Source organism: Streptomyces longhuiensis, from assembly GCF_020616555.1.
In the GTDB taxonomy this organism is placed as follows: domain Bacteria; phylum Actinomycetota; class Actinomycetes; order Streptomycetales; family Streptomycetaceae; genus Streptomyces; species Streptomyces longhuiensis.
The window spans coordinates 9593551-9649009 of the sequence record NZ_CP085173.1 but is presented as its reverse complement, the minus strand read 5'-3'; the positions used below and the strand labels follow the sequence as shown (position 1 = coordinate 9649009).

Here is a 55459-nt window from a genome sequence, read left to right as displayed (position 1 = left end):
TGCGGGGCGTTGGTCCTGCCGTCGGCGGTTCCTGGTCAGGAGGTTCCGATGTCTTCCCGTTCCGCCACTGCAACGCCGACAGGGGTTGCGGTCTGCTTCGCGCTACTCAGCGCCGTGGTCCACCTCGTCATCGCTCCTGAGCATCTTGCGGAGACGCTGTACATAGGAATCCTGTTCATCGCCGGCGGGGTGGCGCTGCTCCTGACCGCCGGCGCCCTGGCGCTATGGAACTCCGTAACGGCATGGTGGGCCGGCGCCCTGGTCAGCGGTGGCATGATCCTCGGCTTCGCCCTCTCGCGCACCATCGGGCTGCCCGGCTACCACGAGCAGGGCTGGGACCCGCCGTATGGAGTTTTGTCGATCACCGCTGAAGGCATGTACCTGGTCGCCTTCTTCGCCTGGTATGGCACTCGGTCGGCGCATGCCTCCTCTGCCCGCGTTCCGCAGGAAGGTCCCCGCGGGCAGATGACGTGGCCGCAGGAACCGAAGGTACTGTCCGTCGGCGCCGCCAAGGGGAGGGACCGTCTCGGCCCGTGGATGCGGTGGCGGGATCGGGAGAGAATGTGAGGGTGATCTTCCGTGGCCGCCGGGCAATCCGTGGGCCGGGGCGGAACGTATATCCAGGTATGCAAAGGTTCCGGTTTCCGGTCGGCCGTCTCCCGGACGAGGCTCTGCTGTCCGGGCTGGCAACGGGCGATCCTGAGCTCGCCGCCACGTTTGTGCGGCGGTTTCAGCACACCGTCTTCGGCGTCGCCATCGCAGTCCTCGGTGATCCACAGCTCGCTGAGGACGTCTCCCAGCAGACGTTCGAGCGGGCGTGGCGGCACGCGCAGATCTACGACTCCCGCCGCGGGTCGGTGACGACATGGCTGACGGCCATCGCGCACAACCTCGCCATCGACGTCGCCCGAGCGCGTCGACCTGTGCCCGTGGCCCCTGAGGACCTCGACTCGCTCCTCGACGTCGTGACGGACACCGCTACGCCTGAGCAGCTGGCCCTGGCCGACGAGGCATCAGTGGCCCTGCGTTCCGCCGTGGCGCGGCTGCCGCGCGAACAGGGCCGGGCTCTGGTGATGGCGGGTATCTACGGGATGACGGGCCAGCAGATCGCCGATGTGGAGCAGATCCCGCTGGGTACGGCCAAGACACGGATCAGGACCGCCATGGGAAAGCTGCGGTCCACGCTCGTGTCTCCGAAGCGAGGCGACCATGGGTAATGACGTGACCTGCGAACAGCTGCGGGAGATCGGCGCCGAGCTGGCTCTGGGCGTTCTGCCGGGCCGCCAGCGGGCCGGGGCAGTGGAGCATCTGGACCGCTGCGCGGAGTGCCGGGAGTACGTCGAGCAGCTGACGCTTGTCGGTGACGGTCTGCTTGGTCTGCTGCCGGGCAGCGAGCCGCCGGCCGGGTTCGAAACCCGGGTGGCGCGGCGGCTGCGCCAGGCGGCGGCACATGACGACCGCAGCCGCCTGCACGGCCGGGGGCTCCTCCCGCGCAAGGGGTTCCACAGCCGTGCCCGGATACGGCTCGCGGCCGCCGCGGCCGCGCTCGCGCTGGCCTTCGGGTTCGGCGGCTGGGCCGTCGGAACGGTCCTTTCGAATGAGGCGGCCGCTCCGTCCCGTCCTGCAGAGATCGGCGCCGGAATGCTGCATGCGCAGCTGACCGCGGTAGGGCACGGTCAAGGGCCGGTCGGCGAGATCTACCTCCATCGCGGGCCGCCGACCTGGGTCTATATGTCCGTTGACCTCGCGGACTCCGGCAACATGTACGGCGGGAAGATCTCCTGCGTGCTGGTGCACAAGGACGGCAGCACCGTACGCGTCGGTACCTTCACCCTGCACCACGGTTACGGCTACTGGGGAGCCCCGGTCTCCGTGAACCCGTCAACGCTCTCCGGCGCCCGCCTGACCTCCGCCGACGGCACAGTCCTCGCCACCGCACGCTTCGGGGCAGAGTAGCCGTGGCTGTCGGTGCCGTGCCCAGTACAGCCGCTGGATCCACCGCAGAATGCCGGTCGCGACAGCGCCGCCCGCGGTCATGGTGATCCCGTGCACGAGGCCGGCGCCAGCGGTGCGGAAAAGGGAACGCATCCAGCCAGGCTTGAGTGACGGTTTCTCGGACTGGCCACTAGATGATCTAGTCCAAGGAGCCAGTGATCGTAGGCGATCAGTGAGCGTAGGACGGTTTGTCCGGTGGCGTCGTTGTGCCAGATCGCGGCGGCCAGCGCGAGGATGCGTTGCATGACGTGGGCTATGACACCTCCGGGTGTGCGCCCTCGGTGCCGTTCGAGGTCATGCTGTCCCTTGAAGGTCTCGTCGATCGATTCGATGACCTGTCGCAGCGGCCTGAACAGGGCTGCGCCAGGCCGTTCCCGTTCACCTTTACGGGCAGGCCGCAGCAACTGGACTCCATGCTCGGACAGTTCGCGCTCAAAATCACGGCCGAATAGTTCTTGTCGCCGATGAGAGTCGACCAGTTCGGCATCGCTCAGGCCGGGCGTAATGCCGACCGGCGGGCGTCACGGCGTCAGGTCGGAATGCTCCTTCAGCATGTCGTCGGTCGTCGCATAGAGTGCTGTCGCGAGGGTGTCCACTCGTTCGTCACAAAACGATCTTGGACATCCTCGTTCTCGTCTCCGCAGGCGCCCCTTGGACCACACCACCAGGAGGAACCAGTGTCATACGCGCAACTGCTCACCCCTGAGGAGAAGCTCGCCGACGCGAAGAAGCTGTTGAGCCTCCCGCGCATCGTCGTGATCTGCGGCTCCACCCGCTTCATGACCGAGATGAACGAGGCCGATCTGCGGGAGACCAAAGCCGGAAAGATTGTCGTCAAACCGGGCTGTGACATGAAGTCGCCGCACGAACTTTGGTCCGATCCTGTCGGGGCCGAGGCGCTGAAGGTTCGACTCGACGATCTGCACCGGGCGAAGATCCGGCTCGCTGATGAGGTGCTCGTGGTCGGCGACTACATCGGAGACAGCACCCGAGCCGAAATCGCCTACGCCCGGTCGCTGGGCAAGCCCGTGCGGTTCACGCACCACGAAGTCGACCCTGACGCCTGACCGCCCGTTGCCACCTCGACAACCAGGGCCGGCAGCCCGCCGCCTGACCGTCTCGCGGTGGCTGCGGCCGCCGCCCACCCCACGCCCTCCGCAGACATCCCTTGGACTTGATCATCTAGGGTTGCCTGTAGTGCTGATAGCTCCTCATGTGAGCCTGCCGGTCACGTCACGAGGCGGCTCTCTGTGTGACCAGGGGGCGCCGCCGATTTACCGGGCAGCGACCATCGCCACCAAAACACCGGCAGGCAAGTCGCAGTGGTTCAGGTCGAATTGCCGTGATGTGCGCGGCAGGCACCACAGAAGGCGGGATGAGACAAGGCCGCACGGGCCCTCTTCGTCTTCACGGCCGAGGAACCCACGCAGTCCGCATCACGTCACGCCCCGGAGCGTTCGAGAGGCAATCGCCTCAGGCCAGTTCGTCTGCGAGTAGATCCATCAGCAGGCCGTCCTGCCATGCGCCTGTCCGGTGATCGCGCCCGTAGGCTCGCATGATCCCCACTGGTTTGAACCCGACCTTGCTGTAACAGCGGATCGCCGCGGTGTTGGCCGCGGCGGGATCGATGGTCAGCCGGTGATGGCCGCGTTCCTGTATCAGCCACCGGGCCAGCGTGCGCACTGTGTCGGCACCGAGCCCCTCCCCCTGCCGCCTCGCCGTCAGGAAGATGTCGATACCGGCATGGCGGAACTCGGGATCGGTCTCCTCGTCGAACTGGACGGCGCCGATGACCTGCCCCTCGAAGACGACGGCCAACATGGCCTCATAGTCGTCCGGGGGCGACCACCACGCCGCGACTTCCGGTTCTCGTACGATCCTTTCAAGGATCTCCGTATCGCCCTCGGTCACCCGCCGCAGCACAACCTGGTCCCCATGCAGCTCCATGCCCTCATTCTCTATGAGCAGTGAAGGTCCCTCCTGTCCTTGCCCGGACTCAGTTGCCATAGATGCCCAGGTCAGGGGCAAGCTGTACACGGGCACGGCGCACGCTGCGACCCGACTGCCCTGGTGGAAAGCGTCGTCGCAGAGCAGCTGTACTGTCCATGGATTCAGGTTCGTCGACCAGGAGATTCCCCATGCCGCACCGTCCCGTTGCTCCGCCGGCCGCGCCGATCTGCCGCCGTATGCCGCCTCACGAGCAGCACTTGCACGGACTTGCACGCCGACCGCGAACCGCGAGTCCGCTGTCCGGCTTCAAAGCGGGCGGGCCTGCGGTGCCCCTCGCCGGCGCATGCGCGGCGGTCGCCCGATGAGGGCCGTCCTGGTGACCGGCGGCTCGCGGGGCATCGGCCGGGCCGTCGCGCTGGCGTTCGCCCGTGGCGGTGACCGGGTTGCGGTGCAGTACGCGGGCAACCGCGCGGACGCCGAGGAGACATTGCGGCAACTGCCCGGCGAGAAACACGTGCTGCTGCAGGCCGACCTCGGCGAGCCGGACGCCGCCGAACAGCTCGTCTCTCAGGCGGTTGCCGCCCTGGGATCGGTCGACGTCCTGGTCAACAATGCCGGTGTCGCGCCGACGGAAGCCAACCGCCACCCGGTCTCCGAGACCCCGATCGCGGACTGGCAACGCGTGTGGCGGCGCATGGTCGACGTGAACCTGCTCGCCCCGGCCGACCTGTGCTGGTCCGTTGCCCGACACCTGATCGGCCGTGGAGCAGGGGGCGCCATCGTCAACGTCGGCTCCCGCGGCGCGTTTAAGGGGGAGCCGGACTTCCCGGCCTACGCAACGACCAAGGCCGCCCTGCACGCACTCGGCCAGTCACTGGCTGTCGCACTGGCACCGCACAACATCGCGGTCACCTCCGTGGCGCCCGGGTTCGTGGCCACCGAGCGCCAGGCGGCCAAATTGGCCGGGCCGGAAGGCGAACGCCTGCGTGCGCAGAGCCCGTTCGGCAGGGTCGGCACACCGGACGAAATCGCCGCAACCGTGCACTTCCTGGCCTCGCCCGCGGCGATGTGGGCATCAGGGACCATCGTGGACCTCAACGGCGCGTCCCACCTGCGTACCTGACCACGGGGAGCACACGCTGCGTACTCATTGCGTCGTCACCCATCCCGAGCCGGTGAGGTTCACGAAGCCGATGAACGCCAGAACGCCGATGACGGGAGCGATCGCAGAGACTTCCACGCCGAAGCGTCCCTGATGCCCTGTTACTCGGCACCGGACTGCCCAACCGTCGGCCGACGTGCTGAAGCGGGCGACGGCCGGGGTGAGGCCTGAGCTCCGGGCGCCCTCCGTTGCCGGGGCCGGTGGCTGACCGGCCGCTGTTTGCAAGACGCCCCCGCCGAATGACCGGCGGGGGCGTCGTCGTTGTGTGCGGCCTCGGCCGTGACGGCAAGCGCTACCGTCACGGCGTGGCTTCGTCGTAGGCCGCGATGCCGGTCCTCTGGTTCTCTACCAGAGGACCGGCAGGCGCTCGGGAATACGTTTCATGAAGCCGGTGCGCCACACGAGTTGCTCGATCGGGACGGCGAGATCGAGGTTCGGCATCCGGTCAAGGAGGGTCTCGATCGCGATCTGTGCGTGTCGCTTCCCGAGGGCGGTAGCGGGGCAGTAGTGGCCGCCGCCGCCGAAGCTCAGGTGTGCGTTCGGGTTCGGCCGGTCCAGGCGCACGGTGTGGGGGTCGTCGAACTCGGCGGGGTCATGGTTGGCGGCCTCGACGAGCACCAGGACGAGTTCCCCCTTCTGCACGGTGACGTCTCCGAGCTGCATCGTCTGCTTGGCGATGCGCGGGAGGCCGTCGGCGATGGACAGGTTGATGCGCAGCAGCTCATCCACGGCGGCCGGGATCAGCTGGGGCTCGGCGACAAGCCGGGCCTTGAGGTCGGGGTTCTGGATCAGGGAGACGATCGCCATGGTGAGGAAGCCCATGACACTGATTACGCCGGCGCCAAACATGGTGACGCCGACGGTGGCGAGCATCTCGTCGGTGAGGTGGTCATACGCGGGATCCTCGCGCAGGGCGGCGAGTTCGCCCATGAGGCCGCCGGTGTCGGGGTCGTTGAGGCGCATCACCATGTGGGCCATGTCGCGGTCCCAGTTCATGGCCGCCGCGGGGATCTCGCGGGGGCTGTTCATGAACGCGACGTCAAGGGAGCTGTACAGCGCCGCGGAGTCGGCCTGTGGGATGCCGAGGATGTAGCAGTGCAGGCCGGTCGAGTACGGGACGGTGAAGTCGTACCGCAGATCGGACGGTGCCCCGGCGGACACGAGCCGGTCGACGAGGTGTGCGGCGTGCTCGCGAAGCCAGTCTTCCAGGCCCGGGGCTTTGGGGTTGAGGGCCTTCAACACTGCTTTGCGCAGTCCCGCGCCGGTGATGTTGCCCATGTTGTTGACGACCTCCGGGGGGATCGTCAGTGCGTACTGACGCGGCATCCCGGGCGCGGACGTGTCCTTGAGCGAATACCGGGCATCGTCGAGGACTTGCCTGCACAGCGGATACGAGGAGACGAGCCATGCCTCTGCACCGGCAATTGTGCGGACCTTCTTCACCGGCTCATTGGTGATCAGGTGCGCGATCTCGTCGGGCAGCCGGGTGCCGTTGGCGTCGAACGGAAATTGCGTCAGCTCGTTGTGGGCCACAGGGCATCCGGTGATCGCGGTGGTGGTCATGCGGCGATGTCCTGTTCTTCGGCGGTGGCGGGAGTGATGACGGCGTGGCCCTGGTTGCGGGAGGCGCGCAGGCCCCGGCCGCGGGCGTAGAGCAGCTCTGCGAGGGGAAGCGCCTGGTGGTAGCAGTTGAGCGACGAAGGAACGTCGAGGATGGCCGGGGTGTCCAGGAACAGCGGCACTTCGGCGCACACGTACTTGATGCAGACCTCGCGCTGCCGTTCGGTGGGCGGTTGGCCGTTCAGCTTGTCGGCGAGGAAGCGGGCGGCGAGCTCGTCGCACACCTCACGGAACTCGGGGTCGTCCGCAAGGAGGGCCTCTAGCCGGTTACGGATGGCCTGATAAGCGGGAAGTTCCAGGAGCGCGGACATGGGCCGTCCGCGCAGTCGCTTCCCCTCCGGGTCGAGCGAGGCCACGGCCGCGTTCACCTTGGCGCGGACCCCACGGAGGTTCTTCACCGCCTTGCGCTGTGCTTCAACCGGGCTGTAGTCGAGGGCCTCGAACATTTCGGCTACGTGCAGGTCCGTCCAGATCAGATCGACCTGCCGGAACTGGCCAAGGCCCCAGACGGCAAGGTCGAGCACGCGAGCGTGGGTGAAGTAGCCGTTTCCGGATGAGATGCCGATGACGGCGTGTTCGCCTTCGTCGTGGATGACGCGGCAGTGAGGTGTGTAAGGGCGTACGGCGAAGGTTTCGGTGCGTGTTGCAGTCGTCAACGCTGTTGTTGTCCCTTGGCGTTGCTAGTCCCGGCAGGGCCCTATGCCCTGGGTGTGGCAACGCGTTCACAACGCTAGTCGAGGTCTGCCCTGGTGATCCAGAGTTACCGGACAGTCACAGGATGAACAGTGGATTGCGGCGTCTTGTGTGGGAGTGCACCAACTCCGGCACGCACGGCGAGTCCGTGGGGTTCCGGTAGCCGTCATCGCAGGGGCTGTCTGGGCACGGACAGCCGGATATGCGATCCACAACCGCGCGTCCCCTTCGAGTGCAATGTCGCGGGCGGCCACCAGGGCGCCCGGTCGCTGGACTGAGGCGCGACGGAGCGGACGGCCGCGACCGCAGTCGCGGGATCGGGGGCGTCCCGGCTCCTGCCCTCTGCGTCAGTAACGGATCGCGGCCCTCCGGCTCGGCAGACGGGGATCGCGCATGACTGGCGGTCGCGGTGTGGCGCGACAGGCGGCGCCAGGCGCCCGCGGCCCCGCAGCTCGCGAGAACGGCCCCGCCTCCCGCGGTGCTGTACGCCGACAGCAGGGAAGACCACGAGGGCTTCGATCCGGACCGGTACGTGCCGACCTCCAGGGAGGCATTCGCCCGGTGGCGCGCAGCCATCGCCAGGTAGGCGCTTGCCTGCAAAGACGCCCCCACGGCTTCCGCTGACACTTCGGGGATTTCTTGGCTCGTCAGCAGGAGACGCGTTCAGGAGGCCCTCACTCGCCAGGCCAGGCTTCCCTGCGGGCGAGCGTCGATAATCCGCGGACCCACCCCACTGGGCCGCGAATGCGGAATGTGTCCCTGTTATTACCGTGAGCGAATTAGACGCCTTCAATATGACGCAGACCACATGATCTACGTCACTCTTGCCCTCCTTTAGGGCATTTGCCGCGTGGTGTGGGCCATATGGCCTGCGTCACTATGAAGTCGAATAGTAGACCGACACCGCGTGTAACGCGGGCTTGACGGCGCCTCCGGGTCATTTTGAGTATCCACTACTAAACCCCATCGTAAGAGCAGGTCATTGACCTGGGATTCCTCCTTGATTAAAAATTCTTGGCATCACCCCCGACGGAACAGGAATTACTGCATGCAGTTCACCGCGATGTCCAAGAAGTTCGCGCACATGACCAAGGCCAAGAAGATCTCCCTGGGCATGGTCGCCGCCGGCGCCGCCGTGATGGCCGGCACCGTCGTCAGCGCCCCGGCCGCCTCGGCCGCCACCCCGGCCCAGTCCAGCGGCGGCAACGTCGACACCTGGATCAAGGAGTCGCTGAAGGTCATGCACGCCCAGGGCATCCCGGGCACCTACGAGGGCATCCACCGCAACCTGATGCGCGAGTCCACCGGCAACCCCAACGCCATCAACAACTGGGACTCCAACGCCATGAAGGGCATCCCCTCCAAGGGCCTGATGCAGGTCATCGACCCGACCTTCAATGCGTACCACGTCGCGGGCACCTCGCAGAACATCTACGACCCGGTCGCCAACATCACCGCCTCCGCCAACTACGCCGCGCACCGCTACGGCTCGATCGACAACGTCAACTCGGCGTACTGATCGGGCCCGACGCGACACCCCGGATACGCGGCCGATAGCGGACGTCAAGCCCCCGCACCGCGCCGACCTGACGAAGCACTGCAGGCCGCGTCCCTTGCGACCGGCCTGCCCACGACAGCCGATCCCCCAGCGCCCCACGCGGCATGCCCCCGACCCCGGGGCGCCCCCACGCCGTGGCTGCGGTCGAGACGGCGTCAATCAGCACCACGCATACGCCCACGCACCCGGACCCGGACCCGGACCCGGACCCGCGAGGATGGTCCCAACGCTGAGCTCGGCTCGCTCACAGCGTTGTCGTGCTCCCCGTACCGACGGGTTCCTCGAGGGCGTCGGTGGCGCGCTGCTCGTCGTCACGCCCGCCGCGATCGGCACCGCGTACGTATGGGGATGCCCGTGTACAGCTTGCCCCCTCATCTGCCCATCTATAGCGACGGAGTCCGGGCAAGGACAGCAGGTCCCAAGAGGACCATGTCTGGTCACCTCGTGGCGATGCGCGCCGCAGGAGACCGAGGTCGCGTGGCAACTCTTGCACTCCGGCTGAACCTCCGAGCATGCTCGGCGCCCACCGGGCTCCGCGCCTCAAGGCGAGGTCGAGGTATGACCCGAGCTGCCCATGAGGGTTGACTCGACGAGCGGATCCTCCTGCACTCCAGCGGACCACAGAAGTTGCGTTCTTCTTGTCCCGCCGGGCGTCTGGCTCCGTGCCTCGGGTGGAAAGGGCAACGCGACATGGCACTCTCACGGCCCGGCCCCAGGCGCGCCGTTCTTACGGCCAGAGCTCTCGCCACAGCTTGATAGCCCGTTCCGCACCTGCGTGTTGAACCGGCCTTCCCCACATCCCTCTTCACCGCCCCGGCCTCAGCACAGGTCCTGAACCATGCGCCGCAACGGCGAGACAAGGTCGGTGAACCGGCCGGCTCGACCATGGTGACGTGGATGTCCAGAGGGCCGAGCTCCTCGGCCAGCTCCGCGGTCAGGTTCTGCACGGCGCTCTTGGAGGAGCAGTACCCGGCCATGGCGGGCAGGCTGACGTGGCCACCCAAGGAGCCGATGTTGATGATGTGTCCGCAACCGCGTTTCCCGCATCTGCGGGAGGACGTCCTGGACCACCTGGGCTCTACCTGCCCCCTCACGTCGGTCTCGAACTGATCCCGCACCTGATCGGCGCTGGCCTCTTCGATAACGCCGAGCCGCCCTTGGCCGGCAGCGTTGACGACCACATCTACAGCACCGAAGCGCTCGATGCTCTCCTTGACTGCCCGCTCGATGCTGGCAGCGTCGGTGACGTCGAGACGCGCGAAAGGGACGTCGTTGAGATCGGCCAACTTCGGGATGGCCTTGACGGTGTCACGCATAGTGGCCACGACGTTCCAACCGGGTGCGTCGTAGTCGAAGGTGAGCGTTTCACCATGCCCGTCGAGGCGCCAGCGATGAGGACTGTCTTGCTCATGATGAGTTCTTCTCTCATGTGGTGCGCACGCAGCGCATTGACTGCAGGACGTACACCCCCTCGGCTCGCGGCCGTCGCTTGACCGGGAACGCCACGACAAGCAATCGCCTTGAGTAAAGATCCATCACTCTCAGCAGCAGCGCTTCCCAGCCCTCCGGCGTCCGGCCCGGCACTGATGCCAGATCCTCGAGCAACGCGCCGCCACGCTCACAACCGCATGCGTGGTCTTCGCCCGTCGACACGCCGCCTCAGCCGGACCAGCGGAACGATCAGCTACCGCGTGGGCAGGCGTATGAGCATCCCCGCCGCCGACTTCGTCATGGAAACCGGTCTGCCCACGCCGGCTGTTGCAATGCCGCAAAGCCTGGGGCGCCGCCTTGCACCCGGCATCATCTGCATCCTCCTCACGTCACGTAGCGGCGTCGTGTTCACCCTGTCGACTCAGCAACAGGTCAGGTCCTGGCGGTGGACGAGATCGCGTCCACTACCGCGACTGCCAGCGCAGCCGCTGGGCATGCGATTGCCGAACGTCTGGCCGCCGGTTCCCGCTGGAGAACGCGGAGCCGCCTCGATGAGTCCATCCTGGGATGGGGTGATGCGGACATGGACCGGACGGCCCAGACCCTCAGAGGCAGTGCACGGGCCCTTCTGCGCGCCATCGCTACGACCTGATGACCGACCCGTCCTGGAGGCAGAGGTGGAGGAAGCGATGAGGATGAGCAGACTCGGCCTGGTCGTGCACACCGGGCGCCCGGAAGCCAGGGAGGCGGCCCGTGCGGTGCGGGCATGGTGTGCACATCACGCCGTGCAGTGCACGGACATCGATGTGTGGCACGACGGTGACCGACACAGCGCCAGCCGGGAGGTAGAAGCCGCAGGGAACCCCGACCTCATCGTCACCCTGGGCGGCGACGGCACCTTCCTGCGCGGCGCCCGGGTGGCCGCCGAGAACAACGCACTCGTCCTGGGCGTCGATCTGGGACGGGTGGGCTTCCTGACGGAGGTACCGTCCTCCGGCGTGCCTGCCGCACTCGATGCGGTGCGCGAGGGCCGGCTCAGGATCGACACCCGCATGCTCCTCGCCCTGCGCGCCTCCTGCCGCCTGAAAGTGCCGGCCGACCTGGAAGCATGGGTGCGCTACGGCCGCGGGCCGCTTCTGCCACCACCCCAGGTGCGCGCCAACTGCCAGGCCGACGACGAGTGGGGCATCCCGCTGGACGTCACCGCGCTCAACGATGTCGTCCTGGAGAAGCTCTCCCGGGACCGCCAGGTATCAGTCGGCGTCTATATCTGCGGCAGGCTCTTGGCGTCCTACTCCGCCGACGCACTGCTGGTAGCCACGCCGACCGGCTCGACCGCTTACAGCTTCGCTGCCGGCGGCCCCGTGGTCTCTCCCCGCGCCGAGGCCCTCGTCTTCACGCCCGTCGCCCCGCACATGGCCTTCGACCGATCGGTAGTCACGGCCCCCGACGAACCCGTCGTCCTGCGCATCCTGGAACGCTCAGGCCCGGCCGCAATCAGCATCGACGGCCAGCTCCGAGGCGTGCTGGACCCGGGAGACTGGATCGGCGTGTACGCGGCCCCCCACCGACTGCGAGCTGTGCGGCTGGGACCGATGGACTTCTACGGCCGTCTTCGCGAGCGGATGAACCTGACCGACGCCCCGGCCGCAGTCGCCGACGGAACCCCCGCACCCCTGTGGTCGCTGAACACACCCGCGCCTGAAGACCTCGCCCATCTGGCCCTGCCGGAGGCGCCGGACGGCCTTTCCTCCATTCAGTGACCGAACTGGCCGACGACGGCATCATCCGACACTTGCGGAAGGTCTACCGGGGCACTGTCATCGCGAACGTCGGTTTCGACCAGCAGCAGGAAGACGCCATCATCGCCGAGAACCTGGCGGATCTGGTCGCCCATGGGCAGCCAGCCCTTCATCGCCAACACCGACTGCCTGTCCGGTTCGCCTCGAACGCGACGCTCACCGATCCGAAGACGGACCTCGACCACGGTCCGGATGACGCAGGGTGCGCTCGCGCAGACGCCCGCGATTCAGCCAGCGTCCGGCCATGGTCTGACCGTCCGAGGTGGTCGCGATGTTCACGATCCCCAGATCGATCCCCAGGAACTGGGTGACACGGGTGCTGAGTTCGGCCTCGGGGACCTCGCGGGTGACGGTCAGGAACCACATCCCGTCGCGGTACAGCAGGTCGGACTCGCCCTTGCGGTACAGGGCCAGACGGGCCAAGTGTTCGGGGGCGGCGGTGAACGCCACGTTCTTCATCCGGCCCGACAGGGTCCAGATCGACACCGTGTGCTCTGCGTCCCGCCAGGACAGCATCCGGTCGTGGTAGGGCTGGGCACCCTCCAAGCGGAGGGCGATCGGTTTCTCGACTGCCCGCCGGTAGCGCTTGAAGGAGGCCTTACCGAGATTCCCGGCCCTCAGGTTCGCCCTCAACGTGCGGTAGGCATCGCAGGTCTTCTTGCTGACGTGCTGGGCCGCTTGAGCGCCGAGCCCCCACCGGTCCTTGACCTTGGTGTAGGTGTGCTCACGCAGGGCGAAGTTGCGCTTGATGTCCTTCTCGAACGCCACGGACGACACCCAGGTCGCGGCCTGATTGCAGGCATGCAGGGTTTCCTCAAGTGCCGCCGCCTGCACGGGCGTCGGCAGGAGTTTCACCTGCACGGTCAACTTCACGACCGTGACGCTACCTGCCGCCTGACGTGCCGGCATTCGAACCGTGCACATTCCTCACCAGGCACCGCGGCCCAATTTCTTGCGTGCGCCGCGCCCGTTGCCGCGGCGATGCTCCGCATCACCGTCACCGGATGCGATTCCTCCCGGGGGTGAATCCCTGGGGTTCCTCGCAAGAGCACGCTGAAACCGCCCGCTCCGGCGGGACGCTCACGGGCTGATCTCAGCAGGAAATGCCACCGAGAGGAGGCCGAACAGTCCGGGTTCACCCCGTCCTCCTCGCGAGGGCGAGGTCGGGATCAGGCGGCTTGCCTGAGTCGGTCGAGTACACCACGCTGAGCCCCGAGGACGAGGACTATCGGCGCGCCCAGATCGCGCACCGATGAGTTTCCCGCGCCGCGCTGGTCCATACGCCGGACACTCACGGACGGAAGGCTTGGTCATGCGGAAACTGATCTACGGCATGAACCTGACCCTGGACGGCTACATCGCCGCGGCCGGCGACGACATCGGCTGGAGCGGACCGCCGAGCGACGAGCTGTTCCAGTGGTGGCTCGACCACGAGCAGGAAAGTAGCCTGTCGCTGTATGGGCGCAAGCTGTGGGAGGCGATGAGTTCCTACTGGCCGACCGGCGACCAGCAGCCACGAGCCACCGCGGCGGAGATCGAGTTCGCGCGGAACTGGCGGGACACGCCGAAGGTGGTGTTCTCCTCGACGATCGACAAGGTCGACTGGAACACCCGCCTGGTCACCGGCGACGCGATCGCCGAGATCACCCGGCTCAAGGCCGAGGACGGCGGCCCAATGAACATCGGCGGCGCAACGCTCGCCGGGGCGGCAATGCGCGCCGGGCTGATCGACGAGTACGCGATCGCCGCCCATCCGGTCCTGGTGGGCGGCGGCACGCCGTTCTTCACCGCGCTGGGCAACTGGGTGAACCTGAACCTGGTGGATACGCGGACGTTTCCCGGCGGCGTGGTCCTGACCAGGTACGAGACGAGGCGCTGAGCAGCAGCGCCCACGCGCTAGTTGTACTGCCCTGGGGCGTTGTTTGCGCAGCTGATGGGGCTTTGCCTTTGAGTGCGGTGTGGCTTCAATGGTGGTTGCACCGTTACCGACACCATCGTTGCGCGCCGGTGGCAGCGTGCCTGGCGCGGCCACCTGTGGCACCGCTCAGGAACCGCAGAGTGTCGTCTGGTGCGGACGGCCGGGGTGGGGAAAACTGACTGTCGGGGACAACCACCGGGCGAAAGAGGCCGCAGGATGACCATGGACCCTCAGCCGGCACCCGTGCGGGTCCTGGTATTCGGCGCTGCACTGCGCGCCGGGTCCACCAACGCGCAGCTGGCCTCCCTGGCGTCGAACATGATCGTCGAGACCGGTGCCGAGGTTGACCTGGCCAGGATGCGGGATTTCGACATGCCGCTGTACGACGGGGATCTGGAGGATTCCGAAGGGCTGCCCGCCGGCGCGTTGGCCCTGTGCGAAAGGATCAAACGCTGCGATGCGTTTGTGATCTCGTCGCCCGAGTACAACGCCTCCGTTCCAGGATTGCTGAAGAACGCCATCGACTGGGTCTCCCGAGTGCGGCCACAGCCGTTCAAGACCAAGCACGCGCTGCTGGTCTCGTCCTCCCCCTCGATGATCGGCGGCAACCGTGGCCTGTGGGCGCTGCGGGTCCCGCTGGAACACTTGGGGACACGGGTCTACCCCGACATGTTCAGCCTGCCCCGCGCGTACGAGGCTTTCACCGAGGACGGCCGCCTCTCCCACCCCGGCTCCGACGAGCGGCTCGCCGATACCATCTGCGGATTCATGCGCCTGGTACGCGCCGACGTGGAGTTCGTGTGCCTGCAGCGTCGCTGGTACGAGTTCCCCGGCGATCGCACCGACGCCCCGGTCACCCACCGGAGCGAGGACTGACCCGCGTTTGCTGACCAGCCATTCGGAAGCATCGCCCTGCTGGACATAGCCCCCCGGCAAGAGGCGAACGCGAAGCGGAGTGACAGCGAGCCTGCCTATTTGCGGGCACCTCGGCTGGCGGCCACTCGTCGTCGGCTGATGCGGTAGCGCGATATCTATGACGCCGTCGCCTTGGAACAACTCCGAGGTCAGCTGAGCGGTATCGGCGGTTCCCTCGAGTTCGATCAGGCCACGGGCGGCGGGGTCCGTCCGCCCATGGAGCCGCTCGACCTTGACCTGAAGGATGCGGAAACCCCTAGCGCGGAACGCGGCGATGTCAGCGGGCGTGCGGAATCTGGCTGTCGAGGGTGGAGAGGTGGAGCCATGCTCGGCCAGGAGGGGCTGGACTTGGTGAACGGTTCTGGTGAGTGTGCTGCGGTTGGCTCCGAAGAGCTGGGCGAGTAAGTCTCTGGGGGCCGATTTTGCGCAGATAGAGCGCGGTCGCCTGGACTCTGTCGGCGGTGGTCAGCTGGCCCTTGGCCCCTTCACCGCGAACACGGATGCACTCACCTCCTCGAGGCTCAGGCCGCCCGTGCTCACGCAACTCCTATAGTTTGCAGCCCAGTTGGCAAATCCCGGGTCGGCTCTTCGCCTCCTGCGATATAGCTCTGTCCTTCGACGAATTCGCTGAACCGGGCCGTAGGCAGCATGAAGGGGACCTACCAGATCCAAAGGAGAGCCGTGAACCTGCTCCCCGCAGTCACCACCACTCACGTCCTGGAACGCCCAGTCGCATCATCCCTGATCGATCCGCGAGACCAGGGCAGCCCCCACGCCCGGCGGTCAACTACTGCGCTGATGGAGGGTCCGCAAAGTCACCGGCGGGCGGCACCGACGGGTGTCCGTGCAGACCTGCCCTGGAGATCGGCGGCGAGCCGGCGGATCGCAGGGAGTCGGGCGAACAACGCCTCCCCGGGGCAGTCGGTGGCAAAGCCGTCGCGGTGGCCGGAGATCACGTTGAATACGGCCGAAGTTCCCTTGGCGTAACGGCTCTTGTCATTCGTGGACGTCAGCCGCACCTTGCTGGTGGGGTCGACGCCGCGCAAGCCGAGTTTCCAGGCGGCGAGGGCCGCGATCCCGCGTTCCATGGCCGCCGGCACCGGAGTCCCTCGTCCGAAGGTGCCAATCGCCGCGATCCCCACGGTGCCCTGGTTGAACCCGATGGCGTGGGAGCCGATGACGGCGCGGTCGGTACCACCGGCGCGCCCTTCGTAGATGTTGCCGCACTTGTCGATGAGGAAGTTGTAGCCGAGGTCTCCCCAATTCCGGTCACGGGTCTGGCCCGTGTACAGATTGCGCAAGGTACGCGGGACATCCGCGCACCTGTAGTCGTTGGGGGTGTCGGTGTGGTGGATGAAGATCGCCGCAACCCCTTGCGCGTAGTGGGCATGGGGGTCGCGCTTGGTCTCGTCTGCCCGCCACTGCGAACGCGGCACGATGACGGGTCGATGTGCTGTGTAAGGAAATAGCACGGGCGCCGCTCCGAGGGATGGGAAGGTCCGAGCGGAAGCGTCAGCCGGCTCCGTAACCGCTTCGGCCCGCCACGCCGATGGCTTCGTCCCACTGATGGCGGCGGCCTTCGTCATGCCGGCCGGTGCCGCCACGAGAGGAACTGCCATGGGGACCGTGACCCACAGTGCTATTCGATGCAGACGCACAGGAAAACCTTCTTTGTCTCCCCGACAGGACGGATGGAGCACGTACGCCCAACAGCTTTGCGCGCGAAGATTCGCTGCGCGCGCCGGGTTACGGCAGTCAGGCGAGCCCTACGACGCTCAGCCAAGGGTTCCCGAACCATGGCGCCCCTGGTGTCACCCAGTGGAGCCCCCGGACCGGGACAGGCCGCAGCACTCTCGCGCCCCTTGTCCGACGTGGCCGCTCAGATGCGACATTCGGTGCTGCCGCTGCTGGATTTCCAAGGCCGCCCCGCGGGGTCGTGCAGCTGCGCAGCCTGGCTGCCGTGCCGGTCCGGGCGGCAACAGGCGCCGCTGCGGCTACAGGACCTGGAGACCCCGGTGTCGCAGTGCACGCTCGCCGCACCGGACGAGCTGCCGCCGCCGTCCTGGAGCGCCTCGGCTCCGGGGGCGGGCTGCCCTTCCTGGTCATGGACGGCGGCCTCCTCGGCAGGATCATCAGCGCGCACGATATTCAACCGTTCTACCAGCGGAATGCGCCGGACGGGAGGGCTCAGCGGCGCCTCCCGGCGGCGGTGGCGGCAACCGCCCTGGTATCGATGTGTAGCTGTCACGCACCCCGGAGAAGCTGGTCGCGGCGCGATGCGGTCGTGCCTCCTGGCCGGCTAGGCCGGCGTCGGCTCTATGCCAGGTCCCCTGGTGCCGGGCGGTTCGCCCCGCACCCACCGCCGGCCCCGCTCTGGCCCGGCCGCAAGTCAGCGTCCTGGCCGATGCCGAGGCACGGCCGGCAACACCAACCAGGACTGGACCTGGTCGGGAAGCAAGCTCATCGTGCAATGACCCCGCGTTGAGCGGCCCCTCCTGAGTGGCCGGTGGCTCAGGCGCACGAGAGCGCCTGAGCCGCCGGAGAACTGTTCGGTTGCTGACCGAGAAGCCGGCGGCCCCGCGCAGCCGCCCGATGCCGCTGGCCCCTGCCCCAGAACAGTTCGAGGACCTCGCCGACCTCGTCGTCCGCGACCAAGGCCGGCGGCGGCCGGGCCTCGCCGATCGGCTCGGCGGTCTAGGTGGAAGACGTAGAAGGCCTGCAGCACGGTCTCTCAGTGCGCCCGCGTCGTTGCCGCGTACATCAGCCGCGGCCTCGCCCACCCGTTCACCGGATTCGGCACCCCAGCCGACGAGCCCGTCGCAACCGCGCTTCGGAGCCGGCGCCTCGTCGTCACCAGCACACCCGCACGGGCTTCGGAACGATCGCCGTCCAGCGGGCGAAATCCCGAGCCTCAGCCCGGATCGAAGTCGCCCGACTATAGGCCGTGGGCCCTCGGTGTCAGGATGTGGCCGGGCCCGGGTGAGGGCCATCGTGCGGTACATAGGGGCGCGCAAGAATTGCAGCGACATGCCGATGGGGCAAGGCTGAGAATCCACAGCCTGAAGTGGAGCAGCCGGCTATGGGCAGTCTGGTCGTTGTCGGGGTGGATGGCTCGTCGATGAGTTTCACCGCCGTGGAAGCAGCCGCCACAGCAGCAGCACGGCGCGGTGCGGCGTTGCGTGTGGTGCATGCCGAGGTTCCGGTCAAGCCGAGGCTCTTGGTGCCGGACCCGGCTTCCAGGACGCTGGTTCACGAAGCTGCGGCCCACGCCCTTGTCGTGGCGCCTGAGATCGTGGTGACCACGGCCGTGGTGACAGGTGACGTGGTGCACGTGCTGGAAGCCGAGTCCCAGGCTGCGGACCTGATCGTCGTCGGCTCCAGAGGTATGGGGCGCATCACGGGCCTGCTGCTGGGATCCACACCGGTGTCCTTGGCCGCCCGCAGCCATTGTCCGGTGATGACGGTCCGCGAAAAGCACCGGACATCCGCTGCCGCAGGGCCTGTGGTACTGGGAGTCGACGGCTCACCAGACAGTGACGAGGCCGTCAACATCGCCTTTGCTGAAGCCGCGCAGCGACAGGCTGAGCTCCTGGCTGTTCATGCATGGCAGCCGGACAAGGCCTCGCCCGACAAGTACCCCGAGTCTGTGGAGCAATTGCTGGCTCAGGCGATTGCCGGCCGCACGGACGCCCATCCGGACATCGCCGTCAGACGCGACCTGGTGGACGGCAAAGCGCCTGAGGTACTGGTCGAGGCGAGCAAGGCAGCGCAGCTACTGATTGTCGGCGCCCGTGGGCGCAGCGGCATTGCCGGACTGCTCCTGGGGTCGGTGAGCCAGGCCGTGATGAATCGCGCACACTGCCCCGTAGTCACCGTTCGCAGGACGACGTGAGCAGCCCAAGACCTGACTCTCTGCAGTCACTCCACACAGCGGGCTCTGTGGAAGCCTGGCGCGGCGGGGCAGGTGACCGGGCGTCAAGCCCTTTGGCTTGTCTTCCAACTACTGGGCCCCGCGGGGGTCAGCTGGTGGTGTCGGGGAGCCGGTATTCGTACTTGCGGGGACTGAGGTCCTCTTCGGCAGGCTCCCAGTCGGTGAAGAGGGTGACTTTGTTGCCGCTGGCGGTGTAGGGGTCGGTGCGGGTGTTGCCTTTGATGTCGCTGACGACGTAGAGGTCGACGGTGTTGTCCATGTCTCTGGCGTGCAGGACTTCGTTGATCGTCAGCTCTACGCTCGTCGCGGCTCCCCTGGTGCCTTTGACTTCGACATGACGTTCCTCCGTGCCGCGGGTGCAGCGTTGGTCGTAGGGCTTGCCCAGTCTCTCGACCGTCCAGCCGTCTTTCTCGTAGCGGGCAGCCGCGTGGTTCTCGGCGTGCAGTGCGATGGCTTTGCGCTTCTTGGGGTCGGAGACGTAGCCAGCGCCCCACCCCCGCCCGATGGAATTCCGACCGGCAGCCAAGCCGAGGCTCCACTCCCACCCTCTTCGTCCGGTCGGGGACAGTCAGGGCGAGCGTCGCGATCATTGCCGTACGCCGTGGTACCGAACGTCTCTCGAAGGGCCTTCATACCCCGGGGCTGTGATGTTCCATCACGAGATTGAGCTGCGGGCCGACGCTCCACTGGTGGCTGTGGGCGACTTTGAATCGGGCCGCGGCCAGAGCGGGCCGGGGACGCGTCGTCGACACAGCGGACAGCCTCGCAGCGCAGGAACATCATGCTCACGTCCTGGCATCTCGGCATCCAGGCAAGCAGCCGATACCGGCCTGCTGCCTGAGCCAGGTGAGGGCGGGCAGGGGGCCTTCGGCTCCGGGTTGGGCCGGAGACGCTCCGCGCGATCGAACGAGGCGCTCGTGATCTAGCACACACTGTTCGGACCGATGACTTTGCCGGTTCCCGTCGGTCAGATAAGCGACAACACCACGTGAGGAGGGCTCGTACATGCCCCAGACGCTCAGGGCATCCCAGCGCGTCGCTTCGCGGCCTCCGCCCCCTCCGTCCTGGGCCTTCACCGCCGGCGCGGGCCCCGGCCTGCTACGGCTCACCGCGGTGACGACCAGCCTGGCCACCGCCCCGGCGAACCGTTAACCACCGCCCGACAGCCGCTCCGATGACATCATCGGCACCATCAAGATCAGCCCGACAGGAAACGAGGACGCCCATGGCCACCGAAGTGAAGGGACCTGCCAGCTACTTCCCCTCCATCGAGAAGAAGTACAGCCGCCCGATCGCCGAATGGAAGGAACTCATCCGCGCCTCCCCCCTCAGCAAGCACATGGAGCTCGTCAACTGGCTCAAGTCCGAGCACCGTTTGGGCCACGGCCACGCCAACGCCCTCGTCGCCCACACCGTCGCCGAGGACGCCGGCAAGTAGCCAGGAAGTATCGATTCGACCGATACGACGAAAGGCTCTCCGTGCGGGGTGAAGGTGAACGAATCCCGGAACAAGCCGCCGCCGTGGCGAACGGCGAGCAGTAACGGCTGCTCGTGCGCGGGGGGCCAGCCGTCGCCGGGACCGGGCTCAGTGCCGTTCCACAGGTGGAAGACCACCCATGGGCAGCCCGGGGTCGTCGGTGATGTAGCCCAGTTATTTGCTGTACAGCGGACTGCTGCCGCCGAACAGCACCGAGGGCGGCCCGAACCGGTCAATCACGTCGGCCCAGGTGCAGTCCTTGCCCGCCCAGTCACGCGCCTGGCCGACCATAGCCTGGCATGCCTCGGGGGCCAGGGTGCGGTTCGGCCTGAGCCAGCCACGCGTCTGCGTGAACTCCGCGTACACCGACGCCATCCCACAGCTGTATTTCGGCTTCGGAATCAGGTCCCGGAAGGCCCCGGTCACCCCGGTCGCGGTCCATGTCCCGCGCGCTTCCCACGATCGCTGCAGCCGTCCGAACGCCTACGCCTCCTGTTCAGCCATGAGCAGATGACCCATCAGCATACGTAGGAAAATCTCGCCCCGAACATCTCTGGCCCGCTCAAAGCCGCGTTCAGTCGCTCGACCAGACACGCGTGAATCACTTCGACCGAGGCCAGCCCGCGGGAATCACCAGAGTCGCCCATCCCTACAGTTTCCTCCACCACCGACCTGCGGCAAACAACCCGCCTGCAGATGCATTCACTCGGCCAAGCAGGCACCACCACCGACAGAGCTCAGGTTGTGAGGTTCCGCTCGAACCAGTGGTGCGCGTACTGCTCGGAGTTGAATGCCTCGACCTCGACAAACCCCGCAGTCTCGTAAAGGCGTCTGGCCTCCGCGAGCGAGCGGTTCGTCTCCAGCCTGAGCGTCTGCATCCCTCGGATGATCGCCTCTTCTGCCAGACGCTCGAGGATGCGGCGGCCCAGGCCGAGGCCGCGAACGTCCGAGGATGCCCACATCCTCTTCACCTCTGCGATCCTTGTTTCGGGGTGAAGCTTGAGCGCCCCGCACCCGACCGGGAGCCCTGCACGTTCGCCACCAGAAGCAATCCGTCGGGCAGCGTCATCTCCTCGTCGCTCGCAGAAAGGCTCTGGGCGGGGTCGAAGCCGGAATCGAATCGTCGTCCCAACTCCTCGAAGTAGGAGCGCAGGCAATACCGGGCGTCAGGATCGCGGGGGTCCGTGATCGCAATACGCACCTGGGAGGCCAGCAACAGCCACACGAGTCCCGATGCGGCATTTCAACTTGCAGCCATCCCTCCACATCACCAGCACGCGACGCCGGTGGAGCAAGGGGCCGAGGTACGGCGAAACAGCACAGGGGCCGCCAACGCATAGCGCGCCAGCAGGACTTGGGCTGGTCAGCCTGTGCGGCACGCCGGGCGGGGTGGATCCGGCGATCTAGACACCTACGCCTATTGCATGCTGAAGCGTCAGATCACCTTAAAAAAGGTTCCATTGGGGCTATCCTCTCGTCGCACGGGCCTGAACCGCCCGAAACCTCCATGAGGCAGAGAGGGGGGTCCAGGTGCTTGTCGTCCATGGAGCGTTTGCCACGGCCGTCGTACGGGACAGGACAGGAGAGCCGGTGGTCCTGCTCTCCGGCGAGCTTCCCGAACCGCTCACACCCGCCAGCCTGGACGACCTGATGAATCTGGCCGCCGCGGTGCTGGACACACAGGAACTGGAACTGTTTCGCAAGTGCCTGGCCGCACTGCGATACGGGGAGAAAATCCAGGAACGCCGGATCGAGGTGAACGGCGCCGTCCTGGCGGTCTACCGGGACCCTGGGTAACGAACGGTAACGAACGGCCCTGTCTCACTTTTCAACGGCCTCCAGGCCGCGACCGGAAGGGTTCGTGTCGCGGCGCCTGGCATGTCATTAGCTGGTCCAGGGCAGGCGGATGGCTTCGATCGTGAGGTCCGCTAGCAGCGCCTCAACAAGCGGGCGGGGGCCGCAGACCTTGGTGCCCCAGAGGTCGTAGTCGGTATAGACGACCCAGGAGCGGTCTGCGGCCCACAGGTTGGATGGGGTGTAAAGGACGTCAGGGTTGTCGAAGAGGGACTGGGCGTCGCCCAGGCGGCCGGAGCGGACATGCCCCTTCTCGAAGTCCCGCGTGATGATCGGGTTGTAGTACGCCAGGCAGACGGTGTCTGCTCCCTGAGGGCTGTGCACGGTAAGGAACTGGATCAGCTGGTCCCATGTCGGCCTGTCGAGACTGCCTTCGGCCGGCCATTCGATGGAGCCGGGCCGGACGCCCGCCTCTTTCGCAGAGGGGAAGCAGCGGAAACAGGGGTACAGGCCCTGCGGCACGACCTGATCACCGATGCGGGCGGCCAGCTGTGCCCAGCGCAGCCGCTCCCAACCCGGGCCAGGGTGCTCATCCCGGCTCTGGCTGTCGTTGACCGAATCGTCCGCGGTTCCCCCACGCTCGTACATGCCGCCGAGCACCCAGGCGGCGTCGGGCCGCCTGGGTGCCTCGTAACCGGTGAGGCCGTCGTCCTGGGCGAGCTCGGCGAGCCAGTCGGTCTCGGAGGCGGGCGCGAGGGGCCACAGGGCGAGAAGGTCATCGGGCATCCAGCCAGGCTACGAGCCCCGGTTGCGACCCGGTGAACCTTCCCGGCCACAGCACCAGTCGCGGACGAAGAACGTAGCGCGCGCTGGGCGGGTACGGTGCCGTGGCCATGAAGGACACACTCGTGGCACGTTTCACCGCACACCCTGTGCACTTGCGGCGACCCTCGCTCGCCTGGGACCGGGGCAAAGAGCTTGCCCACAGGCGCAGTTGAAGACCGAGGCGGGGCTTACGGTCTGCTTCGTTGGCCAGCACTGCCCCTGGCGGCACGGCACCAAAGACGACACCAACGGCGCGCTGTGCTGCGGCAGTGCTTCGCCAGGGAAACGGGCCTTCCCGCTAGAGCGCCGGGGACATCGAAGCCGTCGCCGCAGCCGTGAGCAGTAGAGGCTGGAAGGTCCTGGGGTGGAGGGCACCTGCCGAAACCGTCGACGAGCAGTTGTTCTTGGCCGAGAGGTCTCGTGTTGCGGCGGCCGGTCGGGGTCGGCCGGTTCGACTCCTGGGCGTTCAGCGAACGCTCCCAAGCATCAGGGCTGGTCCCCTCCATGGGCACGATCGACGACTGCTGCGACATCGCCGTGATCGAGTTCTTCTGGGGCCGGATGCAGACCGGGCTCCCATACCTTCCGCAGGTGGCGACCTGCCTCGGACTCGCAGACACGATCTTCGAGTGCCTGGAGATCTTCTTCGACCGTACGTGCCGCCGCCGTGCACTCGGCCTACTCACCCGGCCGGGTATGAACTGGGGTCCTCAACGGTCGGCCCAGTGGCCTGGATTCACACCGCTCGGCTCCACGAGACCCGGGGCACGTCAGCGTCTCCACCCGCCGAGCCCGAGACGGTTGAGTATGGACTGGGCCGCCGCTCGCCGGGGCGCACGGGTCGGGCGAGGGCAGCCAGCTGCTTGCTGCTTGCTGCTTGCTGCCTGTTGGGGTCTGTGTGGGTTCGGCTGTGTGATCATTCTGGTGTCGTGGGATGCCGTATGCGGGTGGGATGTCGCGTCTGGGTGGTCATTTGCCTGGGGCGGTAGGAGCAGGGAGAATCGATCTCGTGGCCAATGCACTTCAGGAATTGGTGAAGAACCGGCTGGAGCAACAGGGCTGGTCCTACGGCGATGTGGCCCGGCGTGGTGGTATCCCGCGTTCGACGGTCCATCATCTGGCGACCGTGGCGCAGGTGGCGCGGATGCCGCAGCAGGCCACCCTGGAAGGCTTGGCGAGGGGGCTGGAGCTGCCTCTGGACGCGGTGCGCCGGGCGGCCGCGGAGGCGTGCGGTATTCATCTGTATTTCGAGGACGGTGCCGGTTCCGCGTCCGATCCGGAGATCGCCACGCTGATCGCGAGTCTGCAGCGGCTGTCGGATGCCGACCGCCGTCATGTCACCGCGCTCGTGGAGTCCCTTCTGCGCAGCACCCCCGACCACGACACCCAGACCGGCACCAGCTCGGGCTGACCTGGGGCTGGCCTTCGGTGGTCGGCTGCCGGACCTTCATCGTCTGTCGGTGAGGGTTCTCAGCCATCTGATGACTGTGGCCACGGCCTGGTAGTCGAGTTCGGCGATGCTGGTGATGGCACGCAGGTCGGAGGTCCGCGGGGTGATGCAGGCGGCATCAAGGGCACAGTGCAGCAGCACCTGGTGTGCCTGGGAGGCCGGCAGGTCCTGGTCCGCGCGCATCTGAGTGCGCAGGAGCGCGGCAATGGGCAGGGGCGGTGTCGGGTGGTTCAGGGGCACAGGCCGGTTCCTGTCGTGAGAGAGGGCTGGTCGGCCGGCGCTCCCTGGAGGCCGGCGCGGCGCATGAGGAGTTCCACGGTGCCGTGGCTGACGGTGATGCCGTAGCCGTGGGTGAGTTCGCTGTGAATGCGCCGGTATCCGAAGGTGCCGTTCGAGGCGGCGTGGATGACTGTGATGAGTTCGGTGAGCCAGGCGTGCCGCAGGGCGCGTGGGGAGGGCGGGCGGGAACGCCAGGTGAAGTAGCCGGACTCGGTCACCCCCAGGACCCGCGCGGCCACCCGCACCGGCAGGCCCTCCCTGGCCATCACATGTACTGCCTCGAACCGTCTTTTCGGGGAAAGGACCTCCCGCAGCAGTTCACTCACGCGCCGCCAGGCGGCGAGTTCGGTCTCCAGCTGTGTGATGCGCCGGCGCGCGGCTTCGAGATCCGACCCGGTGGAGGGGGCGTGTGCGCTGCGGCCCAGATGCGGCAGGTGCCGGCGCCGCCACTGGTAGAGGGTCTGATCGCGCAGGCCGAGAGTGGCGGCGACGTTCTTGACGGGTTCACCGTCGGCCAGTATCTGCAGGGCCTGGCGGCGCAGTTCGGGTGGATATCGCATGAGTCTGTGTGCTTCTGTCGGATGCCGAAGTGAAGACGAGACGAGGTCCCTGGATCCAGAGGATCAGGCCGGACCGGGGAGATGGCCGGGGGCAGGCCCGCACCCTGGGAGGTGGACGGGCCTGCTCCCGGACCCGGGGGCGTCCGGGGGCAGGCCCACCCGAGAAGGGGGTGGCTGGGGCCTGCTCCCGGACTCGGGAGGTGGCAGATGTGCTGTCGTGGGGCGCGGAGGGAGTGCTAGTCGATGTGGCGGCGCAGGGTGACGGTGGGCCTGAGGTTGAGCGAGTTGACGGCCGGGCCGTGGGGTGTGTTGGCCACGGCGTCCTGGAGGAGGCTGACGACTTCGGCGGCGAGGGTGTCGGCGTGGTTCTTGACCGTGCCGATCGGCTCCCGGCTGCGCTCCAGTGCCCCCAACCGTCGTTCATAGACGGCGAGTTGGTTCCTGGTCGCCTGGGTGAGGGTGAAGCGGTAGGGGGTGGAGACGATGAACTGGTAGGCGCCGGCGAAGGTCTGGCAGCCCGGGCAGTGGTCGTTGACCGCGCTGCTGGTGTTGGAGGCGTTCAGGCGTGCGGCGCCGGTGGCGGTGACGACCTGGAAAGACAGGGCGACCGAGCGGCAGGGCCGCTCGAGTGAGCAGCCGGTGGAGCGGGCGATCGCCCGGTTGCGTACGCCGGCGCCGAGGACGGTGCCGAGTTGGTGGATGGTGAACTCGTCGTCGTAGTCGGCCCGGTGCCTGGGGTTGGCCTGGGAGCGTGCCTCGTCCAGGGCGATACCCGCACCGGCGGTGACCCGCGACCCTGTGACGGCGTCGGCCGGGGCGGTGGTGGCAAGTCCGGTCAGACAGACAGTCGTCAGCATGCCCAGGCGCATAGCGGTGCGTGCGCCAGTGCGCGGACGCGGCTTTCGGTGACTCACTAGTTTTTCTCCTTACTGCAGTCGTACAGCGGCGGCGGCACAAGGCCGGGGCGGCATAGGCGGCACGAGACCCGGGGGTGTCATAGGCCGGAATTTCATTGGCGTTATGTGGACAGGGGGCCGGGGAAGCTCATGGTGGGTGTCGGGAAACCACTGTCCGACGGCGAGGTGGACGCGGTGGGGCTCGGCGTGCCGGAGGAAGGACTGGGCGAGGCCGGCGCCGAACTCGGGCGACGAGTCCGGCTCGGGCTCGGACTCGCCTTGGTCGGCGAGGGGGCGGCTGCCGGGTCGGTGGCCGAGGGAGAATCACTCGCCGAGGCCGTGGTAGAGGGGGACGCCTCGGGCGTGGGTGTCGGGCTCACCGGTGGTGCCTGGGTGAGCTGCGGCGCCGGGGGCACAAAATCGTCCGGCGGGACGCTGGTGGCGGGGGCCGAGGTGCGCGGGGCGACGACTCCGGGTTCGAGCAGGGGAACGATCGGTGCCTGCGAGGGCAGAGGCTCGGGAGTCATCCCGCTCAGCCAGGCCGCACCCAGCGCACCGCACGCGGCCAGCACACCGGCACAGATGGCCAGCCGCACCCGGATGTTGTTCTCGGTGGCGCGCAGGGTGGCGCGCACGACCCTTCCTGCCAGACGCGCGCACAGGTATACGGCGCCGGCCAGCGGGCACAGGAGCATGACGAGGCCGATGACACCGACGAGTCCGGCGGCGATCTGGCCGTCGGTGAACGCGGACCAGGTGCCGACCGCCTGTTCCGACAGGGCGCGCAGCCCGGTCTCGATCAGGCGCGGCAGGTTCCACAGCACATACCCCAGCTCGGCGACGATCAGCGGGACCATCGTCAGGACCCAGATGGTGACGATGATCCGTGCGGAGCGTTTGAGGTCGGCCGCTTCGGCGGGGGTTTCCCGGCCCGGCAGCATGCTCTGCAGAATGGGCTTGATCTTCCCGAACAGGTCGGGGATCCCGGCGAGGTCGCCGAGGATGTAGTAGCCGTCCAGCCTCAGAGCGGGCATGAGCTGCTCGAGGATCTCGAAGTGGACGAGATAGACCGCGGCCAGGAAGAAGGGCTGGCCGGTGACGAAGTAGGCGCCGGCCAGGCCGAGGACGAAGACCGTGTTGAAGTAGACGCCGCCGAGGTCGGTGCGGATCCGGCCGGTCCGGTTGATCCGGTAGACGTCCGTGACGTCCGTATACATGGAGGGCCAGATCAAATAGAGGCCGCAGCCGATACTCCCGGGCCGTGCACCGCCATAACGGCAGGCCGAAGCATGTCCGAACTCATGGAACACCAAAGAAGCCACGATCAGTACGAACACCGCGAGCATCAGGACCGGCTGCTCCACGACCTGGAGCACCGGCTGCATCGCGCCGTGGAAGGCGAACAGCCACAGGTCCAGGGACGCGAGGGCGGCGAGGACCAGGGCCACCACGGGCGGCCGGTGAAGCCACGCCAACGCCCCCGCGATACGCGCGACCTGCCGCTCAGGGAAAATGACCCGGTGGCCCTTGAGGACCAGCAGGAGATCGGAGCGCGGAGCGGCAACGCTCTGCTCGTCCTGTCGGCCGGGCGGGACAGTCAGACCGAGGGGCTGGAGCTTGTGCTCCACGAGATACTCGACATTGTCCGCGCTGATCTCGCGTCCGAAACGGCCACTGACCCGGTGGGAGATGGCCATCGTGTCGCGCACACCGTCGATGGCCTCCGTGACGAGGTAGAGCAACCGGGACAGCTGGACCACCTGCCCATCCGCCCTACGGATCAGATACTTACGCTCCCGCGAACCTGATCCCTGATACTCCCCCAGACGCTGCAACCCCACCACCGGACGCGGCACAGCAGACACCAACTGCCCACCCGCATCCCGAGACGGCGTCCCGACCCCAGCCGACGTGCTGTTACCGGGATGGGTGCCGCCCCCGGCCAGCGTACCGACCTCGGCCGGCACGCCGACCCCAGCCGATGTGCCGACACCGGGATACGTGCTACCCCCGGAGAACGTGCCGTCCCAGGGTTGGCTGTTCTTGGTATACGAGTCGTCCTGGACCAGCGTGACGTCCGCGGCGGACATGCTGCCGCCGGCGAACGCGGCGTTGTGGGGAAACTCCGCACCCTTGTGTGACGCGCCGTCAACGACAGGCACCTCGCGCAGTGGAAACGTTGCGTCCCAGGGTGGCGCACCGTCCATGGGTGCCTCATACAGGGGAAACGTCGTGTCTGGGTGTGACGCGCTGTCTGCGGGGGGCGCGTCGTGCGAGGGAAACGTTTCGCTGTTGGGCGGCGCGTGGTGCGTGTCCTGCAGTGCCGTCCCCGCGAGAGCGGGATCGTGGCCCCTTCGGTGGTTGTCCACCATGCAGTCCTCCCTCCCCGGTGCGGACCGCGTGTGCCACACACGCGGCCCCCACGCCCAGGCATCCGTTACTGGTTGATGCTGATGGACTGGTTGGCCTCGGACGCGGCAATCGCCTCCGGGGAGTTGTAGTTCGCGGCGAGCGAGTTGTTGTGCGCGTCGACGTAGGCAACGTGGCGGGTGACGTTGGTCGTCTTGACGAAGCTGAACTTCAGGCGGCCCAGGGCCTCGCGGTCGGGGAGCAGTTCCGCGGACTCGGCGTTGAGCTGGTCGTTGTTCATGGTGAATCCTCTTTCGGGGTGGATGCCGGTCACTGGTGGACGGAGATCGACTGGTTACCAGCCGACTGGGCGATCGCCTCGGGCGAGCAGGCGTTCAGCGCGTACGAGTTGTTGTGCGCCGACACGTAGGCGACGTGCTTCGTCACGTTGGTCGTCTTGACCAGGCTGAACTTCAGCCGGCCCAGGGCCTCACGGCCGGGCAGCAACTGTGCGGACTCCGCGTCGAGTTCACTCATGCCGAGCATGGTGATTCCTTTGCTGAAGGGGGCATGGGACAGCTCCGGATCCCATCCGGACGTCCATTCATGCCGGACGATCTGTCTGACGAGATTGGACAGTAGCGGGTCGGGAAATCCTCCGGCAACCACTTCCGGCACATCCCCCCTCCCCGGACATCTCACCCAACAGGAGAACCAGCAGGCAGGAGCGCCAGCACCCCGAAACGAAACTCGTCCGGCACGCGCGGCGCCGACACCCGAATGGCCCAACTCGCAGCCATCCGCCCCCCATTGCCGCCCCGCGGCGTGACTATCCTCTCGACCCGCAAGAAGGGTGAACCACCCCAAAAACCTCCTCGAGAGGGGTGCACGTGCTCGTCGTCCACGGAGCGTCAGCCACCGCCGTCGTCAGGGACCGGACCGGAGAACCCGTCGTCCTCCTGTCCGGCGAACTCCCCGAAACCCTCACCCCCACCACCCTCGACGAACTCCTCAGCCTGGCCGCCGCCGTCCTCGACACCCACGAACTCGACCTGTTCCGCACCTGCCTGACCGCACTCCACTGCGAAGAACAACTCCACGAACGCCGCATCGAAGTCAGCGGAGCCATCCTCACCGTCTACCGCAGCCACTCAGACCGAGACTGAGGCTCAGGCTGAGGCTGAGGCTGAGACCGAACATGCGACAGCAACCTGCCATGACCGCTCATGATCCCTTCGGCATGCCGCGCTCAGGAGACACACAGGGAAACGGCCTGGCTTTGACCGCCTACCGCAGCCCCTGAGACTGAGACTCCTAACGAAATGGCTGTTGGGGACCAGTAGGCTCGGCGGTCATGAGTCTGAGCGGTTCGCAAGCGGCGGCATTCTTCCGAGATATCCGCCAAAGCAAGGTGGTCTGACTTGTCCGGGGTGACGACGGAAGCCCAACCCACCTCTCCTCGGACGGCACGCGAAGTCCCCCCTTCTGGTCGACCTCGCCCCGCGCCCAGAGGGCAGCGAAGATCTGGGGGCATGGACTCCGCGTTGAGTCCATGCCCTTGGACACCTGGTGCGATCGAGTACTGCCCGATGCTGCCCGGGATGGACTCGTGATCGGCATCAACTGGAGCGGGTCGCGCCTGGTCGGCTGGAGCTTCATGCCCAAGGAAGTTCTCAACCGGCTAGCGGCGGCCAACTATCCCACGGCATCGCCCACCACAGCGCGCAGTCGCCGCCAGCAGGTGAGTACGCATCCGAGGGTGAGGAAGGCTTCGTGGATGTCGTCGCGGATCTCCCAGCGGATCCGCAGTCGGCGAAATCAGTACAGGTGAGCGAACGCGCGCTCTACAGCCCAGCGTTGCTTGCCCAAGCCGGAGCCGCGCTCGGTGCCACGGCGGGCGATCAGCGGCTTCACGCTGAGATCCCAAACGAGAAGGCGGTACTTGTCATGGTCGTACCCCGACCCCGCAAGGGCAACAGGCCCGGGAACGAGTGGGGTTGCGGACGTGGTCTGGGGGTGGACACCCACAAAGATGCCCCCCGCTGCCGCCGGAACACCGCGACCGCATACTTCCGGACCACAAGGAGTTCCCGGCCACCCGCCTCCACCGGATAGCACCAACTTCCTTGCCAGGTAAGCCCGTTCGGCGCCCCTCGTTCGGTGCCCCTCGTTCGGTGCCCTCGGCCGAGCCTGCACTGAATTCACCAGATCCTATGGAGCGCCCCCGGCACACCACCCCGCAAGCGCCGCAGGACCGACCTCGTCGACGCGGAGGCCACCGCCCGCACGGTGCCGCCCCAACACGCGGACGCCACAACCAGGACGGGCCAGGACCCGGCCGTCGACACGCGCAGTCCCCGGCCGGCGAAGGAACCGGCCACCAAAGTCCCCACGCCGGTTCCGAGCACCGGACTCGAACCGCGCAAGTCACCGCCCAACCTCACCGACGACACCCGACCACCACATGCGCACCCACACCAGCCACCCCACCGGGGACCGGCCTGAACACAGAACAGCCCCGACCAGCCATCCAGCCATCCAGCCATCGTGAGTTGGCCCCAGTGACCGTACGGCCGGCTGCACGCAACACGGGGCACATATGATCCGACACCGCACGATTTCCGCAGCACAGCCCCTGCGAATAACAATCGGGACGGAATTCGTCACCGCAATTCCCGGGGCACCAAAGAGGAAATTGTTCAGCTCTCGCGGCGATTCGCAAAAATTCCCCGACATGCCGAAGCCGTTTCACCTTGAAGGGTGTTTCCCACCACCTGGCGACCGAGACCACGAGCAGAGGATAAGTGCAGGTCACAGCCCATCTGCCCGTCAAGAAACCGCCAGGCGTTGTCGTCCGGTAAGCAGCGGAGAATCGGCCGGATAAATCGGCTGGGGGCGGCGGGCCAGTAATGTCTGACGCGCCATCCGGCAATTCACCGAAACCAAGGAGAAACACGGTGCGAAAACTGGCACGCGCTACCGCGACGGCGGCCCTGACCGTCGCCGCGATCGCCATCCCCCTCACCGGCACGGCCATGGCGTCCACCACTGCCGCCGCCCCGTCCGGTTCCTACCGGGTCCTGCACCCCACCCACGGTGACCACGACCGGTGCGACAACGACCGGCACTACCGCGGCGCCCACTACTGGAACCGGTACGACGACGACTGCCGCTCCCGCTGGGACCGGGACAACTACCGGGACCGGGACAACTACCGGTACAACTACTGGTACAGCAGCTGGAGCCACCGCGGCCACCACAACCACAAGAACTGCCACCGCCACTACTGACCCGCACCGACCCGGCCGCCCGGTCGGCACCGCCCGGGGCCCCTGGAGCACCACCCAGGGGCCCCACGCCCACCTCAAGTCTCCCTGTGAGCCAGACGGCCTGATTCATTCAGCGGCCGAAGACTCCAACGGCTCTCCGTGCTAGTCATCGGCGAGAGGGTGCCGCGGTGCGCAGACCGAGCGCAGGCGGCGTCGGTGAGCTGCCTTGGTCCGCAGCGCTTGTCGCGGACTTCGGGTTACGCATTTGCCTGGTCGGTGCGCTGCCAGCGCCGACACGCGGAAGCAGGATCGAGATCTTCCCGTTCGCGGCAGGCCGTAGTGGGGCGTGATCCGGGGCAGTGGCGCGTTCCGTGGTGATGGCCTGACGACGGCGGCTCGGTGCACCACTCGGACTGGCACACAGGTCGGTATCGGTGCCGGGAGCAAGGTGGCGCGAGGGTCAGGCCGGCCCCGTCTGGAAAAGGCACCCAGGGCGTGCTGTGACGGGTCCTCACCACGTCGGATGGCTCCGTGCGCAAGGAGGCTCCCGCGCAGTCGAGGAGAGTCTGGCGAGCGGCTGCTGGCCGAGCAGGGTCTTCGCTCTGCCGGTGAGATGGACCTTGATCATCTGAGGTCGCGCCCGGGCTCTCGCCAGTGGAGAACACGCATGCCCTGGGGTGGTGCTACCTGTATCGGCGGGTTTGGCGGGCGACCCCCTTGCCCGCTATACGGCGCCATGGGAAAGAAGGCTGCGGCGCAGTGACAACGGTCTCGCGGGCCGGGCGGGGCTGCCAGTCCAGGATGGCGTGTGCCTTGGCCGTGCTGTGCTGGTTGGGCGCCCGAGGGACGGGGCGATCTCGCTCATCGCCGGGTTGTTGCGGACAGCTTCGTCGGGGGTCTGCTCGGTGGAGACCTGCCGGCCGTCCTCGCCCGGCTCATCCTTGAGGGCGCGGGCCATGTCCAGCATCCAGGTGAACTCGCCCGTGGCAAGGAAGCGCTCCCCTGCAGCCTTGGGAGAGGTCATGGCGCGGATGTGGATGCCGGCGAGGTCGCAGGCGTCCACATTCTCGAGGCCGATACAGGGTGCGCCGCGCAGGGTGCCGGTGAGCATGTGCTTGATGATGCCGACCGAGCCGATGGTGCTCGTGGCCAGGATCGGCCCGAAGACGGCACCGGGCAGGATCGTGGTGAGTTCGGTGGGGCCGCCGTAGGTGGCCATGTAGTCCCAGGCGGCGCGCTCGGCAAGGGTCTTGGAGCGGCGGTAGGGGATCAGGGTCGGGTCGTCGGGGTCGGTCCACAGGGTTTCGCCGGTCACGCCGTCCTCGGAGCAGGAGGAGGGGCTGGCCGCGTTCGCCGCGGAGGTCATCACCACCCGCCGCACCTCGGCAGCGGTGGCGGCGCGCAGCACGCGCAGGCTCCGTCGCGGGCGGGGGCGATGAAAGCCTCGGGGTCGCCGACGCCCGCGCTACCCAGAGGGGAGGCGACGTGCAGCACGTAGTCCACCCCCTTGACGGCGGCCTCCCAGCCCTCGTCTGCGGTTAGGTCGGCGATCGCGAACTCCAGACGGCCGTCCGCATCAACCTGGGCGGCCACGGCATCACTAACCGCCTGCTCCCTGCTGTGGCTTGGCACGGTGGTGCGCACGCGGTAGCCGCGCTGCAGCAACTCGACAACGCACCAGCCCCAGACGTAGCCGGTGCCTCCGGTGACCGGAACCGATTCCGGTATGGCTCTCCTCCACGTGATGCGACAGATTAAACGGAAGCCCTTCCGGTACTTCTCCTCGAACGTAACGGAAGCCCTTCCGCTTTGGAACCGGACCGATAGGACCCGCCATGACCGCGCCTTCTCCCCGCGCCAAGCGCACCGACGCGCTGAGCAACCGGGCGCGCATCCTCGCCGTCGCCGGCGATGCCTTCGCCACGTCTTCGAGCGCCTCCATGACAGCAATCGCCAAGCAGGCCGGGGTCGGTGTGGGGACGCTGTACCGGCACTTCCCCACCCGCGAGGCACTGATCGTGGAGCTCTTTCACCAGGAGATCCAAAAGGTCATCGACCTGGCCCACACGCTCGCCGCCGATCTCCCTCCCCTCGACGCCCTGCGCCGATGGTTCGAAGAAGTGGCCCGCTACGGAAAACTCAAATACGGCGTATCCGAAGTCATCCACGCGGCCACCAACGGCGGACTCGACGACAAGAACTACGAACCCTTCCTGCGCGCCATCACGGTCCTCCTCGATGCCGGCACCGCCTCGGGAGACCTGAAACCCGCCCTCGATCCGGAGGACGTACTGCTCCAGCTCAGCGTCCTGTGGCGCATCCCTCCTGGCGATGACTCAACGGATCGCGCAACCCGCCTCCTGGACCTCATCCTCGACGGTCTACGCATCCGACCCACCAGAGCCTGACCCTGCCACTGGCCTGGGAAGGCAACCACATACCAGCCGGTGGGCGTGAGCGGTGTCGCTCGAGGACGACCGCAAATGCCGTGATGACAGCAGTCATTGATTTCTTCGGTTCGCGGTCAAGCAGGACTGAGTGGACCTACGGCGCTGGCCCGTCTGTCGGAGCTGCGGTACGTGCACCCCACGCCGCCATGAGATGGAGACGGGTAATGACGGCCAGTTCCGCGAAGTGCAAGTCAGAGTAGTCAAGTTCGGAGTGGCCGAAGACACCTACGAGTGGCTGCAGCCGAAAGATGTCGAGAAGCTCCCTGCGGCCGCGACGCCCGCTCTGGACAGGTTCCCGGTCAGCCTGTTGGCCCAGACCGGCGTCCGGATCTGGGAGGCCCTTGGGCTACGTCGGCAGGACATGCACCTGCCGGCGGATTCCCAGATGCTGGGCTGCAGGATTGCCGGACCGCTTCCATGCCCGGCCCGACGGCGAGCAGACAACGCGAACGGCCCTGTCGCCACGTCTCGTTTCCCCAGGCCATTCCCGGTCGAGCCAGAAATGGTGGCCCTCTATGCCGGCTACCAGCCTGGGCATGATGCGGTGGTCGTAGCCGCGGCCTGCGACATGGTGATCGTCAACCTCTTCCACACCCCGCTCGGCAGGCCGATGCGCTACGGCACGGCGAAGGAGCTCTTCGACCTGCGGTTCTCACAGCGGCCCGGCAGCCAAACAGTGCGGCGAAACGCGGCCGAGTCCCTAATGACTTCGGCGCCTCGAGGTGGTCAGCTGGTTTGTACGGCCGACTGACGGTCATTTGCCAGTGGGCCCACGTGAAACACAGCCTCGCGAACCTCGCCAACCTTGCCCTCAACCGACCCGCCGCGCTCGGGCGCAACCGACTCAAGCGCCTCCCGTACCGTCCCGACGTCCTCGGCGGCTTCCTCGCCAGGACCGGACTCGCCATCGATTCCCGCCACCATCACCCCGAAGCGCTTGGTCAGTTAATCGCTTGCGTGCCACCGAGACGGGGTGTCTGATCCCGTCCATGACGATTGTGCTGAGTACGCCGACGGCCGACGGAGTGTGCGAGGCAATTGCGGCGCTGCGGGAGTGGCAGCACGACGAAGCGCCGATGCAACTGCATCCCGGGGACATCGGCTGGAACTACCGGTTCGGAACGGCCGAGACGGCAACGGTGGTCCGGACCTGGAGCCGGAACGGACGGATCCTCGCAGTCGGGATGCTCGATTCGCCGACAGTGGTGCGGATGACGGTCGCTCCCGACGCTTTCCATGACGAGGACTTGGCGCGACGGCTCGTGGAGGACTTCTCGCTGGCTGAGCGCGGCGTGCTGCCGGAAGGAGCGGTATCCATCGAGGCGCCGCAGGGCCTGCTGCTCCACGACCTGTTGACCAAGGAGGGCTGGGGCGTCGACGAGCCGTGGACACCGCTCTTCCGCGACCTCGCCGATGCGGTGGAGGACCCCGGCGTGCGGATCAAGGAGATCGGCCTGGAGCAGGCACAGGACTTCGCCGACGTCCTGCGGTCCGCGTTCAACACCACGAGGCCCACACACGAGTACCGGCACAAGATGTCCGCGGCACCGTTCTACGCCGACGCCCGATGCCTAGGCGCCTACGACGACCAGGGCAACCCCGCGGCGGTGGTGACGGTCTGGTCGGCCGGCCCGGGGAAGGCTGGACTCGTCGAACCGATGGGCGCCCACGCGGACCACCGCGGCCGCGGCTATGGCCGGGCGATCACCGTCGCCGGGGCCGCCGCACTACGGGAGATGGGCTCCTCAAGCGTGCGCGTGTGCACGCCGAGCTCCAACGTCGGCGGCGTCGCCACATACAAGGCGGCCGGGTTCGCAGCGAGACCGGAGATCGCCGACCGGATCCGGAAGGTCTGACGTCAAGGTCCCGAGACCTTCTCACCATGCCGCAGCGCCTCGGCCAGCTCGATCGGACAGCCAATGCAATGCCGCCGACTTCGAGACCCCGAACAGCGGGGCGAGCTGGCTCGTCGTCACGTTCGTTCGCCCATAAGCCGCGACCAGCAGGATCCGGTCCTGCAGTGAGAGCCTCCAGCGTCGCCCGCGTTGGAGGTCGGCAGCCGTCTCACGCCGCACAGCAGTCACCAACTTGCCGAAGCTGAGCGGGCTCAGCCCGGTGAACGGACCTATCCAGGACGGCTCCGCCGCCGTGATCACATCAGCCGCATCAAGATCATCTCACTCTTGGCCAGCGGCTACGGGGTAACTCTTAGTCGCCCTGCAGGTGGAGTTCCAGGCTCGCGGCTTCCGCACAACGCTCGGCCAGCACGCGGATCTTCTCCAGGATGTCCCGCTCCTGCTGCCCTTTCACCAGGTCACAGGTGGCGTCGACCTCGGAGAGGAACTGTGGCATGTCCACCGACGTAAGGATCTGGGTGCGGTAGGGGGCCACGCGGTTGAGCATCGGCAGACTGCTGTTCACGCACAGACCGGAGAACAGGTCCGCCCCGTCCTGTACGAATTCCACCGTGGCCAGCCGACGCTTCTTGGGACTCGTCCCCCGATGCGTCACCTGCACCAGCACTACGTCAACACCCATTCCTCATGCCCCTTCCAGGATCCGGGACACTCACCAAGGGCTCAGGCTTTGGGCACCAGGGTTCCGTCCACGATCAGGACGGCGTCCGCACTGTCACACCAGGATCGTCTCACTCATGGCCAGCCGTTATGGGACAACCCCTCGCCGTCGGAGCAGCCTGACGCTGACCCCTCGAGGAAGGTCGGGTGCCTCTGGATGTGCCGGCCGACGGTCCTGGAAACAGGCGACCTACTCCAGACGGGGCGCAAACGTCTCGCTGCCGCTCGGTCCGGCTCCGTCACCTTGGGCGGTTGCCTAGAGAGCCGACAGTGGGGGCTTACCCTCGCGCTGGAGCTGTCTGATTCATTCTGTAATGACAGAAAAGAGACTAAAATATACCGTGGCGAAATGAACGGCAGGCTTGCATTGCTCGAAAGTGTCGAGGCGGGCATCGCGGAGAGCGAGGTCCTCCGGTTGGCTTTGCTGCACGCGGTGGCGGAGCTGGGCGGTCTTGGCGGCGCGGTGCACCTGCGCGGCCCCATGTCTGCGCTACGCCTGGTCGCCTCTATGGGCCTGCCCCCCAGCGATGCTCGGTCGTGGGAGATCGTCGATCAGGAGGGCGTGGAGGCGCCAGCACTGGCAGTGCGTCGGGGGCGCCCGGCGTGGGCGCCACACCCGCAGCCGTCCGATGGCGACACGCGATGCGCGCGGTGGTCTGGCGCCGGTCTAGCGGCGGTTCCTCTGCTCGGCGCCGACCGCCCGCGGGGTGCACTGACCGTGGTCACACAAGGCGCACAACCGACTGCTGGACAGTGGGAGTTCATGGGTGCCGTAGCCGCTTGGGCTCAGGAGCGGACCATGGCCGCGCCGCCGCCGACCGGGCGCCTGCGGGAGGAAGCGGGGGGAAGTATCAGCAGCGACCTACGCGCAGTGCAAGTAGGCACGTGGGACTGGAACATGAGGACGGGGGAACTGCTGTGGGACGACGCAGCAATGATCGTTTACGGTGCCACCCCGGACAGTTTCGTGCCACGGGTCGAAAGCTGGATGAAGATCGTCCACCCGGACGACTTGCCCTCCACCTTGGCAGCCGTCGAGAAGGCCATCCGCGACGAGAGCATTTTCGAGGCTGAGTACCGCGTACTTCGGCCAGATGGCCATTATGGGTGGACTCAGACGCGCGCCAGGGTCGTGCTCGACGAGGACGGCGAGCCTTACCGCATGATCGGTCGGGCATGGGAGAGCAATGAGTCTCCCGCTGCCCGAAATACTCTCAGCCGGGTATTGCGTCACATGCGCGACGGGTTTCTCGCCCTCGACCACGACTGGAAAATCCTCTTCACCAATCTGGAGGCCGAGCGCACGCTTGGCTACCAGGACGAGGACCTCTTCGGTCGGGTGCTCTGGCAACTACCTCCCATTCAGCATATGCGCGGCCTCGAGGCCGGCTGCCGTAAGGCGGCCGAGGAGGGGGCTCCCGCAGAATTCGATGTCGAGGGGGCGGCGGGACGCTCCTTTCACCTTCGGATCGTTCCCATGCCAGACGGGATCACCATCTACTCAACCGATGTCAGCGAACAGCGAAAGGAAGACGCAGCGCGTGTCGCGGCACAACAAGCCGCGGCGGAGCGCGCGGCTCGAACCGCTGAGCTGACGGCCGCTCTCTCTAAGGCAACGACCTCACAGGACGTCATCGATGCGGTAGCTCAGAGAGTTCTCCCCGCGGTTGCCGGCGATGGCCTGCTCATGCACATCGTGGAGGACGGCCAACTTCACACCATCGGAGCACGCGGAGTACCGAGAGACATTCTCGGCATCGTCGACGGTCGTGCGCTCATGGAGCGGGATCCGATCAGCGAGGCGATTGTCACCGGAAACTCCGTCTTCGTGAACACAGTGCAGGAATACCGAATGAGGTATCCCCACATTGCCGACCTCGCAGAGGCGACCGGCATGCACGCTGCAATGTACCTGCCGTTGACCGCGTCCGGTCATACATTTGGCGTGTGTGTGATCACTTTCGAACGACCGGGTATCACTCTGAGTAGCGAGGAAAGCACGCTGCTGACCGCAATCAGCGCTCTCGTCGCCCACGCTCTGGAGCGCGCCCGGCTCTACGAGGCCGAGCACACGCGCTCTCATGAACTGCAGCGCAGCCTACTCCCGAAGGATTTGCCGCAGCTGGCCGAGTGCACGACTGCGGCCCGCTACCTCCCTGCCGGGCAAGGCATGGAAGTGGGTGGCGACTGGTACGACGTCATCCCCCTCTCGGCGGGCCGGGTCGCCTTCGTCATCGGCGACGTCATGGGCCACGGCCTGTCCGAGGCTGCCACCATGGGACGGCTCCGCACGGCCGTGCGCACACTCGCCGATTTGGAACTGCCTCCCGACGAGATCATGAGCCATCTGAACGACGCCATCGGCGAGCTCGGCGAGGACTCGTATGCCACCTGCCTGTACGCCCTCTACGACTCCACCGACGGGCGATGCTCGATCGTGAGTGCCGGGCACCCTCCGCCCGCCGTGGTCCGTCCGGATGGATCAGTGCACTTCCTGGATACGGTGTCAGATCCGCCGCTTGGCGCCGCAGATCCGCCCTTCAGAACACTAGAGCTGACCATCCCGGCAGAGAGCCTCCTTGTTTTCTACACCGACGGATTGGTCGAGTCGTTGGTACGTCAGATCGACCAGGGCCAGGCTGAGCTGGCACGACTGCTGAGCACCACCAGCAACAACGACCTTGCCTGGCTGAGCGACCAGTTGGTTGCCACACTTTTGCCGGCCGACCAGCCCACTGCCGACGACAGCGCACTCCTCATCGCACGGGTCCACGCACTCCCTGCCGACCGCATTGCCTCGTGGTCACTGCCGAATGAACCGCAAGCGGCAGGCCAGGCGCGTGGCTATGTCCGGAGCCAGCTGGCGGAATGGGGACTGGAGGAGCTGACCATGACCACGGAGCTCCTGGCCAGCGAGCTGGTGGGCAACGTCGTCCGGTACGCCAAAGGCCCCATGCGACTGCGGTTGCTGCGAGGGAAGGAATTGATCTGCGAAGTGTCCGACGGCAGTTTGACCATGCCTCGCATCCGCCACGCCTCGGAAACAGACGAAGGCGGTCGCGGGCTGCAGCTCGTCGCAGCACTTTCCCAACGGTGGGGAACACGCTATACCGTGACCGGCAAGTGGATCTGGACCGTTCAGCAGCTGGCAAACTCCAACGCTTCGGACGCGATCGAATTCGACGCGGATTCAGTGGCTCCTCTCAGCTGAAACAGGTGATCAGCGCCGCCGCCCCCTCCCCTGTCCCCAGATGATCGATCCCAACCAAGAGGGCCTGAAAAGGTGTTTTTGACTATCCGCAATTACACCGGACCGCGAACAAGCTGGACTGGTCACGGGCGGTCATCGACGCCTCCTACGTCTGGGTAGCTCGGCGCAGCCCAAAAAGGGTCCGAGCCCGGTCGACCGCACACGACCGGGCAACATCACGTCCTCACCGACGGCCACGGCATCCCGCTCGCCGAAGGCAGGCAGCGGGGCCCCAGTACCCCGGCCGACTGCGCGCCCGCCGGGGCGGTGTGTCAGACCATGGCGAGCCGGTCCACCAGCAGTTCCACCCTCCGCTCGGTTTCCTCCGGCGGCAGCCGTCCCGCCCGGGTCAGGGTCGCGACGCCGTGCAGGGCGGCCCAGAACGTCTCGGTGAACAGCCCCGGGTGGACTCCGTCCCCGGCGACCTCGCCGAGGCACTCCAGCAGCGCGGCGAAAGCGTCCTTGAGCGGCTCGGGGGTGTCCTCCTGTGCGTACGCGAGACCCCCGTCGAGCTGGAAGATCGCGTCGTACACCGCCGGATTGCGTTGGGCGAAGTCGAGGTACGCGCGGGCGAGGGCGGCAACCCGTGACCGGGGGCCGTCTGCGGCGGCGGTCGCGGCACGCACCGCCGCGGCCAGCTCGGAGGCACCCTCGAGGGCGACGGCGCCGATGATCTCGCGCTTGCCTCGGAAATGGCTGTAGAGGACGGGCTGACTGTATTCGATGCGCTCGGCGAGCCGGCGGGTGGTGACGGCGTCCCAGCCCTGCCGCTCTGCGAGTTCGCGGGCTGTCGCCACGATGAGGCGCTCGCGGCCCGCCCGTTCGCGCTCCTTGCGTTCCTGTACCGACATGATTCGATCCTAGCATCGCTAGACAATCGAGCGGCAGTAGTACTAGCGTTGCCTCATCAGCTAGCAACGCTAGATCCCAGGAGGGGTCATCATGCTCAACGCACTCGAGGTGTTCACCACCGTGGTCGTCGGCGTGATGGTGGGGGTGGAGTTCTCCGTCGCCTTCGTCATGAACCGGATCTTCAATGCACTCCCCGAGGACAGCGGCCAACTCGCCCGCGCCCACGGGGGCCGGATGCTCGGCGCCGTGATGCCGTTCTGGTACATCGGCTCGCTCGTCCTCACCGCGGTCTGGGCCATCGCCGGATGGCACCGCCCCGGCGCCGGCCTCGTCGTCACCGCCGGCGCGCTGCTGATCTTGAGCGTGATCATGTCGATCCTGCTGCTCGTCCCGATCAACAACAGGGGCAAGACGTGGACCCCCGAGAACCGGCCCGACGACTGGAAGCAGCAGATGAACCGTTGGGACCGCTACCACTACGTCCGCGTCGCCGTCATCATCGCCGCCTTCACCCTGCTGGTCACCGCCCTCACCTGACCGCGCCGGATCACCCACCGTCCTGGAGGGCGGCGCCCAGCACTTCCATGTCCGCGGCACCGCCACCCCCATCCACATCAAGAACCCGGACACCAACACCCTGGGCCGCCCTGCCCGAACACCCCGACGACAAGGAAGCCACCCTCCTTGCGCCCGCGGCCAAGCACATCACCGAAAAGACATGGGCCTGCCCGGGCGACCACCTGGTGACCAACACACCCAAGCTCACCCTCATCGGCCTCGCCCTGGACGACGCGAACCCGGCCTAGCACGCCCCGCTCCTGACCGACCTCCCCGCACCGGTACGCGACATCTGGCACGTCATCAGCCGCCCCCGCCACACCCACTACATCAGCCGCGTCCCCGCCGCCCGACCAGGCCTCAGACGACTCACCAGGCTCCACCAAGCCCACGAAGACTCGCAAGGAGAAGAACGATGCCGCTGAAGAAGATCAACACCTTCCTGGCCGCCGCCTTCATCCTCTTCATCCTCTGGTTCGGGACTGAGTTCATCCTGAGCCCGGAGACGACGGCGCCGAGCTTCGGCCTGCCAACCTGGCCGTCCGGCGACGGGGGCGGCTTCCTAATCATCAAGGGAATCCGCGACGTCGTCTTGGCCCTGGTCCTTGGCGTCCTGCTGGTGACGGGCCACCGCCGGGCACTGGGCTGGGTGCTGCTGACGGAGGCCCTCGCCGCGTACGGCGACATGACCACCGTGCTGGCCCACCACGGCTCCATGGCCACCGCGCTCAGCGTCCATGGCCTGACCGCGACCCTGATGGTCGTCAACGGTCTGCTGATGATGCGCGAGACCCGCAAGGTCGCGGCCGCTCCGGCAATGCCCGCCCCGCAGCCCGCCTGATCCCATCGGCCCAAGGTGGCCCGTCCCCCGCTCCGATCGGGAACCCCACGCGTTGCCCGACGGGCCACCGTCACATTCGCCAGGCCAACTATCGCGCTCAGCGGCAGGCCCAGAGGCATGCCGAGTAGGGCTGTACCGGAGAACGCCAGCGCGACCGTCCAGCGCACATGGCGGTGGTCAGCCATTGCGGTGCCGGTGGTCAGGAAGAGGCTGACCAGTCCGACCGTTACCACGGCAGCCTTGGGATCGATGACTGATCCGAGCGGTGGAACGGCGACCAGGGCGAATCCGAACCCAGTCACCGACTGCGCGAAGGCCGCCACGGCAAAGATCAGGAACACCGGAACTGTGGGCATTTACGCCTCCAACCGCGCAGCTGGCTCCCCGCCGATCAGGCGGCACGGTAGCAGCCGTCAGTTCTTCACCCGCGCCGTGACTTGGGCACCAGGTTCCTGGCCCAGCTGCTCTGCCGCCTGACGCGTGATCAAGTCGGCGGAACGCCTGAGGTAGAGCAGGGACCGGTCAGGCTCGTATCGAGATCAAAGGCCCTTCACGACGCGATCAAGTGCCGATCGGCCTGCGGGTCCCCACTTCGGCTTGCCGCCGGGCAGGCCGCGGTCCCCGTTCTGACCCATCAGCATCAGGAACAAGCTCTTCATCGCTGCCAGCCCGCGGGCGCGCCGGACCGTCGCCTGGTCCACCTGTGCGTAGACGTCGAAGAAGCGGGCGGCGCCGCCCTCGGGCAGCAGTACCCATCCGGCGGCGAGATCCCACGCCGGGTCGCCGGCGAAAACGTCCTCGAAGTCGACCACGCCTGCCAGCGTCCCGTCCGCGACGACGACGTTCGCGGGATGCAGGTCGCCGTGCACCCACACTGGCGGGCCCTGCCACGCGGGGGCCGCGACGGCCTCGTCCCAGACGGCACGGACCTGGTCTGCGATGTGGCTGGGGGCGACGGCCTGGAAGAACTCCTCGAAGGTCTCCGCGCACCCCTGGGCGTGAACGCCTCGGACCGTATCGACTGGTGCGTCGGCGGGGGCCTCCACATGCAGCGCCTTGAGGAAAGCCGCCAGGGTGTCGGCCGCGTGCTCGACGCGGCTGATCGAGCCGTGGTCCAGCGGAGTGCCGTCAACCCACGTCATGACGGTCCAGATCTTGGGAAAGCGCTCGGACGGCTCGCCGTCTCGCACCGGCGTCGGGATCGGGAGCGGTAGCTGCCGGGCCAAAACCGGCAGCCACCGGCGCTCCTTGAGCTGAGGATCGGGGCGGGTGTTCATCCGCTGTATGCGTACGGCCAGCTCGTCCCCGAGTCGCCACATCTGGTTGCCCCAGCCGCCCGCCACCTCACGGATCGGCAGCTTCGCAAGGTCTGGGTGCTGATCCTGGAGCAGGCCGCGGACCAGCTCCTCGGTGATCTCAGCGTTGGAGTCGATCATGCGGCGCCACAGTACTTGAGGCAGACGCCGTCGATGTTGCGCTTCGGGAGATCCGGTCCATAGCCTGAGCGACCTGCCCCGAAGCGCCGTGGTCCGCACCACATCCGCCAACCGCGGCGCTCAGTGGCCGCAGATGGACCGCTCATCCGCCAGACCGAGACTGGCACGGAAGTCTGGGTCAGCACCGTGACTGAAGTGTGTCCGCAGTGGGCGCCGGCCTGGGAAGAGCCAGTGTCAGTGGGCGCCCGTACGCTCCCGGGCGTGACCCTTGACGATCTTGAGTGGCAGGTAAGATACAACGGCGGCATGGCGCCGCGGTTGGCGCGATTGCTGCTGGAGCAGGGGCACTTGGAGCTGCTGATCCAAGTGGCCGCCGAGCGCGGTGAGTGGTTCTGTGCCGACGTGGCGGCGCAGGAACTGTGCAGGGCCGGGTAGTTCGAGCGGGCGCTGGGCGTGGTGGAGCGGTTCGCCGCGGCCGACTGGGGGGCTGGCCGCCCCACCGGGCGAAGGCCGGCATCCTGCTGCGGGTGGGCAGCGCCGAGGAGGTTTTGGACCTGGTCTGGTCCGCCCCGACGACATCGCCGAGGCGACGGAGCTTGCCAGTCAGGACTTCGCCGAACTGCTGGTCAAGGCTGGGCAGGTGGATGAGGCAATCACCGCCCTGAGGGCGACCAGAGCGGTAGAGACACCTGGGTGGACGAAAATCTCAGTTGATCTGGACCCTGGCGTATGAATACTGGCTGGTGTCTCAGTTGATCTGGTCTGCTTCCGGCGTTTCGAATTGGACTGGTGGAAGGGCCTGCGAGAGATGACCATGCACGATGACCAAGTGGACGTGACCATCGAAATCGTTGCGGCCTTGATCCAAGAACAGTTCCCTCAGTGGAGCGGCAAGGCGATCCAACTCCTGTCGTCGACCGGGACGGTCAACGCCATCTTCCGCATCGGAACGACCTCTCCGCGCGTCTCCCACTGCGTCTGGCCGATGCTGACGAGGCGCTGGCGGTTCTGGAACAGGAAGCCCAGGCGAGCGCGGAGCTGGCACAGGTGTCTCGGTTCCCCGCCCCGGAACCCGTCGCCTTGGGAAAGCCTGGAGCGGGTTACCCCATGCCGTGGTCGGTCCAGACATGGCTGCCGGGAACGGTCGCCTCTGATGCCGACCCGAGTGGGTCGGACGCTTTTGCCGAGGATCTTGCGGCCTTCATCGCAGGCCTCCGGGACACCGAGACACGGGGGCGGCTTTTCAGCGGCGAAAGCCGCGGCGGCGTGCTCACTCAGCACGACGAATGGATGGCGAAGTGCTTCGAGGAGAGTACAGGGCTGCTCGATGTGCCTCTGCTGCGCCAGGTGTGGAGCCATTTTCGGGAGTTGCCACGCACGGGTGCCGACGTGATGAGCCATGGTGACTTGATTCCCGGCAATGTACTGGTTGCGGGAGACCGGCTCAGCGGCGTACTCGACACCGGCGGCTTCGGCCCGGCCGACCCTGCGCTGGATCTGGTCAGTGCCTGGCACCTGTTGCAGCCAGGCCCGCGGGAAGTGCTCCGGCGGACACTGGTCTGTGACGATCTGGAGTGGGAGCGCGGCAAGGCATGGGCGTTCGAACAGGCGATGGGTGTTGTCTGGTACTACGTCGAGAGTAATCCGACGATGAGCAGAATGGGGCGCCGCACACTCGACCGCATTCTGCAGTCGATGAACTGACGTCGCCCCGATCGTAGGCCGTGTAAGAGACGATCGCTCGCCGCCCCCTACGACCTGCACCGCGCCGTCGCGTAGGCGAACCAGGTCACCGGAGACCACAGGCGAATCGGACCACATCACCTGAGATAAAGGCCAGATCGACAGTGGCAGGACAGTGCCCAACCGTACGTAGGGCTCGGCCAATCCGTCCCCAGAACGTAGGGCCGACCAAAGTGCTCGGTCACAACTGTGACTGAGCGCCGTACTTGGCCCGCATGGGCAAGTACGGCGCTCTGTCCTCGTGGCAACGGAGCGTTCAGGCAGCGACCAGATCAGCTTCGTGGACGAGGATCGCCTCCTGGGCGTCGTCACGCCAGCGAGGGTCTGCCGGTTGTTCACGAACTGCGGCAGACCGGTTGTCGGTGCTCACTGACGGTACGCGGTTGTCGCGGTGTCGATGAAGGATCGGATCAATGGGTTGGTGTCACCCTCGTTCCACACCGCCACCACTCGGCTCGGCGGCATGTCGATCAGCGGCACCACGACCAGCTGCGCCGGCAGGTCGTGTCCGAGTGGGGCCAGGCCGACCGTGCCGTTCCACAGCACGGCCTGCAGGCATTCCTGGACGGCGCGCACCACTGGCCCCTCGCGCAGCCTGCCACCGTTCCAGTACGACTGCCAGATGGGATCAGTGCCCTGTGGGAACTGGAACCAGGGGCGGTCGCTCAGCTCGGCCAGTCGCAGCCCGTCGCGGCGGGCCAGCGGATCGTCGGCGCGCAGGACCACGCCGACGGGATCGGTCCGCAGCACACGCACCGTCAGGGCCGTCTCGTCGAACGGCGCCCGAGTCAGCGCGACGTCGACCATTCCGGCGCGCAGCCCGCAGGTCGGGTCGGTCAGATCGGTCTCGCGGATGCGGATGTCGATGCCGGGGCGACTTCGGCGGTAGGCGGCGGCCATCCTGGCCACTCCCGGGTCGGTGCCGTCGCCCAGGATGCCGACGGTGATGGTCGCGACGCCGGCCGCCGCGCTCACGCGTACCCGGACGCGGTCGGCATGGTCGAGCAGGGCCCGGGCTTCGTCGAGCAGTACCGAGCCCACCGCAGTGAGCGTGACCCCCGTAGGCGAGCGGACGAACAGCAGGGACCCGACATCGGCCTCCAGCTGCTTGATCGCCCGGCTCAGCGGCGGCTGACTCATGTGCAGCCGGGTGGCGGCCCGGCCGAAGTGGAGTTCCTCGGCGACCGCCACGAAGTAGCGCAAGGTTCGTAGCTCCACGCTGCAACGATACCCACGAGGTATCGGCGCCGTGGGATGGGTCTTGGACACTGGCAGGTGCCGGGCGGTGCACTTGTGAGCATGACCGAAGAAGCGAAGAGCAGCGAGCCGCAGACCCACGCCGATGTATCCGTGGTGGGACCCGCCGACGGCGAGACGATCGTTCTGGGCACCACGCGCATGCGCGTTCTGGAGGACGGCAGCCACACCGGGCACCGCCTCGCGATCGCCGAGTCCGTCCTCGCCCCGCACACCCAGGGGCCGCCGCAGCACCGCCACGCCCGACACGACGAAGGCTTCTACATCCTCTCCGGCACCGTGCGCTTCACCGTCGGGGACGAGGACCACGACGCCGCCTCGGGCACGCTCGTGATGGTTCCGCCCGGAACTCCGCACACCTTCGCCAATCTGACCGACCAACCCGCCGTCATGCTCAGCACCTTCACGCCTGACCTGTACGTGCAGTACTTCCGAGAGCTCCAGGAGGTGCTCGCCGGAGGCCGGCCGCTGACGCAACAGGCCAACATCGACGTGATGAGCCGCTACGCGACCGAGCCAGCCACCGACCCCGACCCCGCCTGAAGCCGACGGCACAGCATGTGCCCGGCCACCCTCCCTCGGACCGGCACAGTGGTGGCACTGTCGCCTGTCGCCGTCGGCGACGGCCCGCCTTCTCGGACGACGGACCGGGCGTTCACGAGGTCTCTTGTGGCAAGCGACGCAATCGACGGGCCCCATGAACTGGTGGCCCTTGAACGGGAACCATGAACATCGCCTATTGGATCGTCGCGGGACTGCTCGCGCTCTTCTACTTCTACGCAGGCACGCTGAAGGTGATCCGCAGCCGCGATCAACTCCGGCCGATGATGGCCTGGGTCGACCACATGCCCTTGCCTGCTCTCAGGGCGCTGGGAGCGGTCGAAATACTCGGCGCGACCGGCCTGATCCTGCCAAAGCTGACCGGCATCGCTCCGTCGTTGGCGACCGTCGCGGCCATCGGCTTCGTACTCCTGCAGACCGGCGCGATCGCCGTTCACCTGAGGGGCGAAGACCGCCGCATCGCGCTCAACGTCGGACTCACAGTCACCGCGGCCGTGGCCGTCTGGCTGGCCACACGGCTGTGACCGAGCACAGACCTTGCCCTGTGGATGCGACTGCAGGGCTGATCGCCCCGCGACCGCTGTCATTTCTCCCGGCCGCGACCACGTCGCGCGGCGCTACGGCGTCGCGGTGGACGCGCAATCGGAAGGTCCTCGCGGCCAGGCTCGCCGGCGGCGCCGCGTACAGCATTGGCCAGGGCGCGAGTGGTCCGTGGCGTTCGAACGGGGGCCTGGTTCAGGTGAGTTGGCTGATGTGGAGGCATGGACGAAGGGCCTCTTGGTAGCTCGCGGATGTCGAGTCCAGCGAGAAGCAAGAGGCCCTGTTGGCGGCGTGTCGCGTGGTCGGGGTTGCCGAGTCCAGTTCGTCCTCGTGGGTGTGATTACGTCGCCCACAGGTTCGGGAACGCGTCCGACCGGTCGGCCCGGCGGCCCCGGTACGGCTCCGACATAGACCGATACCGAGTGGGCCCCGGTGCGGGATCTGCTGCCAGTTCCGGGTGACGTCGGCACACATCGTGCAGCCGGTCAGGTGCTCAACTCATGGCGTGCGCACCCGAGTAGGGTAGTGGTCGGCGACCACCCGGCTCATTGCGCCGAGCGGATCGGCGGCGACCTGCGTGGCCGAGAAGTAGACGTTGCCGCGCACCTGTGGGTAGTGGGTGTCGAAGTCGAGGTGACGGGAAAGCTCGGCCTGGTCCTGCCACGCGGCGGGCTGTCCGGCGACACCGACCTTGTACAACGCCTCGCCTACGTAGAGCTGGACACTGGTGCCGGAGACGATGTTGGACCACCAAGGCACCAGCACGCCGTAGTCGGCGGCGGCGAACCCTATGTTCCAGTACACCTGAGGAACGATGTAGTCGATCCACTCCTCCTGAACCCACTTGCGGGTGTCGGCGTGCAGATCGTCATAGGTCTGCACGCCGGCAGTGGTTGCCGAGCCCAGCGGGTCGGTGCCCGCGTTGCGCCACACGCCGAACGGGCTGATGCCGAACCGCGTCCGTGGCCGGATCCGTTTGATGCGCTCGGCCATCTCCCGCACCAGCAGGTCGGTGTTGTTGCGGCGCCAAGCGTCGCGGTCGGGAAAGCCTGTGCCGTAGCGGGCGTATGCGTCGTCGTCCTGGAACGTCTGCCCGGCGACGGGATACGGGTAGAAGTAGTCGTCCCAGTGGACCGCGTCGATCGGGTAGCGGCGGACCGCGTCGAGCATCGCGTCCTGGACGAAGCGGCGCACTTCGGGCAGGCCCGGGTTGTAGTAGAGCTTGCCGCCGAACGACACGATCCACTCCGGGTGGAGGCGGGCCGGGTGTGTGGGCGTCAGCGCGGTGACATCGGTCGTGAGCGAGACGCGGTAGGGGTTGAACCAGGCATGCAGCTCCAGGCCGCGGCGGTGCGCCTCGTGCACGGCCGTCCCCAGCGGGTCCCAGCCCGGGTCGCGCCCCTGGACGCCGGTGAGGTACTGCGACCACGGCTCGTAGGGCGAGGGCCACAGGGCATCGGCGGTCGGCCGTACCTGGAACATCACGGCGTTCAGGCGCCGTTCGACCGCCACGTCCAGCAGGTCGCACAGCTCCTGCCGCTGCTGCTCGGGCGAAAGGCCCGGCGCCGAAGGCCAGTCGGTGTTGGCCACGGTGGCAATCCACATGCCGCGCAGTTGCCTGTGCCCGGCGCCGTTGCCGCCGGCTGCCGGCGTGTGTTCCGTCCCGGCACTCGCAGCAGGTGTGTCCGCCGCCTGTGCGTTGGCCGGCAGGGTCACGGCAGCGAGCGTGCCCGCGGCCGCGGCGGTGAAGGTTCTACGCGAGAGTCTCTCCATGTGTGCCTCCTGATCCTCCATCACGGTGCGCCGATAATGGGCCCGTTCCCTCCTTGGCGGCAACCACAAAATGGTCTAGTCCACTGTCGGATTCCTGCGGTTCTCTACCCAGCGAGGGATTGGCTGCACAGTCGCCGGATCAGCTCAGCAGCGCCAAGGCTGTTGGCGGAGAAACTCATGAACTATGCCTGGTGGCAATGCCGTTCGCCGCATATTCTCCGACGGGTCGCCCCCTCGACCCTGGTCTTTCCACTTACTTCGGAGTCCCCATGGTGATGCACGAGCACGAAGTCGATCGACGCACCCTGTTCCGGGTCGGCCTCGGCACGGCAGTCGCCGCTGTCGTCGGCACGGAGGTGGCGTTCCCCGCCACTGCCGGTGCGATCCCCTCGCCACAGCTCCCCTGGATCATCGACTGCGACACCTGGGGTGCGCGGCCGCCGGCCAGCCCGATCCAGATCACCGGCAACACCACCAACAAGATCATCCTGCATCACATGGATTTCCCTAACGTCACGGACTACTCCCGTGAGCACGCCATGCAGTTGGCGCGTGACTGCCAGGACCTGCACATGGACACGAACGGCTGGGCGGACACCGGCCAGCACTTCACCGTCAGCCGCGGTGGCTACGTCTTGGAGGGCCGCCACCGCAGCCTGGAGACCCTCGCCGCCGGCCAGCACCAAGTGACGGCCGCCCACTGTCCCGGGGAGAATGGCAACGCCATCGGGATCGAGAACGAGGGCACATACATAACCGAGACCCCGCCCCCGGCACTGCTGCACTCGCTGGTGAAGTTGTGCACCACGGTGTGCCGGCAGTTCCACCTGAACGCGTGGGACATCTTCGGTCACTGGGACTTCCGCCTGGGCACTGACTGCCCCGGCATCGCCTTCTACCGACTCTTCCCCCAGATTCGCAAGGGGGTACTGCATTCCATGGGCGTGTCGCCAGCCGCGGCACCGGCACGGCGCTGGCCGGACATCTGGCGGTTCGTCGACAGCCAGGTGGTACGGGTCGCCCAGTACCTGCTGGTGAACGCCGGCTACAGCGACCTTTCCATCGACGGTGTGTTCAGCACCGAGATGAACACCGTCGTCGCAGACTTCCAGACCAGCCACGGTCTCGCCGTCACTCCCGACGCCACATTCGACATGGCCACCTGGGAAGCACTCGCACCCTCCCTGGACAAGGACGCCTCCGGGCTGCCTGTCCAGGCCGTGCAGTATCTGCTCACCATCAAGGGCTACGCCGACACCGTCAGCATCACCGGCACCTATGACCACAACACCATGAAGGCGATCCAGGACATGCAGCGCCTGCACAGCCTCCACCCCGACGGCAGGGTCGACCTCAGCACGTGGTGTGCGCTGACCGGCGGCACCGTCCGTGAGGCTCTTGCCCACTGAGTCATCTCCAGCTGATCTGAGCTCCGCGCGGTATCGCCGCACGCTCGAGGAGCTGGCGGGTGGATTCGGGCGGGCGCAGGCAGCAGGGGTTCCCAGGTCCGCGCGTACCTGGGAACCCCTGCTGCCTGCAAGGCCGTGCGCGCGGCAGTGACTGCAGCAGCGACGGCCCTCGAAGTCCTGGGGGGGAACTACCTGTCCCTGCTTTCCGGGCGCCGTCCGCACAAGGCAGCCATCAGCTCCCGACCACCCCCGGGTCACTGGGATGCGCACTCAGCGGCGTCGTCTTCATGGAGAGCCATGGCGCCAGGGGAAGTGAGTCCAGCACCGTCTGCATTTCGGTGGCGTCCCGGGCGCGCCACAGGCCGAGCGCGTGGCCCTCGCCGGGCGTATTCCACAGCCGCATCAGGTGGCCTTGTCCGGCAAGTGCCTTCGCGCTGACCGCCTCCGCTGCGGTGGCGTCCCTCATTGCCTGGGAGGTGGCGTCCCAGGGCGAGGCCGGGGCGAAGGCCACCAGGAACTCCTTGGCGGCGCCGGAAGCACCGCAGGCCGGCCCCGGGTCGTTCGGGTGCGGCGTCAGGGGGGTGACCTCGTCACTCCGCCACACACGCAAGGGCATCGAGGACAGGACATCCTCCAGGCGCGCGCCATCCTGCGCGGCGAACAGTCCGAGCGTGCGCCACTCCCCCGGTTGCAGAGGCGGGCGCCACAGTCTCAGCAGCTGCTTCCGTTCGGCAAGCCTGCGGGAGTTCGCGGCCTCACGAGTGCGGATGTCGTTGACTTCCGCCTGCGAGGTTCCCTCCGGTACCTGAGTGGTCATGCTGACGAGGTACTCCATGGCAGATGCTCCTGTGAGCCGGTGCTGCGGTACGCGTCGGACGACGCCTGGTACGGACAGCGCTGGGAGCGGTCACCGGGTTCCCAGGCAGCGTGGCGAGCGAGGCGGGGCAGGTCCCTCGATCGAGGGCTGTCCCCAGTTGGTCTGCTTGGCTCGTGCCGCCTCGGCTTCGGAGGCAACCCGATGCGGTCCCAACCACCCCAACGACGCGTAGCGGCTTTCGGCCCGGTTGGCACAGTCGGCACACGCAGCTGGAAGCACGGAGGCCCCGAATATCATGTCCACGTCGACCGCTCCGCTGTCATGGGCCCGTTCCGGCGCACGGACCACCATCTGGATCCACCGTCCCGCGCCTGGCGGCCGCTCGCATCCGTGGGAAGCCCTGCTCGTCGTCCCTGACGAGCCGGCGGCACGCGACTGACGATTCGATTCCCCGGCCGTTGGAGCCAGTGGTCCCTTCGGGACATCCTGATGATCGCCTGCCGTTCTGACCGCTGACCACCGCCGACCCCATAGCCGGGAGCGCCCTACGTTTCCTCCAGGTCAGAGTGACGCTGCCATGGCGAAGCAGTATCGTGTAAGGGTCTCTTTGAGGCGCCGTCCTCTGCCGACGCGGTAACGGAACGGCGCCCGGGGGTTGTCGGCCGGCGGCCCCCTCGGTCCTGGTCGCGCACGCGCAAACCGTTGTCCACCCGCCCCGTGGCGGTCCTTCCACAGCAACTCCGCGGCCGGTTCTCAGACAGCTCTCACCAGGCGTTTTCAAGGCGGACACTCCATGCTGGAGCGCGGTACCTGTGGTGGCCGGCGAAGCGCACAACTGGCCAGAGCGAGCAGGCCGGAAAGACTCAATGTCGGTTCGGGTGACGCGAGCCGGTGAGGTTGCACTGGCCCCAGCCTGTCGTCGACCACACTGACGAGGTGGTGGTAGCAGCCACCTTCGTGGGCACGGAGATCACCGAACTCGTGGACTCGGCTACCACAGCGATCCTGGACCGGACAACTCTCGCCACCATGTGGCACGTCCTCCCGTACCGTGCGGCGGCAATCGAGATCTGGCTCCGGCTGTTCTGGAAACCTCCGCTCGAAGTGGCCTACGGGAGACGGGAGATGAGAACGCCCCAGACACGGCACGGGGCGTCAATGACCTACTGCACACCGCATCGACCTACTGCCCACCGCATCAGCTGCAGACAAGGAAGCGGCACCCGATGGCGAAGCTACTCTTCGTGATGACCGGAACGGCGTACTGGACGCTGAAAGACGGCACCAGGCATGCGACGGGTTACTGGGCCGAGGAGTTCGCGGCCCCGTACGAGGCGCTCACCGAGGCTGGCCACCAGGTTGTGGTCGCCACCCCCAACGGAGTTGTGCCGACCGTGGACATGATGAGCCTGCGTCCCGAGATGGCAGGCGGCGCCCAGGCCGCTCTCGATCTGGAGGCGATCATCCGCTCCGCCGAGGTGATGCGGCGGCCGATCCACTTGGCGGACGCCCGCCTGGAGGACTACGACGCCGTCTACTTCCCGGGCGGCCACGGCCCCATGGAAGACCTGTGTGTGGACGCGGACGCAGGCCGGTTGCTGACCGCGGCGCTCGCCTCTGGCAAGCCTCTCGCCATCGTCTGCCACGCACCGGCCGCGATGCTGGCCACAAGGATCCATGGCGTATCGCCTTTCGCCGGCTATCGGGTCACCGCGTTCACCAACGAGGAAGAGAACGCAGTCGGGTTGGGCCCCAAGGCCCGTTGGCTGCTGGAAGACGAACTCGTTGACCTGGGCGTCGACTTCACCAAGGGCGAGATGTGGAAGCCCTACACAGTGGTCGACCGAACCCTCTTCACCGGACAAAACCCCGCCTCAGCAGCCGTCTTGGCAGAACGACTGCGCCAGGTGCTCTGACGCAGAGGACCACGTGCACGGATGTTGGTCCCTGGTGGCGGGGCCTCGCGCGGTGCTCCGCTCGCCTAGCAGCTCAGCGTCGCGTCCGACGACAGCGCCAGGCTGCCGCTCGCACCCCTGCCAAAACCGCCCGAACAACTCGGCAGGGCCTGCCAATCGCCGTGATTCAGCACTCCGGCCGGCCCATAGCCTGAGGCGGCACGAGAGTTGGCCCGGCCGCTCCCTGACGCTTCTGAGCAATCAGCCGTCGGCGCTCCGAACTGGTTGGGCCGCGAGGCCGTCGTCTTCCGCCGGCTCGTCCTGGGCCGTCAGACCAGCCACCCACAGTGGCATGAGCCAGTGCACGGTCAGAACCGCGACGAGTACCGGCGCCGCATAGGCCGTGAGGGCGTCACCGTAGGCCGCACCCGCGATCAGCAGGACGGCAGCGGCGGCGGCAAGGAGCAGGGTCATCGCCCGGTGGGCGCGGGCCTGGACCCGGGCGCGTTCCGCTGACTGCCGCTCGTCCAGGGCTCGTTCGCGCAGCTCGAGCAGGCCACGGGTAGCGGCGTTGATTGCTCCGGTCCCGACCATCCACGGCAGCAGCAGTACCACCATGACGGCGACGGCCCAGATGGGTTTCCCCTCGGCGAGGCAGGAGTAAGCCATGAGCCCGCCAATGGCCGTGGTCAGGACCAGATGTGCGGCGACGATCAGGCGCCGGCGCGCGGTCGTGGCATACAACGGCCGTCCCCTGCGGTCGTTCATCAGTCGCATCATGCTGCGGTCGTAGCGCGTCAGCCGTGTCGTCATGGCTTCTTCCTCCCGTAGATCTCATTCGTGAGCGGCCGAAACGGTTCGAGGGAGAACAGTGCCTCCACCGGCAGCTCGAAGAACCTCGCGATCTTCAGTGCCAGGTCGAGGCTCGGGTTGTACTGCCCCCGCTCGATGTAGCCCACGGTCTGGTAATGCACCCCCACCGCCTCGGCCAGCCGTTGCCGTGACACCTTCCGTTCGGCGCGCACCATGGCCAACCGGTTGTGTACCTGCTCACTCATGTATAAGAAGTACTACATATTGAGTGAGAGATACAACCTTCAGCGCCACCCCTTTGCAGTGGCGACGCCACGGCACTCCTATGCAGTTGCGACGCCACCGGTCAGCTCTCCACTCGGCCAACTCGACTACTCCGAGACCAAGTTGCCGATGGGTTGGAGCTGTTGCCGGGACAGCTGAGATCTTCCGCGCCTTTGCCCGCGACTTGGCTGCAGGCACCCGCTCCTGGGACGTCGAGACCGCTCGTTTCATTGCCACCCAGTTCGATCAGCTGGCTGCCGAGTGGAGGCGCCGACCACTGCGCCCCTCGACACCAGCACCACGCGTTCTTCCTGGGTCAGGTGCGCGGTGTCGACGACGGCTACTACGGGCGCTGGCTGCAATAGCGGGCCTAGTCAGACGAATTGCATTTGAGTGAAGTCTCTGACGCCACAGTGTGAGCCGCGCTCCAAGCCGCCGGTTGCAGCGTCTGCCGTGGGTGCGTCGGGCTCTTCTCCCCTGTGCTCGGAAGTGGCGGCGGGCCGGGCGAATGGGCCAGGCCTTGGACACATGCTGATCTCTTCGCCGGCAC

General features: G+C 67.1%; 55 protein-coding genes and 7 pseudogenes. 30 read left to right on the top strand and 32 right to left on the bottom strand.

All coding sequences use genetic code 11. The features are described from left to right. Positions 1 to 48 precede the first annotated feature (48 nt). The 3 genes from LGI35_RS44040 to LGI35_RS44030 are packed head-to-tail and all read left to right on the top strand — an operon-like array spanning position 49 to position 1956. Entirely contained in the window at positions 49 to 567 is a 519-nt protein-coding gene (locus LGI35_RS44040) for a hypothetical protein (protein WP_227300025.1), read from the top strand. Positions 568 to 626: 59 nt separating this feature from the next. Continuing rightward, positions 627 to 1217 (top strand): RNA polymerase sigma factor, encoded by a 591-nt coding sequence (locus LGI35_RS44035; protein ID WP_227300024.1) that lies wholly within the window; start codon positions 627 to 629, stop codon positions 1215 to 1217. Further along, positions 1210 to 1956, top strand: coding sequence for a hypothetical protein (locus tag LGI35_RS44030; protein ID WP_227300023.1), 747 nt, complete (start codon positions 1210 to 1212; stop codon positions 1954 to 1956). The genes LGI35_RS44035 and LGI35_RS44030 overlap by 8 nt, the downstream gene beginning before the upstream one ends. Positions 1957 to 2150: 194 nt before the next feature. Here LGI35_RS44030 and LGI35_RS46755 read toward each other — a convergent pair. After that, a pseudogene (locus LGI35_RS46755) lies at positions 2151 to 2467 on the bottom strand (IS982 family transposase); the annotation flags it as partial. Between the two features lie 205 nt (positions 2468 to 2672). Between LGI35_RS46755 and LGI35_RS44020 the strand changes: the two are divergent. Further along, positions 2673 to 3062, top strand: coding sequence for a hypothetical protein (locus LGI35_RS44020; protein ID WP_227300021.1), 390 nt, complete (start codon positions 2673 to 2675; stop codon positions 3060 to 3062). A gap of 406 nt (positions 3063 to 3468) precedes the next feature. On the opposite strand, the gene aac(6') is transcribed toward LGI35_RS44020, so the two are convergent. After that, positions 3469 to 3942 carry an aminoglycoside 6'-N-acetyltransferase gene (gene aac(6') / locus LGI35_RS44015; protein ID WP_227300020.1) on the bottom strand — a complete coding sequence of 158 codons (474 nt, stop codon included), beginning with the start codon at positions 3940 to 3942 and terminating at the stop codon, positions 3469 to 3471. Between the two features lie 364 nt (positions 3943 to 4306). Here aac(6') and LGI35_RS44010 point away from each other — a divergent pair, with 364 nt between their 5' ends. Continuing rightward, positions 4307 to 5068 carry an SDR family NAD(P)-dependent oxidoreductase gene (locus tag LGI35_RS44010; protein WP_227300019.1) on the top strand — a complete coding sequence of 254 codons (762 nt, stop codon included), beginning with the start codon at positions 4307 to 4309 and terminating at the stop codon, positions 5066 to 5068. A 384-nt stretch (positions 5069 to 5452) separates the two neighbouring features. Here the strand turns inward: LGI35_RS44010 and LGI35_RS44005 are convergent, their stop codons facing one another. Then, positions 5453 to 6670 carry a cytochrome P450 gene (locus tag LGI35_RS44005; RefSeq protein WP_227300018.1) on the bottom strand — a complete coding sequence of 406 codons (1218 nt, stop codon included), beginning with the start codon at positions 6668 to 6670 and terminating at the stop codon, positions 5453 to 5455. Further along, a complete protein-coding gene (locus LGI35_RS44000; protein WP_227300017.1) occupies positions 6667 to 7383 on the bottom strand; it encodes a cyclodityrosine synthase in 717 nt (238 codons plus the stop codon). The genes LGI35_RS44005 and LGI35_RS44000 overlap by 4 nt, the downstream gene beginning before the upstream one ends. Before the next feature lie 1085 nt (positions 7384 to 8468). Between LGI35_RS44000 and LGI35_RS43995 the strand changes: the two genes are divergently transcribed. Next, positions 8469 to 8939 carry a transglycosylase SLT domain-containing protein gene (locus LGI35_RS43995; protein ID WP_227300016.1) on the top strand — a complete coding sequence of 157 codons (471 nt, stop codon included), beginning with the start codon at positions 8469 to 8471 and terminating at the stop codon, positions 8937 to 8939. Between the two features lie 476 nt (positions 8940 to 9415). Here the strand turns inward: LGI35_RS43995 and LGI35_RS46750 are convergent, their stop codons facing one another. Continuing rightward, the gene (locus tag LGI35_RS46750; RefSeq protein WP_351442193.1) at positions 9416 to 10294 is read right to left on the bottom strand and encodes an SDR family NAD(P)-dependent oxidoreductase; all 879 of its coding nucleotides are present in this window, start codon (positions 10292 to 10294) and stop codon (positions 9416 to 9418) included. A gap of 804 nt (positions 10295 to 11098) precedes the next feature. On the opposite strand from LGI35_RS46750, the gene LGI35_RS43985 reads away from it, so the two are divergent. After that, positions 11099 to 12172: an NAD(+)/NADH kinase gene (locus LGI35_RS43985; protein WP_227300014.1), complete on the top strand. Its 1074-nt coding sequence runs from the start codon at positions 11099 to 11101 to the stop codon at positions 12170 to 12172. Here LGI35_RS43985 and LGI35_RS43980 read toward each other — a convergent pair. Together LGI35_RS43980 and LGI35_RS43975 are read right to left on the bottom strand one after the other, a co-directional pair. Continuing rightward, a complete protein-coding gene (locus LGI35_RS43980; RefSeq protein ID WP_227300013.1) occupies positions 12166 to 12306 on the bottom strand; it encodes a hypothetical protein in 141 nt (46 codons plus the stop codon). The two genes, LGI35_RS43985 and LGI35_RS43980, sit on opposite strands and share 7 nt — an antisense overlap. Before the next feature lie 61 nt (positions 12307 to 12367). After that, on the bottom strand, positions 12368 to 13084 hold the full coding sequence (locus LGI35_RS43975; RefSeq protein ID WP_227300012.1) for a hypothetical protein: 717 nt from the start codon (positions 13082 to 13084) through the stop codon (positions 12368 to 12370). A gap of 439 nt (positions 13085 to 13523) precedes the next feature. On the opposite strand from LGI35_RS43975, the gene LGI35_RS43970 reads away from it, so the two are divergent. Then, positions 13524 to 14090 (top strand): dihydrofolate reductase family protein, encoded by a 567-nt coding sequence (locus LGI35_RS43970; protein ID WP_227300011.1) that lies wholly within the window; start codon positions 13524 to 13526, stop codon positions 14088 to 14090. 255 nt (positions 14091 to 14345) lie between these two features. Continuing rightward, positions 14346 to 15005, top strand: a complete 660-nt coding sequence (locus tag LGI35_RS43965) for an NADPH-dependent FMN reductase (RefSeq protein WP_227300010.1) — start codon at positions 14346 to 14348, stop codon at positions 15003 to 15005. A 297-nt stretch (positions 15006 to 15302) separates the two neighbouring features. On the opposite strand, the pseudogene LGI35_RS43960 reads toward LGI35_RS43965, so the two are convergent. Continuing rightward, positions 15303 to 15591: pseudogene (locus LGI35_RS43960) on the bottom strand (helix-turn-helix domain-containing protein); the annotation flags it as partial. A 268-nt stretch (positions 15592 to 15859) separates the two neighbouring features. Continuing rightward, positions 15860 to 16480, bottom strand: coding sequence for a peptidoglycan recognition protein family protein (locus LGI35_RS43955; protein WP_341483487.1), 621 nt, complete (start codon positions 16478 to 16480; stop codon positions 15860 to 15862). Between the two features lie 1643 nt (positions 16481 to 18123). On the opposite strand from LGI35_RS43955, the gene LGI35_RS43945 reads away from it, so the two are divergent. Beyond that, positions 18124 to 18936 carry a universal stress protein gene (locus LGI35_RS43945; RefSeq protein ID WP_227300008.1) on the top strand — a complete coding sequence of 271 codons (813 nt, stop codon included), beginning with the start codon at positions 18124 to 18126 and terminating at the stop codon, positions 18934 to 18936. Between the two features lie 127 nt (positions 18937 to 19063). On the opposite strand, the gene LGI35_RS43940 is transcribed toward LGI35_RS43945, so the two are convergent. Further along, positions 19064 to 19501, bottom strand: coding sequence for a protein NO VEIN domain-containing protein (locus tag LGI35_RS43940; RefSeq protein ID WP_227300007.1), 438 nt, complete (start codon positions 19499 to 19501; stop codon positions 19064 to 19066). Between the two features lie 699 nt (positions 19502 to 20200). Between LGI35_RS43940 and LGI35_RS43935 the strand changes: the two genes are divergently transcribed. Beyond that, on the top strand, positions 20201 to 20413 hold the full coding sequence (locus LGI35_RS43935; protein WP_227300006.1) for a DUF4287 domain-containing protein: 213 nt from the start codon (positions 20201 to 20203) through the stop codon (positions 20411 to 20413). 213 nt (positions 20414 to 20626) lie between these two features. Here LGI35_RS43935 and LGI35_RS43930 read toward each other — a convergent pair whose 3' ends face one another. From LGI35_RS43930 to LGI35_RS43920, 3 genes are all read right to left on the bottom strand, one after another. Further along, a complete protein-coding gene (locus LGI35_RS43930; RefSeq protein ID WP_227300005.1) occupies positions 20627 to 20878 on the bottom strand; it encodes a hypothetical protein in 252 nt (83 codons plus the stop codon). Positions 20879 to 21189: 311 nt separating this feature from the next. Next, positions 21190 to 21504 carry a GNAT family N-acetyltransferase gene (locus tag LGI35_RS43925; RefSeq protein WP_227300763.1) on the bottom strand — a complete coding sequence of 105 codons (315 nt, stop codon included), beginning with the start codon at positions 21502 to 21504 and terminating at the stop codon, positions 21190 to 21192. Further along, complete coding sequence (locus LGI35_RS43920; RefSeq protein ID WP_227300780.1) at positions 21420 to 21677, bottom strand: hypothetical protein; 258 nt, start codon at positions 21675 to 21677, stop codon at positions 21420 to 21422. The genes LGI35_RS43925 and LGI35_RS43920 overlap by 85 nt, the downstream gene beginning before the upstream one ends. A 365-nt stretch (positions 21678 to 22042) precedes the next feature. On the opposite strand from LGI35_RS43920, the gene LGI35_RS43915 reads away from it, so the two are divergent. Beyond that, positions 22043 to 22249 (top strand): hypothetical protein, encoded by a 207-nt coding sequence (locus tag LGI35_RS43915; RefSeq protein WP_227300004.1) that lies wholly within the window; start codon positions 22043 to 22045, stop codon positions 22247 to 22249. Between the two features lie 87 nt (positions 22250 to 22336). On the opposite strand, the gene LGI35_RS43910 is transcribed toward LGI35_RS43915, so the two are convergent. After that, complete coding sequence (locus LGI35_RS43910; protein ID WP_227300003.1) at positions 22337 to 23032, bottom strand: hypothetical protein; 696 nt, start codon at positions 23030 to 23032, stop codon at positions 22337 to 22339. Positions 23033 to 24080: 1048 nt separating this feature from the next. On the opposite strand from LGI35_RS43910, the gene LGI35_RS43905 reads away from it, so the two are divergent. Next, entirely contained in the window at positions 24081 to 24482 is a 402-nt protein-coding gene (locus tag LGI35_RS43905) for a helix-turn-helix domain-containing protein (protein WP_227300002.1), read from the top strand. 36 nt (positions 24483 to 24518) lie between these two features. Here LGI35_RS43905 and LGI35_RS43900 read toward each other — a convergent pair whose 3' ends face one another. The 6 genes from LGI35_RS43900 to LGI35_RS43875 all read right to left on the bottom strand — a co-directional run bounded on the left by LGI35_RS43900 (position 24519) and on the right by LGI35_RS43875 (position 29142). Continuing rightward, positions 24519 to 24761: a hypothetical protein gene (locus tag LGI35_RS43900; RefSeq protein ID WP_227300001.1), complete on the bottom strand. Its 243-nt coding sequence runs from the start codon at positions 24759 to 24761 to the stop codon at positions 24519 to 24521. Further along, entirely contained in the window at positions 24752 to 25360 is a 609-nt protein-coding gene (locus tag LGI35_RS43895; protein ID WP_227300000.1) for an IS3 family transposase, read from the bottom strand. The genes LGI35_RS43900 and LGI35_RS43895 overlap by 10 nt, the downstream gene beginning before the upstream one ends. 236 nt (positions 25361 to 25596) lie before the next feature. Further along, on the bottom strand, positions 25597 to 26217 hold the full coding sequence (locus LGI35_RS43890) for a hypothetical protein (protein WP_227291886.1): 621 nt from the start codon (positions 26215 to 26217) through the stop codon (positions 25597 to 25599). Positions 26218 to 26378: 161 nt separating this feature from the next. After that, positions 26379 to 28223, bottom strand: coding sequence for a zinc metalloprotease (locus tag LGI35_RS43885; protein WP_423835784.1), 1845 nt, complete (start codon positions 28221 to 28223; stop codon positions 26379 to 26381). A gap of 470 nt (positions 28224 to 28693) precedes the next feature. After that, entirely contained in the window at positions 28694 to 28906 is a 213-nt protein-coding gene (locus LGI35_RS43880; RefSeq protein WP_227291888.1) for a hypothetical protein, read from the bottom strand. A 29-nt stretch (positions 28907 to 28935) separates the two neighbouring features. Then, entirely contained in the window at positions 28936 to 29142 is a 207-nt protein-coding gene (locus LGI35_RS43875; protein WP_227291889.1) for a hypothetical protein, read from the bottom strand. Between the two features lie 353 nt (positions 29143 to 29495). On the opposite strand from LGI35_RS43875, the gene LGI35_RS43870 reads away from it, so the two are divergent. From LGI35_RS43870 to LGI35_RS43855, 3 genes and pseudogenes are all read left to right on the top strand, one after another. Beyond that, positions 29496 to 29771: a hypothetical protein gene (locus tag LGI35_RS43870; RefSeq protein ID WP_227299998.1), complete on the top strand. Its 276-nt coding sequence runs from the start codon at positions 29496 to 29498 to the stop codon at positions 29769 to 29771. Positions 29772 to 30046: 275 nt separating this feature from the next. After that, a pseudogene (locus tag LGI35_RS46745) lies at positions 30047 to 30436 on the top strand (DUF2750 domain-containing protein); the annotation flags it as partial. A gap of 1126 nt (positions 30437 to 31562) precedes the next feature. Then, positions 31563 to 31895 (top strand): hypothetical protein, encoded by a 333-nt coding sequence (locus LGI35_RS43855; protein WP_227299997.1) that lies wholly within the window; start codon positions 31563 to 31565, stop codon positions 31893 to 31895. A gap of 703 nt (positions 31896 to 32598) precedes the next feature. On the opposite strand, the gene LGI35_RS46265 is transcribed toward LGI35_RS43855, so the two are convergent. Together LGI35_RS46265 and LGI35_RS46260 are read right to left on the bottom strand one after the other, a co-directional pair. Continuing rightward, a complete protein-coding gene (locus tag LGI35_RS46265) occupies positions 32599 to 33282 on the bottom strand; it encodes an NAD-dependent epimerase/dehydratase family protein (protein WP_264484712.1) in 684 nt (227 codons plus the stop codon). Next, positions 33240 to 33539 carry a Rossmann-fold NAD(P)-binding domain-containing protein gene (locus LGI35_RS46260; RefSeq protein WP_264484711.1) on the bottom strand — a complete coding sequence of 100 codons (300 nt, stop codon included), beginning with the start codon at positions 33537 to 33539 and terminating at the stop codon, positions 33240 to 33242. Before LGI35_RS46260 ends, LGI35_RS46265 begins: the two co-directional genes overlap by 43 nt. 170 nt (positions 33540 to 33709) lie before the next feature. Here LGI35_RS46260 and LGI35_RS43845 point away from each other — a divergent pair, with 170 nt between their 5' ends. From LGI35_RS43845 to LGI35_RS43835, 4 genes and pseudogenes are all read left to right on the top strand, one after another. Further along, the gene (locus LGI35_RS43845) at positions 33710 to 34282 is read left to right on the top strand and encodes a TetR/AcrR family transcriptional regulator (protein WP_227299996.1); all 573 of its coding nucleotides are present in this window, start codon (positions 33710 to 33712) and stop codon (positions 34280 to 34282) included. A gap of 193 nt (positions 34283 to 34475) precedes the next feature. After that, positions 34476 to 35075, top strand: coding sequence for a site-specific integrase (locus LGI35_RS43840; protein WP_227299995.1), 600 nt, complete (start codon positions 34476 to 34478; stop codon positions 35073 to 35075). Between the two features lie 14 nt (positions 35076 to 35089). After that, positions 35090 to 35305, top strand: a pseudogene (locus LGI35_RS46740) (hypothetical protein); the annotation flags it as partial. An 8-nt stretch (positions 35306 to 35313) separates the two neighbouring features. Further along, positions 35314 to 36180, top strand: a complete 867-nt coding sequence (locus LGI35_RS43835; protein WP_227299994.1) for a GNAT family N-acetyltransferase — start codon at positions 35314 to 35316, stop codon at positions 36178 to 36180. Between the two features lie 69 nt (positions 36181 to 36249). Here LGI35_RS43835 and LGI35_RS43830 read toward each other — a convergent pair. Both LGI35_RS43830 and LGI35_RS43825 read right to left on the bottom strand, forming a co-directional pair. After that, a pseudogene (locus LGI35_RS43830) lies at positions 36250 to 36480 on the bottom strand (helix-turn-helix domain-containing protein); the annotation flags it as partial. A gap of 52 nt (positions 36481 to 36532) precedes the next feature. Further along, positions 36533 to 36862 carry a hypothetical protein gene (locus LGI35_RS43825; RefSeq protein WP_227299993.1) on the bottom strand — a complete coding sequence of 110 codons (330 nt, stop codon included), beginning with the start codon at positions 36860 to 36862 and terminating at the stop codon, positions 36533 to 36535. Between the two features lie 387 nt (positions 36863 to 37249). Between LGI35_RS43825 and LGI35_RS43820 the strand changes: the two genes are divergently transcribed. Further along, positions 37250 to 40111, top strand: coding sequence for a SpoIIE family protein phosphatase (locus tag LGI35_RS43820; protein ID WP_227299992.1), 2862 nt, complete (start codon positions 37250 to 37252; stop codon positions 40109 to 40111). Between the two features lie 311 nt (positions 40112 to 40422). On the opposite strand, the gene LGI35_RS43815 is transcribed toward LGI35_RS43820, so the two are convergent. Continuing rightward, positions 40423 to 41001, bottom strand: coding sequence for a TetR/AcrR family transcriptional regulator (locus tag LGI35_RS43815; protein WP_227299991.1), 579 nt, complete (start codon positions 40999 to 41001; stop codon positions 40423 to 40425). Between the two features lie 91 nt (positions 41002 to 41092). Between LGI35_RS43815 and LGI35_RS43810 the strand changes: the two genes are divergently transcribed. The 3 genes from LGI35_RS43810 (at position 41093) to LGI35_RS43800 (ending at position 42401) form a co-directional block, all read left to right on the top strand. After that, complete coding sequence (locus LGI35_RS43810; protein WP_227299990.1) at positions 41093 to 41539, top strand: anthrone oxygenase family protein; 447 nt, start codon at positions 41093 to 41095, stop codon at positions 41537 to 41539. A gap of 47 nt (positions 41540 to 41586) precedes the next feature. Beyond that, a complete protein-coding gene (locus LGI35_RS43805) occupies positions 41587 to 41808 on the top strand; it encodes a hypothetical protein (RefSeq protein WP_227299989.1) in 222 nt (73 codons plus the stop codon). A 167-nt stretch (positions 41809 to 41975) separates the two neighbouring features. Beyond that, positions 41976 to 42401, top strand: a complete 426-nt coding sequence (locus tag LGI35_RS43800; RefSeq protein WP_227299988.1) for a DUF4267 domain-containing protein — start codon at positions 41976 to 41978, stop codon at positions 42399 to 42401. A gap of 101 nt (positions 42402 to 42502) precedes the next feature. On the opposite strand, the pseudogene LGI35_RS46735 reads toward LGI35_RS43800, so the two are convergent. Continuing rightward, positions 42503 to 42757 (bottom strand): annotated as a pseudogene (locus LGI35_RS46735) (TSUP family transporter); the annotation flags it as partial. 183 nt (positions 42758 to 42940) lie between these two features. Next, entirely contained in the window at positions 42941 to 43837 is an 897-nt protein-coding gene (locus LGI35_RS43795; protein WP_227299987.1) for an aminoglycoside phosphotransferase family protein, read from the bottom strand. A 261-nt stretch (positions 43838 to 44098) separates the two neighbouring features. Between LGI35_RS43795 and LGI35_RS43790 the strand changes: the two genes are divergently transcribed. Both LGI35_RS43790 and LGI35_RS43785 read left to right on the top strand, forming a co-directional pair. Beyond that, positions 44099 to 44272: a hypothetical protein gene (locus LGI35_RS43790; protein ID WP_227299986.1), complete on the top strand. Its 174-nt coding sequence runs from the start codon at positions 44099 to 44101 to the stop codon at positions 44270 to 44272. 373 nt (positions 44273 to 44645) lie between these two features. Next, positions 44646 to 45541, top strand: a pseudogene (locus LGI35_RS43785) (aminoglycoside phosphotransferase family protein). A gap of 405 nt (positions 45542 to 45946) precedes the next feature. Here the strand turns inward: LGI35_RS43785 and LGI35_RS43780 are convergent. Continuing rightward, the gene (locus LGI35_RS43780) at positions 45947 to 46798 is read right to left on the bottom strand and encodes a LysR family transcriptional regulator (RefSeq protein WP_385126300.1); all 852 of its coding nucleotides are present in this window, start codon (positions 46796 to 46798) and stop codon (positions 45947 to 45949) included. A gap of 81 nt (positions 46799 to 46879) precedes the next feature. Between LGI35_RS43780 and LGI35_RS43775 the strand changes: the two genes are divergently transcribed. Then, on the top strand, positions 46880 to 47380 hold the full coding sequence (locus LGI35_RS43775; RefSeq protein WP_227299985.1) for a cupin domain-containing protein: 501 nt from the start codon (positions 46880 to 46882) through the stop codon (positions 47378 to 47380). 182 nt (positions 47381 to 47562) lie between these two features. Continuing rightward, positions 47563 to 47922 (top strand): DoxX family protein, encoded by a 360-nt coding sequence (locus LGI35_RS43770; protein WP_227299984.1) that lies wholly within the window; start codon positions 47563 to 47565, stop codon positions 47920 to 47922. Positions 47923 to 48436: 514 nt separating this feature from the next. Here LGI35_RS43770 and LGI35_RS43765 read toward each other — a convergent pair. Beyond that, a complete protein-coding gene (locus LGI35_RS43765) occupies positions 48437 to 49711 on the bottom strand; it encodes a glycoside hydrolase family 10-like protein (RefSeq protein ID WP_227299983.1) in 1275 nt (424 codons plus the stop codon). Positions 49712 to 49830: 119 nt separating this feature from the next. Between LGI35_RS43765 and LGI35_RS43760 the strand changes: the two genes are divergently transcribed. Beyond that, positions 49831 to 51120 (top strand): peptidoglycan recognition protein family protein, encoded by a 1290-nt coding sequence (locus LGI35_RS43760; protein WP_227299982.1) that lies wholly within the window; start codon positions 49831 to 49833, stop codon positions 51118 to 51120. 232 nt (positions 51121 to 51352) lie between these two features. Here LGI35_RS43760 and LGI35_RS46445 read toward each other — a convergent pair whose 3' ends face one another. Next, positions 51353 to 51955: a muconolactone Delta-isomerase family protein gene (locus LGI35_RS46445; RefSeq protein WP_341483486.1), complete on the bottom strand. Its 603-nt coding sequence runs from the start codon at positions 51953 to 51955 to the stop codon at positions 51353 to 51355. A 1208-nt stretch (positions 51956 to 53163) separates the two neighbouring features. Here LGI35_RS46445 and LGI35_RS43745 point away from each other — a divergent pair. After that, on the top strand, positions 53164 to 53853 hold the full coding sequence (locus tag LGI35_RS43745; protein WP_227299981.1) for a type 1 glutamine amidotransferase domain-containing protein: 690 nt from the start codon (positions 53164 to 53166) through the stop codon (positions 53851 to 53853). A gap of 240 nt (positions 53854 to 54093) precedes the next feature. On the opposite strand, the gene LGI35_RS43740 is transcribed toward LGI35_RS43745, so the two are convergent. Beyond that, positions 54094 to 54645, bottom strand: coding sequence for a hypothetical protein (locus LGI35_RS43740; protein ID WP_227299980.1), 552 nt, complete (start codon positions 54643 to 54645; stop codon positions 54094 to 54096). Beyond that, positions 54642 to 54890 (bottom strand): helix-turn-helix transcriptional regulator, encoded by a 249-nt coding sequence (locus LGI35_RS43735; RefSeq protein WP_227299979.1) that lies wholly within the window; start codon positions 54888 to 54890, stop codon positions 54642 to 54644. The genes LGI35_RS43740 and LGI35_RS43735 overlap by 4 nt, the downstream gene beginning before the upstream one ends. Between the last annotated feature and the right edge of the window lie 569 nt (positions 54891 to 55459).

Coding starts and splice junctions, on each gene's coding strand:
- LGI35_RS44040 (WP_227300025.1), top strand. CDS start 49: ATGTCTTCCCGTTCCGCCACTGCAACGCCGACAGGGGTTGCGGTCTGC.
- LGI35_RS44035 (WP_227300024.1), top strand. CDS start 627: ATGCAAAGGTTCCGGTTTCCGGTCGGCCGTCTCCCGGACGAGGCTCTG.
- LGI35_RS44030 (WP_227300023.1), top strand. CDS start 1,210: ATGGGTAATGACGTGACCTGCGAACAGCTGCGGGAGATCGGCGCCGAG.
- LGI35_RS44010 (WP_227300019.1), top strand. CDS start 4,307: ATGAGGGCCGTCCTGGTGACCGGCGGCTCGCGGGGCATCGGCCGGGCC.
- LGI35_RS44005 (WP_227300018.1), bottom strand. CDS start 6,670: ATGACCACCACCGCGATCACCGGATGCCCTGTGGCCCACAACGAGCTG.
- LGI35_RS43995 (WP_227300016.1), top strand. CDS start 8,469: ATGCAGTTCACCGCGATGTCCAAGAAGTTCGCGCACATGACCAAGGCC.
- LGI35_RS46750 (WP_351442193.1), bottom strand. CDS start 10,294: ATGCGTGACACCGTCAAGGCCATCCCGAAGTTGGCCGATCTCAACGAC.
- LGI35_RS43985 (WP_227300014.1), top strand. CDS start 11,099: ATGAGGATGAGCAGACTCGGCCTGGTCGTGCACACCGGGCGCCCGGAA.
- LGI35_RS43980 (WP_227300013.1), bottom strand. CDS start 12,306: ATGGGCGACCAGATCCGCCAGGTTCTCGGCGATGATGGCGTCTTCCTG.
- LGI35_RS43970 (WP_227300011.1), top strand. CDS start 13,524: ATGCGGAAACTGATCTACGGCATGAACCTGACCCTGGACGGCTACATC.
- LGI35_RS43965 (WP_227300010.1), top strand. CDS start 14,346: ATGACCATGGACCCTCAGCCGGCACCCGTGCGGGTCCTGGTATTCGGC.
- LGI35_RS43945 (WP_227300008.1), top strand. CDS start 18,124: ATGGGCAGTCTGGTCGTTGTCGGGGTGGATGGCTCGTCGATGAGTTTC.
- LGI35_RS43935 (WP_227300006.1), top strand. CDS start 20,201: ATGGCCACCGAAGTGAAGGGACCTGCCAGCTACTTCCCCTCCATCGAG.
- LGI35_RS43910 (WP_227300003.1), bottom strand. CDS start 23,032: ATGCCCGATGACCTTCTCGCCCTGTGGCCCCTCGCGCCCGCCTCCGAG.
- LGI35_RS43895 (WP_227300000.1), bottom strand. CDS start 25,360: ATGCGATATCCACCCGAACTGCGCCGCCAGGCCCTGCAGATACTGGCC.
- LGI35_RS43890 (WP_227291886.1), bottom strand. CDS start 26,217: ATGCTGACGACTGTCTGTCTGACCGGACTTGCCACCACCGCCCCGGCC.
- LGI35_RS43880 (WP_227291888.1), bottom strand. CDS start 28,906: ATGAACAACGACCAGCTCAACGCCGAGTCCGCGGAACTGCTCCCCGAC.
- LGI35_RS43875 (WP_227291889.1), bottom strand. CDS start 29,142: ATGAGTGAACTCGACGCGGAGTCCGCACAGTTGCTGCCCGGCCGTGAG.
- LGI35_RS43845 (WP_227299996.1), top strand. CDS start 33,710: ATGACCGCGCCTTCTCCCCGCGCCAAGCGCACCGACGCGCTGAGCAAC.
- LGI35_RS43840 (WP_227299995.1), top strand. CDS start 34,476: ATGGAGACGGGTAATGACGGCCAGTTCCGCGAAGTGCAAGTCAGAGTA.
- LGI35_RS43835 (WP_227299994.1), top strand. CDS start 35,314: ATGACGATTGTGCTGAGTACGCCGACGGCCGACGGAGTGTGCGAGGCA.
- LGI35_RS43825 (WP_227299993.1), bottom strand. CDS start 36,862: ATGGGTGTTGACGTAGTGCTGGTGCAGGTGACGCATCGGGGGACGAGT.
- LGI35_RS43820 (WP_227299992.1), top strand. CDS start 37,250: ATGAACGGCAGGCTTGCATTGCTCGAAAGTGTCGAGGCGGGCATCGCG.
- LGI35_RS43815 (WP_227299991.1), bottom strand. CDS start 41,001: ATGTCGGTACAGGAACGCAAGGAGCGCGAACGGGCGGGCCGCGAGCGC.
- LGI35_RS43810 (WP_227299990.1), top strand. CDS start 41,093: ATGCTCAACGCACTCGAGGTGTTCACCACCGTGGTCGTCGGCGTGATG.
- LGI35_RS43805 (WP_227299989.1), top strand. CDS start 41,587: ATGTCCGCGGCACCGCCACCCCCATCCACATCAAGAACCCGGACACCA.
- LGI35_RS43800 (WP_227299988.1), top strand. CDS start 41,976: ATGCCGCTGAAGAAGATCAACACCTTCCTGGCCGCCGCCTTCATCCTC.
- LGI35_RS43795 (WP_227299987.1), bottom strand. CDS start 43,837: ATGATCGACTCCAACGCTGAGATCACCGAGGAGCTGGTCCGCGGCCTG.
- LGI35_RS43775 (WP_227299985.1), top strand. CDS start 46,880: ATGACCGAAGAAGCGAAGAGCAGCGAGCCGCAGACCCACGCCGATGTA.
- LGI35_RS43770 (WP_227299984.1), top strand. CDS start 47,563: ATGAACATCGCCTATTGGATCGTCGCGGGACTGCTCGCGCTCTTCTAC.
- LGI35_RS43765 (WP_227299983.1), bottom strand. CDS start 49,711: ATGGAGAGACTCTCGCGTAGAACCTTCACCGCCGCGGCCGCGGGCACG.
- LGI35_RS46445 (WP_341483486.1), bottom strand. CDS start 51,955: ATGGAGTACCTCGTCAGCATGACCACTCAGGTACCGGAGGGAACCTCG.
- LGI35_RS43745 (WP_227299981.1), top strand. CDS start 53,164: ATGGCGAAGCTACTCTTCGTGATGACCGGAACGGCGTACTGGACGCTG.
- LGI35_RS43740 (WP_227299980.1), bottom strand. CDS start 54,645: ATGACGACACGGCTGACGCGCTACGACCGCAGCATGATGCGACTGATG.
- LGI35_RS43735 (WP_227299979.1), bottom strand. CDS start 54,890: ATGAGTGAGCAGGTACACAACCGGTTGGCCATGGTGCGCGCCGAACGG.